Genomic DNA, 54,371 nt, shown 5'->3' with positions numbered 1-54,371 from the left:
TGGGCGAAGCGCTTCTTGAAATCGTCATAGCTGCCGAACGAGGCGTCGATCGCCGCGGCCAGCTCGCCGGTGGGCTTGCCGCCGCCGCCCGGCTTCATCGCGTTCCAGAAGAAGGTGTGGTTCCACACCTGGGCCGCGTTGTTGAAGATCTTCTTGGCCGATTCGTCCTTGGCGGCCTCGACGACCACCTTCTCCAGCGGCATCTCCGCGTACTTGGTGCCCGCGGACAGCTCGTTCAGCTTGTCCACATAAGTCTTGTGGTGTTTGCCGTAATGGAACGACATGGTGCGCGCCGAGATGACCGGATCCAGCGCACCCTCGTCCCAGGGCAGCGGCGGAAGGGTGAACGGACCGGAAACTTTTGCATTCATGGGTGACCTCTCCTGGTGAATTCCCATTGTGACCCGTGCGAGGCAGCGACGTTCCTCGCACGGCTCACAGGGTCACTTACCCGCGTAGGCCTTCTCGATCGTGGCGATGTCGAGCTTCTTCATCTTCATCATCGCGGCGAATGCGCGCTCGGTCTTGGGCGATTTGTAGTCCTTGTACATCCTGGTCATGCCGGCGGGCACGATCTGCCACGAGAGGCCGAACTTGTCCTTGAGCCACCCGCAGGCCTGGGCCCTCGGATCGCCGCCCTCGTTCAGCTTCTCCCAGTAGTAGTCGATCTCCTTCTGGTCGGCGCAGGTCACGACGAGCGAGACGCCCTCGTTGAACTTGAACTGGGGCATCGGCCCGCCGTTGAGGGCCTGGAAGGGCGTGCCGTTCAGCTCGAAGTCCACGACCATCACGGAACCGGCCGGCTTGTGATGCACGTCCTGCCCCTGGTTGGGATAGTGCGAGACCTGCTTGATCCTGCCCTTCCTGAAGATCGAGACGTAGAACTTCGCCGCCTCCTCCGCCTCGCTGTCGAACCACAGGCACGGTCCGATCGGCTGCACGGTGGCGCGAACGGGGGCCTTCTTCGCGGGACGGGCGGCCGCCTTCTTGCGCGCCGGGGCCTGCTTGCGTTTCTTCGTTGCCATGGGAGCTCCTTTTCGAATGTCCGGAAAGTCCGGCACACCCCTGGTCGAATGGGGACATGCCGTATCGACACACGAGGGAGCCTGAATGCGGCCGGGAGTTCCATGCGTGGTACAAAGCGCAACATGGACCGCAAGACCGCCGCCGCCGCATGGGCTCTCGTGGGGCTCGCCGCAGCGGGGCTCCTCGTGCCGCTCGTGCACGGGTACTTCCTCGCTGACGACTTCGTTCCCCTGGTGCTGTTCCACCAGTGGGAGGGCCAGGGACGCCTCGGTGCGGAGCTCGCGGCGAAATTGAACGGCGGCCTCGATGCCGGGGCCAACCATTTTTACCGGCCGCTTTCGTACGCGTCCCTCGCCCTGAACTACGTGACAAGCGGGCTCGCACCCGAGGCCTGGCACGCGCTGAACGTCGCGTTGCACCTGGCGAGCGGGGTGTTGGCCGGTCTCCTGGGCGTGATGGCCACGGGGGTGCGCGGTGCGCGCGCCGTGGCGGCCTCCGCGGCAGGCGCGGCGCTCTTCCTCTTCTTCGCGCCGAGCGTGGAAGTCGTTGCGTGGATCTCCGGGCGCTTCGACGTGACGGCGACCTTCTTCACGCTGCTGGCCTGCGTGCTGTTCCTGCGCAGCCGGCACTTCGGAGATGCGGCTTCGTGGTTTTCGCTTCTTGCCGGCATCGCCGCTTTCCTCTGCAAGGAGTCGGCCGCGATCCTGCCGTTCGCGATCCTGCTTCTCGCGTTGGTGCGAACCGAGGATGACGACTCCGCCATCATCAACCGCGGGCTGGATGCGGTGCGCCGCGCGGCGCCGTGGCTCGCGATCGCCGCGTTGTATCTCCTGGCGCGCTACTTCTTCTTCGGGTCACCCACGCGCGTCTACGGCGGTTCGACGCCGGTCGCCGCCGCGCTCTCCATCGCGTACTGGTCGGGCCTCGCGGAGACACTGCCCGCATGGTGGGCCGCGCAGTTTCGCGGCAGTGGATCGGTCACGTGGGTCGTATCCGCGATGGCCGCCCATGTGGCGCTCATCCTCTATGCGGCGATCGCACCGTCCTCGGAACGCCACGGGCGCTTCGTCCTCGTGGTGCTGGGGATGATCGTGCTTCTCACGGTTGCGTTGGTGGCACCGCACGCAGGCTCGCTTCCGGCGGACGGCCTCGGCGGCCGCTTCCTCTACCAGAGCTCGGCGTTCTACGGCGCGCTGGCCGCCGCTGGCCTTGCAGTCGCCCGCCCCGCCCTGCCCCTCGCGGCGATGACGGTGGTTCTCGCAGGCGTCAGCGCGCTCTCGTTCGCGGAAACCGCCGCGCGCTGGAACGAAGCTTCGGTGCAGATGCGCGCGCTGGTAGCCGACATCGCTCGCACCGCCCGCGAAACGCCGGCGGCCGACTTCACGCTGGTGCTGGCGCCGCGCGCCTACGACGACATCCTCTTCGTGACCAATGCGCAGGGGGCGTTGATGTCGCCTCCAATACATCCCGCCGCCCTGACGGACCGCCTCCTCGTCCAGAACTACGACGACGTGGTGTTGCTCGCCCCGAAGATGGCCGACGGCGTGCCCGCGACGATGCGAGCCTTCGCCCGCCTCGGCGGCAAGCGGGGGGAAGCGGCGAACCTCCATACCGTTTGCTGGAATCCGGAGCGGAAGCGCCTCGTGCCGCTCGCATTGGCCGAGAACCTTTCCCCCGCGGAATGGGCCGAAGCGATCGGGCGCGCGCTTCCCACCGTGGGTTGCACGCTTCGTCCCGCACACTAGAGACTCGATGCCTCCGCCCGCGCCACCTCCGCAGTCGTTCCGCCAGCGCCTCGGTGCGCTGCGCAACCTCCCGCCGTTCCTGAAGCTCGTCTGGGAGACGAGCCCGGGCATCGCGTCGGCGGAGATCGTGCTGCGCCTGATTCGCTCGCTGTTGCCGGTGGCGGCGCTCTACATCGCCGCATTGATCATCGACGAGGTAGTGCGCCTCACGAGAATCCCCTCGCCCGGCACGACCGCCATCGCCTGGTATCACTCCGGGCTCCTGGATCGCGTGATCCTGCTGCTCGCCCTCGAGTTCGCATTGGGCATCGGCTCGGACCTCCTCGGCCGCGTCATCTCGCTGCTGGATTCGCTGCTGGGGGAGCGCCTCAGCACGACGACCAGCGTGCGACTGATGGAACATGCCGCGACCCTGGACCTCGAGGATTTCGAGGACAGCGAGTTCCAGGACCGCCTCGAGCGCGCCCGCACGCAGGCGGCGGGCCGCACGGGACTCATGACGCAGCTTTTCGGGCAGGCGCAGGACCTGGTGACCATCGCGAGCCTCGTCGTGGGCCTGGCCGCCTATGCGCCGTGGCTGATCGCGCTCCTCGCCGTGGCGCTCATTCCGTCCTTCCTCGGCGAGCTCTACTTCAACGCGCAGTCGTACTGGCTCAACTACTACCGCGCCCCGGAGCGCCGCGAGCTCGACTACGTGCGCCAGGTGGCCGCCGGCGCCGACACCGCGAAGGAAGTGAAGATCTTCGGGCTGCACGGCTTCCTGATCGAGCGCTATCGGGAATTGGCGGTCAGCTTCTTCCGCGCCAACCGGAAGATCGCCGTGCGCCGCGCCGCGTGGGGAAGCGTGCTCACCGCGATCTCCACCGTCGCGTATTACTTCGCCTACGCGTACATCGTGTGGCGCACGCTCCACGGCGACTTCACCATCGGCAACCTCACGTTCCTGTCGGGCTCGTTCCTCCGGCTGCGCGGCTTGCTCGAGCAATTCCTCTCCGGCTTCTCGACCGTGGCGGGACAGGCGATGTACCTCGACGATCTCTTCTCGTTCTTCGAGATCAAGCCCGAAATCGTCTCCCCCAAGAAGCCGCGGCCGTTCCCGAACCCGATTCGCGAGGGCTTCACGTTCGAGGACGTGGGATTCCAGTATCCGGGCGCCGAGCGTTGGGCCGTGCGCAACCTCTCGTTCAACCTGCGTGCCGGCGAGGTGCTCGCACTCGTCGGAGAGAACGGCGCGGGCAAGACAACGCTGGTGAAGCTGCTCGCGCGCCTCTACGACCCGGACGAGGGGCGAATCCTCCTCGATGGCCACGACCTCAAGGAGTACGACCTCTTCGAGCTGCGCCGGAATATCGGCGTGATCTTCCAGGACTTCGTGCGCTTCCATCTGAGTGCCGGCGACAACATCGCGGTCGGCTTGATCGAAGCTCGCAAGGACCAGGCGAGGATCGAGCTCGCCGCGGAACGAAGCCTGGCGGACGAAGTGATCGCGAAGCTCCCCGAGCACTACGAGCAGCTGATTGGCCGGCGCTTCAAGACCGGCGTGGATTTGTCCGGCGGCGAGTGGCAGAAGATCGCCATCGCACGGGCCTACATGCGCGATGCGCAGGTGCTGATCCTCGACGAGCCCACGGCCGCGCTCGATGCACGCGCCGAGTTCGAGGTCTTCCAGCGCTTCAAGGAGCTCTCGGAGGGCAAGACCGCGGTGCTGATCTCGCACCGCTTCTCGAGCGTGCGCATGGCCGACCGCATCGTGGTGCTGGGCGACGGCAAGGTCGAGGCGACCGGTACGCATGCGGAGCTGCTCGCCCAGGGCGGGCGTTACGCGGAGCTCTTCGAGCTGCAGGCCGCGGGGTATCGATAGCTAGGAACGTGCCTCCACGATCTGAGCGATCTGCTCCGCCAGCTTGAGTACGACTGTGAGAGCCGATGGGCTTGCGAGAATCTTGGCCCCACTTGCCGTCGTTGTATCGAAATCCACGACACCCCAGATCGTCGGACCCACCACAACCGGCGCGGCCAGCACGAACTTCAGTCCGGGTTCGACCTTTATGTCCTTCGCCAGTGCTGCTTGGGACGGCCGAGGAATCTTGGCCGCCTGAACTTGTCGCATGCGCCACGCCTTGATCACAGCCAAGTCAGCATGCTCCTTTGCATTGAACTGGAGCACATTGATATCCTCACAGCGCTTATGCAGTGACCACGCGCCCATGCAGATCAAGTCGTTCGACTCGACCCCGAACAAGAATGCCCTTATGTCTTCGGGAGTCGAAGGAAGACTCGCCGCCCTGGCCGAGAGTTCAAGTCGATCATTGATAGTCTTGCAACGCAGGGTTGCATGGTTGGCATGCTTTGCTTTGCAACTGGAGACCAACCGGCGACGAATCGCGCTGCACGCCTTGTCGAATCGGTTTGTGCGCTCATGCGCAGCCCCGCTGACGTACTCGATGCGTACGCCAAAGCGCTCCGCAGGCAGGAATGTTTTCGCGTCTATGCTGTCAGCCAATACGAAGCAGTGGCGAGCACCCAGCCGTGCCACGAGGATGCCCAGCGCGAAGAGCAGTGAGTCGTGAGCTGCGATGGCCGCCTTGGTACGGCCACCGAGGATCTCCTCACGTGTCGATGCCAGGATTGCACAATCGGCATTTGCGGCAAGTTGTTCAAGATCTTCCATCGACGACGTACCGCTCAGGCGATAGATTCCTTGGCTGACGTCGAAGGCGTCATCGAACTCGGACAGCACTTCCCGAGCGAGAGCATCGCCAGCGCTTCCGCAGACAATCAAGAGACGGGGGCTAGCCATCGGCGCTCTCGAAACTATCCTGCCTCACACGACGCAATATCCGACCCAGTTCGTCGAGCGAGTCAGCACGCATCGCAGGCGGAATGCGAAGCCAATGTCCAAGAGGCACCGCTCCTTCAGTTGGAGCAGGCGGTGGCCCGAACGCCACAACAATCCTTCCAAGCGCCTCGGCCATGCCCACCTCGAAATAGACCCCCGCGCCTGCGCCCTCTGGAACGAATATCACGATCGAACACGCAAGAAGGCCGTTTCGGTTGTGTTCAACGATTTCGACGGGTGTCACCTTCGCATCCAGCGGCAGTTGCTCTTGTGGCGAAAACAGAGACATCCCGGCCGCTCGAACAATAACCGCGATTTCTGCGTTACGGCGCATGCACCCCGGCTGACGCAGTCCGGCGGCCAAAAATACGTCCCAGCGGCGTCTAACGACCGATCGATCAGCTCCCATCGTTTTCCCTGAGTTTCGAGATCGCGGCCGCAATGCCCTCGCGGTCGGCGCTCCTGAGCTTCTGGTACTCGCTGGTTCTCAGGCCCGCCTCCAACGCATCACAGACCATCGCGTACGCTGAAAAGGTACGACCGGTTCCCGTCGACCCCGTCGCAAAGATGCGAAAGTCGCCCGCCGCGGTCCAAACCGACTCGCACCAGATTCTCCCCCTGACCGGATATCCGCGAACAATCTTCGCGTAACTCGCAGCTCTCTCCTCGTCCGATTCCAGGTAGTTATCAAGCCAACCTTCATCTTCATCGGACATGGTCTCGTCGTCGGTGAAGAACACTATTTGTACAGTGTCGGCTGGACATCCCGCCAGCCCGATGTCCAGGTCGAACTCCCCAAATTTGTCAGCGGAGTAGTCGATCGCGCCGTTGGTTTTTTCAGGAAATTTCGCGACGATCTTCGGAAGGTGGACGAGCGACACGGTGGCGGGGAGATCGGTGCTTCCACTTGGAAATAGCGCAGATTGCGCTGTTCCTCCCGAAAGAGCGGACAGAAGGGCGCTAGAAGCGTGAAACGCTTCGGTCACGGTGGAGCCCGACAAAAGGCCCTCGTAGAACACGATGGCAGTGGCACGGGCAGCACCGTTTTCGATTGAGGCCGTCGATCCAATCGCCATTGGCACAACCTTGGCGATCTCCTTCGCTATCGCGGCGGAGTTACACGCATTGACGTAAACCAGCTTCGGGCGAACTCGGACTGTCAGCATGGCAGCAAGGATTTCGCCGGTGATCTCTATCGACTTACCGCTCGCACTGGCCATGCGAAGAGCTTCGTTGTCTCCGTGCGCGGACAGGTGGACGACATCCGGTCGCACCTTCAAGAGGGTAGTCGTGAAATCCTCAACTGCGAGAGCGGGCAGGAAAGTGAATTCGACGGTTCCCGTCGATTGCCAACCAATCCGCCGCTGGATTTCGGTAATTTCCCGTTCCAGGGCCAATGTTTTCTGATCTTGCGGATTGCTCGCAACAAAGAGTAGCTTCATTTTTCGTTCTCCCTGGCGGCGCCAATTTCCGGGGATGCATGCTCAAGCGTCTCCTGGGACGACGCGGAAATATGTTACCGCGACTGTGAAGGAACACCCATGTTTCGGATTCGGGCACTACCCGCCGAGTACGGTGACTCGCTGCTGATCGAATACGGGCAGGCTGGCGAGACGAATCGCATGCTGATCGATTGCGGACCAACTGGCGTGTATTCGGACGTTCTCAGGCCTCTCATCGAAGGTCTGTCTCCTAACGAACGTCGGTTTGAATTGCTGGTTATCACCCACGTCGACGCCGATCACATCGGCGGGGCTCTACCTCTGCTCCGCGACCTCGAAGACCTCGGAGTGTCGATCGGTGAGGTGTGGTTCAACGGATTCCAGCACCTACCCAAGGCCGCCATTGATCCCGACGAAGTAGACCGAAGCGTCCGGCATGGGGAGCAGCTATCGAAGCTGATTTTCAATCGCCGATTGCGATGGAACACAAGCTTTGACGAAAACGCGGTCGTTGTTCCTGACGTCGGCGACTTGCCGGAGAAAGCATTCAAGGGCATGAAGCTGACGTTGCTGTCCCCGTATTCAAGGCACTTGGCAGACCTCGCCAAGGTCTGGTGGGAGGAAATTCGGGAGGCCGGCATCCAAGCGGGCCAAACCGCATCGATCCCGGAAACGGATGGCTCGTGGGAGGACGAAGTTTTGCGAGGGACCCCTGATGTACGGTTGCTCGCCGAGTCCAGGGTCGGGAGAGACACTGCGGTAGCCAATGGGAGCAGCATCGCCTTCCTTGCAAGCTACGACGAAAAGACCGTTCTTTTCGGCGCCGATGCATTTTCCGGGGTTCTGACCGATTCATTACGCCGTGTGCGGACACCGACCGAGTTGGCGGCGTTCAAGGTTCCACACCATGGCAGCGCCCAAAACATCGATCGGGAGCTGCTTGCGTCAATGCACTGCAAACGACACATCATCTCGACAAATGGAAAGCGATTCGGACATCCGAATCCCATTGCCATCGCGAAGCTCATCTCGTTTGCCGGTGGCGAGCTTCATTTCAACTATCAAACCCCTCAAAACGAAATGTGGATGGATTCAAAACTTCTGGAACCCAAGACGTACACCGTCACGTACGGAGGGTCCGAGGGAAGCGTCATCGAGTTGTGACCCTCCATATCGGCTTAGCTCTCTAGGACCCGCTTCAGCTGATTCAGCGCGCGCCGCGACTGGCGGCTGAGGATCCACCGCATCAGCGACGAGTCGATCCAGCGCCAGGGCCAGACCCGCGAGCGGTACTCCAGGATGCGCGTGAAGCGGCTGCCCCCGGCCAGTGGCGAGACGATGTAGCGGATGCGCGCCACGCCTTGCCCCGAGTCAGTCACGATGACCCACGTGTCGGGCGGGCGGCACTCGACCACCGTCCAAGTTGTTTCGAAGCGCTTCAAGCCGACGTGGATTCTTTCCCGCACCGTCTCGCCCAGGCCGATGGGCCGCGAGGGCACGTTGGAGACGGCGGCCGTGGCCGGATGCCACGTGTGCCAGAGGTACGGCGCCGTGGCGTAATGAAAGACATCGGCGGTGGCCATGTCGATATCGACGCTCGTCTCCACTCGTACCAGCGAGACGCCATCGAGAAAGCCTACGGCCGATATACTTCGATCCATGAAAAAAGTCCTCTTAGTCGCCGCGGCATCCGCGGCACTCACCGCCCAGGCCGGCCCGATCGAAGAGATGGTCGGGCAGGTCTCCCAGCAACGCATCGAGGCGAACATCCGCAAGCTCGTCTCGTTCGGCACGCGCAATTCGCTTTCCGATCCCGACAATCCCACGCGCGGTGTCGGTGCCGCGCGCCGGTGGATCCTCGAGGAGATGAAGCGCTGCGGCAGCGACCGGCTGCAGGTCGCCTTCGACGAGCACCTTGTCGAATCCGGCGTGCGCGTCCCGAAGCCCACGAAATTCGTGAACGTCGTGGCCACGCTTCCCGGCACGCAGGCCGAGAGCCGCGACAGGGTATACGTCGTGAGCGGCCATTACGATTCAATGCCCTCCTCGCCCGTCGATCCCGACCGCGACGCTCCGGGCGCCAACGACGACGCTTCCGGGACTGCCGTCTCGATCGAGCTTGCGTGCGTCATGTCGAAGTACAAGTTCGACGCCACCCTGGTCTTCATGACCGTGGCCGGCGAGGAACAAGGCCTCCTTGGAGCAACAGGCTACGCGAAGGCAGCCCGTGCGAAGAACGTGAATATTGCCGGGATGATCACCAACGACATCGTCGGCAACTCGCGCGCGCCCGACGGAACGGTGGATCGCTCGCGCCTGCGCCTCTTCGCGCAGGGCGTGCCCGCCGTTAAAACGCTTCCGGATGATGTGGTGGCGGCGCTGCGCACGAGCGGCGAAAACGACCTGCCGACGCGCCAGCTCGCACGGCGCATCCAGGAAGCGGCCACGCAGTACGTGAAGGACTTCAAGGTCGAGGTGATCTGGCGCCGCGACCGTTTCCTGCGAGGCGGCGACCACTTCCCGTTCCTCGAGGAAGGCTATCCGGCCGTGCGGTTCACGGAGCCCGTCGAAGACTGGCGCCACCAGCATCAGGACGTGCGCATGCAGGACGGCGTGCAGTTCGGCGACCTGCCGGAGTTCGTGGACTTCGGATACGTCGCGAATGTCGCGCGCGTTAACGCTGCCGCCCTGGCGTCGTTGGCGCTGGCGCCTTCCGTTCCTCGCGAGGTGGAAATGGAGAACTTGCGCCTCGAGAACGACACGACGATTCGCTGGCAGCCGAACCCCGAGCCGGACGTGGCGGGCTATCGCATCGTGTGGCGCGAGACCACGGCGGCGACGTGGCAGTTCACGAAGGACATCGGCAACGTGACTCGCTTCACCCTGCCGGGCATCTCGAAGGACAACTACACGTTCGGGCTCGTGGCCTACGACAAGGACGGCAACGTCTCGGTCGCCGCGTATCCGAAACCGTATCGGCCGGCGGCGGGTGCACCGCTGCCCGTGCTTCGCTAACGGGCTCTTAACGCCACGAGGGCCGCGGCAGCGGCCTCTCGCTGGTACTGCGCCCACGGTGGGCCTGCAGCCTTGCCGATCGCGGCCAGCTGCGCATCGAACTTCGCGCGCGTGAGGCCGAACTTCTTCGCCGCGGCATCGAGCGCGGTCTTGTCGGGCAGCGTCGCGGGTTCGAAGCCGCACTCGCGTGCGCCTTCGACCAGCACGGTCCGGAAGAGCTCTCCCTCCGCCTTGTGCATGCGGACGTGCACCGCGAGGATCTCGTCCGTCGTCCACTCCGGCATGCCGGTTCCGATGAGAACGCCGCACCCGACAACCTCGTGGCCCGCCGCCTTGCAGCGCTTCACGGCGTCGCGGACGGCTGCGGTTGCGAGGCGCTGCGCCCGCGCGATGCTGCCCTGGACGTACTTGCGCGCCGCTTCCGGCTCGAGGCCCTCGGCCGCGTGGTAGGTCGCGAACTCACCCGGTGGAAGGAGTCCGAGGTCGGCACGCTCGAGGACTTCAGGCTTCCCGTCCACGTCGAGCAGCACGACGAGGACGGCACGTCCCGTGCGAGGCTTGAAACCGAGGGCGGCCTTGCCCACGACCTTACCTCGCCTGCGCCTTCACGAAGTCATACGCGGCCTGGAAGAGCTCCGCGTCCTTCTCGAACTCGGCGGCATCCTCGCGCTCGACTTGCACCCACTCCTTGGAGCTGGGCAATCCCGCGGGCGTGAACGGAGCGACGTTGGCCCGCGAGAACTGCGCCTCGCGCGCGACGGCCACGGGCAGCCGAAGGCCGACCGCGTTGCCGTTCATGCACGCGAACATGCGGTCGTTCACGAAGTAGGCGTCGAGGTTGTTGATCTTCTTGGTCTTGACGCCGGGATACTTGAGAAGCATCGGGTCGATCAGCGACTTGCGGCTGGGTTGCTCTGCGGTCACGTCTTTCTCCACACGGTTGCGAGCCAGGGTTGCTGCTCGAGCGGCAGTCCCGGTGGCCGATAGTAATGCTCCAGCTCCTCGAACGCCGCGGCACGCATGAAAGCGCGCCACGCCTCGAGGTCGTGATACGCGCCATAGCGCCCGCGATTCCATCCCTCTTCATTGTTGCCGCGCGGATTGGACGCGAAGAGCACGCCCCCGGATTTCAGCGCCGCATGCAGCTCGCCCAACACGCGCGGCAGCTCCTGCCGGGGCACGTGGAACAGCGACGCGTTGGCGAAGATGCCGTTGAAATGGCCGCCGGGAAGGTGGAGCGCGAGGAAGTCCTGCTCCCAGACCTCGCAGCCGCTGTGCTCGCGCGCCATGGCCGCGAACTGCGGTGAGCCCTCGAGGCCGATGGCGTGGTGGCCGAGGTCGCGGAACGCCACGAGATCCCGCCCGGGGCCGCAGCCGAGATCGAGGATGCGAAAGGGCGGAGTCCCGCGGATGTTCCGCAGCAGGGCGTTGATGTTCTGCGTGACGTCGTGGCCGCGCGTGCCTTCCCAGAAATCGGCGGCGCGAGCGTTGTAGTGCTCCAGGGTCTTGCCGGTGATCTGCGCCAGGTCCTCGGGTTGTGCGGTCATTTCGGTGCGTCGAAGCTCGCGGCCTCGGCTTCCAGGTAGGCGCGGTTGAGGTTCCTGCCGATCACATAGGAGCGCTCGAGCTTGCTCCACGCGGAGAGGTCGAGGGTCGCACGGATCTCGGCTTCCGTCTTTCCGTTGCGATACCCCTCCGCCACGCCGGCGTAGAAGCGAGCGATGGCATCACGAAGGCCGGTGACTTCCTCCGAGGTCATCACGTCGCCGTGTCCCGGCACGAATCGCGTCGCGCCGAGGGTGAGCATCTCGTCGAGCGTCCCGATCCAGCTCCTCACGAATCCATCCTGGAACGTCGGCACCACGCCGTTCACGAGCACGTCCCCCGCAATGACGATCTTCTCGTCGGGCAGGGAGACCACGAGGTCGCCCGCGGTGTGCGAACCGCCCGGCACCCAGAAGACGATGCGCACGCCATCGATACGCATCTCGGTCCGCGCTTTCGCTGGATACGCGATGTCGGCGGCGCGAGGCTTCGTTCCCGGCAGCTTGTGTCCTACGTCTCGCTCCATGAGATCCAGCCACTCGTGACCGGTCTCCGCCACGAGCTTGCGGCACGTCTCGGAACTGATGACCGTGGCGCCCGCGAAGGCGGTGTTGCCCAGGTAGTGATCGCCGTGGTGATGCGTGTTCACGACGTAGTTGACGGGCTTCGGCGTGATGCGGCGAACGTACGTCGCGAGATGCAGCCCCACGGCGTGCGAGCCGCCCGAATCCACCAGGATCACGCCTTTGTCGCCGACGATCACGGTGGCGTTGATCATGTAGCCCTGGTTCGAAGGATTGGCGTGCTGGAGGGGACCGTGCAGCACGTAGACGCGCTCGCTCAACTGGAGAATGCGAGGCTCGGGAATCCGCGGATCGGCTGCGATTGCGCAAGGCGCCAGCAGCACGAGAACCGCGGCACTGCTGCGCAGGAAGGTCACGTTCCGAATCAAGCTAGCCCCTGGGTTGGCGGCGGAGCAACAAGGCGACGCCCGCGAGGAAGTATCCCACGCAGAGGACGCTGCTCTCCGGGCCTTGGGCTCCGCCCGTCAGCCACCGCTCGCCCACCGTTTCCAGAGACACCAGCAGTGAGGGAATGTGTACATCGATCCCGCTCAGGGGCAGCCCGAAGCCCACGGCGAGCAGCCAGTTCCATCCCGAGTGCCAGCCCATCGGACCGAGGACATTTCCGGATCGGATCGTCCAGCAGCAGCAGAACACGCCGAAGAGGAACAGCGCCGTGAAGTCGAGCAGGTTGTGGCTGCGCGAGAAGTGCAGCAGCGTGAAGAGCGCCGAGCTCACGATCACGCCCGCCACGGCGTTGAATCGCTTCGACAGCACCGTGAGCAGCCATCCGCGAAACAGCAGCTCCTCGACGCTCGACTGCAACGCCAGCGAGAACGCCAGGGCCACGATGACGAGGAGCGAGAACGGCGACGACACTGCCGTTGCGGGACCGGCCACGATGAATCCACCGCAGGCCCAGATCGCCGCGACGAGGCCGAGCATGCTGGCCAGGCCGATCGCGTAGCCCACGCCGAATGTTCGAAGTTTCCCGGGACCGGTGAATCCGATGGCATCCGCGCCACGCTTCTCCACGAACCGCACCCACGCCAGCAGGAGCAGGAGCAACAGGCCGAACGGAACGATCGTGTAGGCAACCAGGCCGATGGGATCTAGCGGGTTGCCCTTCGCATCGATGGCAACGACCTGCTCCAGCATCCACGAGCCCAGCAGCGCTGTGGCGACGACCATCACCAGCGCCCACACGGGCGCCAGCGCGCCGACGATCCAGCTCCTCACGTTCGCGGCGCAATCCGGCGCGCGGCGCCGGTGAGGTCGAGGATGTGCAGGCCGAGCGAGCCGCGGTCCACGATATAGATGTAGCCGCGCTCGTCCACCTCGACGTTGTTGGTGAGCGGGCTGCCCTCGGGGATGAAGTACGCCACCTCGACCGGACGTGCGGGATCGCGGATATCCAGCACGCGAACGCCGGCGTTGAAGTAGGCGATGAAGACGAGCTTGCGGTAATAGATCGGCGCGAAGCTCTCGTTGGACGAATGCGCGCCGAAGCGGCCCTTCGCGCAGAAGTTGCCGCTTTTCTCCGGCACCTCCCAGGTCGCCACGATCGCGGGCTTGGCCTCCGCGGTCACGTCCGCGATCCACACCTTCTGGTGCGCCTCGTTGCAATGCGTGGTGAGCGCTTCGTTCACGATGAGCACGAAGTCGCCCTTGCCGGCCATGCCGGTGAGGGGGAATGTCGTGTGCGCGCCGTACGACGCAGGCAGGTCGAGGCGGCCCACCTGCGGCGAGAGCAGGTTCGCTTCCGTCGGCTCGCGCGGCCCGTCGAGGAGCTTCGCGCGATCGACGATCTGGAGAATGCCGCTGGAGTTCGTCCCATACCCGAAGTAGATGCGGTTGGACCCCGGTTCGGATGCGATGGGGCCATGCAGGCCCGTAGGAACAGGGCCGGTTGCTCCGGGCTGCTGGCCCACGAGACCGAAGTTGCGGATGAACTTCGGCTTCCGGGGATCGGAAAGATCGTAGACCTGCGTCATGCGGCTCGTGCGCCATCCCGGTGCGCCGGAAACGAGGTACGCAATCCCCGTGTCGCACTCCCACCAGCTCTTGTGCGTGTCCGAGAGACCCGAGACGACGGTGCTCGCCTTCACCGGCTTCGTGGGATCACGGACGTCCCACACCTCGTGTGCGGAGTGGCCGAGGGTGCGCAGCAGGTAGCCGTTGCAGTAGCGGGCCATCTGGGCGCCGCCGCCCTCGCCGGGAATGTGCGCGATGAGCTTCGGTGACTTCGGATCGGTCACATCGAGGATGGACGTGCCGTTTTCCTCATTCGTCCTGGTGAGTGGATTGACGGCCCGCCCGCCGTGATGGCCCACGAACGCGATCCAGCGGTCGCCGATCTTGTGGATGATCGGCTGGTAGCTCGATCGGCCCTGCAGGCTGTGCGTGCCGACGAGCTCCACACCGCGGGATTCGTGGGCATTCGCCTCGAACCCGACGGCGGCCAACGCGAAGACGATGGAGGCGAAACGGACCATGCGGGATTCTTGCACGGCTTCGGCGATGGCATGATGGAAGCCCAACCGCCGCGGGGAACCCCATGAGCACCACACGCCTGATCGCAACGATCGCCACCGCCCTCGCCCTTCCGGCCGCCGCGGCCACGCAGCCCGCTGCCGAGCGCATCTGCCGCATCGACATCGATGCGAAGGGTTCCCGCGTGGCGAAATGCGGGCCCGCGGATGCGAAGCCCGAGGCGAAGGCGAAGAGACCTGACACCACCGCCGCGTCCGTCGATTGCAGGACGGTCACGAAGGCGGCGGACAAGCTCCTGTGCCTGGCCGCGCAGCAGGGCGCGCCGGAACCCGACGCGCCCGCACCCGGCAACGAGATCGGCTGAACTACTTCAGCGGAACCCGCCCGACGCGCCGATCCGCTCGCCCGTCAGCCACCGGGAATCGTCCGAGGCCAGGAAGACCGCGACGCGCGCGATGTCCTCCGGCTGCCCGATGCGGCCGAGCGGCGTCTGGGAGACCATGTACTTCTCCATGTCGCTGCCGATGATGCCGGCCGTGTGGGTGCCTTCCGTCTCGACGCCGCCCGGGGCGATCGTGTTCACGCGGATCTTGCGCGGCGCCAGCTCCTTGGAAAGGGTTCGGGTCACCGAATCCATGGCGCTCTTGGTGGCCGAGTAGACGACCGCGTTCGGGAGCGACATCTCGCTCACGACGGAGCTGATGTTGATGACGCTACCGCCCTCGCCATTGAAGAGGCCCAGCGCCTCGCGGGTCGCGAGCACGGTGCCCAGCACGTTGGTGTTGAACTGGCGGTGGAATTCCTTCTCCGTCACGTTTTCGAGCGGGTCGAACTGGTAGACGCCGGCGTTGTTCACCAGCACGTCCAGGTGCCCGTAGGCCTTCTTGGCCTCGGCGAAGATCTGCTTCACACCGCTTTCGGTGGCGACGTCGCCTTTAACCGCGATGGCCTTGCCGCCGGCCGCCTCGATCTCCTTCACGACCTTGTCCGCGCCGGCCTGGCTGGACGAGTAGTTCACGACCACCGACGCGCCTTCCGCGGCGAGGCTCCGTGCGATGCCGGCCCCGATGCCCTTGGAGGCTCCGGTGACGATGGCGACTTTCCCTTTGAGTTTGCCCATGATCTTGCTCCTGAGTTGGTTGGATGTTCCTGTAGTTCGGGTTTCTTGAACTACCGGATAACGGGACAATATGGGATGATAGAACCCAAGTCAAGGCCTTTTTGAAACGATCGCTATGAAACCCCTGATCCACCCCGCCGCCGCCGATGTGACCGTCGAGGGGATCCTCCACGCCCTTTCCGACCCGGTGCGGGTGGAGCTCTTCGCGCGCCTGGCCTGCGTCGAGGCCCCGCAGACCTGCTCGGGCGTCATGGGCGAATGCGGCGCCAACGTCCCCAAGTCCACCCTCTCCCAGCACTTCAAGGTGCTGCGCGACGCGGGGCTCATCCGCAGCGAGCGAAGGGGCGTGGAGATGCTCAACACCAGCCGGATGGAAGAGGTCGAGCGCCGCTTCCCCGGCCTGCTGCCGGCGATCCTCGCCGCGCACAAGGCGCAGACCCGCGGGGCTGCGGCCAGGGCCCGGCGCCGCTAGGCCATTCCGGCGGGTCGGAACATCGGGTAGGGATCCGGGACGTTCGGGTAGGACGGTCGGTGGGAGGCGGACCTATGCTTCGCGTCCCTAACAACCCGAACCGCAACCTCGTCTTCCCCGCGAAGCTCGCCCCCGAGAGCTTGAATCGGGGGGCGGGGAATCCACCCCATGAAGAAGATCGTCGTCGCAACCCTCCTCGCCCTCGGCGCGGCTACTCCCGCCCGGGCCGATGTCATCACCGACTGGAACAACAAGACCTCCGACCTGATCGGCGAAGCCAAGCTCGGCACGCCGCCCGCCGTGCGCGCCATGGCGCTCGTGCAGACCGCCACCCATGAAGCGGTGAAGGCCGTCGGACCCTCCGCATCCCTGGATGCTGCCGTCGCCGCCGCCAACCGCGCCACACTCCTGAAGACGATGCCCGCCGTGGCGCCGTCCATCGAAGCGGCCTACCAGGCGGCACTCGCGAAGATCGCCGACGGCGACGCGAAGAATGCCGGCATCGCGATCGGCGAGAAGGCCGCCGCGAACGTGCTGGCGTCGCGATCCGACGACATGCCCGCCGGACCGGAGACCTATCGTCCCCACACGACGCCGGGCACGTACGTCCCGACCGCGGGCGTGGCCGTGCCGCTCTGGCCGCAACGCAAGCCCTGGGCGATGGCGAGCGCCTCGCAGTTCCGTCCCGGCCCGCCGCCCGCGATGACGAGCGACGAGTGGTCGCGCAACTACAACGAGATCAAGGCGCTGGGCGGCCGTGTCAGCACGCAGCGCACGCCCGAGCAGACCGACATCGCCAAGTACTGGGAGTATTCGCTGCCGTCGATCTACTGCGGCGCGCTGCACTCCGTGGCCAACCAGCCCGGCCGCACGCCCGCGCAGAACGCCCGCCTCTTCGCGGCCGCTTCGCAGGCGATGGACGATGCGCTGATCGCGATCTTCGATGCCAAGTACCACTACAACTACTGGCGCCCCGTCACCGCGATCCGCAACGGCGATCGTGATGGGAACGACGCGACCGAGCGCGAAGCCTCCTGGGCCCCGCTGGTCGACAACCCGATGCACCCCGAGTACCCGAGCGGGCACGGCGTACTGGCTGGCGCGGTGGGTGCTGTCCTGAAGGCGGAGCTCGGCACCGGCGCGGTCCCGATGCTGGTCACGTCGAATCCTTCGCTCAAGGGCGCGACGCGGCAGTGGTCCAGCGTCGATGCGTTCGTGAACGAGATCGGCAACGCCCGCGTGTGGGGCGGCCTGCACTACCGCTTCTCGGTGGATACCGCCGCCGCGATGGGCAAGCAGATCGGCGAGCTCACCGTGAAGCGCGTCTCGACGCGCGTGGCGCTCCGGGATTCCTCGGGGAGCTAGCGCACCCGGGTCAGCTCGAAGAACACGTCGCCGGGCACGGGGGGGTACAGCTTCATGCTGTCCCCCTTCAACACCATCCTGGCATCGGCGACCGTGTGCTCGATCACGAAGTCCGTGGTCAGTCCCTGGCAGTTCTTCCCGTTGTTGCCCTTGAGGTCACGCTGGCTCAACACGAGCTGACCGCCCTGGGTCTGGACGAAGTAGCGGCCGGTGAGGGATTGCTCGCCGCTACCCATGAGCGTGGTCCCGTCGGGGCGGAAGTCGATCGTGCCCGCGCAGCCCGGCATCACTTCCGGCGAGCTGTCCTTGCCGATGCCCTTCATCGCCCAGAGTCCGACGATCGACGGCGGCGTGTTCGCGGCCACCGGCACTGGCGCTGGAGCCGCTGCGGGTGCGGGTGCGGGTGCGGAAACAGCAACAGGTGTGGGAGTCGGGGCAGTGGCACAACCCGCCATCACCACCAGGACCAGCAAGCACTTCCGAATCATGCCTTCTCCTTCAATGCGGTCACTTCGATCTCGATCCTCATGCGCGGATCGGCCAGCCCGGCGCAGATCATCGTGGCGGCGGGGCGGACGTCACCCAGGTATTTTCGCAGGATCGGCCAGGTCGCCTCGAACTCGGCGGCGTTCGGAAGAATGTAGTGCACGCGCACGACGTCCTTCAGGCTCGCATCCGCCTGCCTGAGCGCCGACTCGATGTTCTTCATGCATTGCTCGGCCTGCTCGACGACCCCTTCGGAGATCGTCATCTTCGAATAGTCGAAGCCCGTGGTGCCGGAGACGAAGATCCAGTCTCCCACGACGACCGCTCGCGAGTAGCCGATCTGCGCTTCGAACGTGGACCCGGATGAGATGAGCCTTCTTGCCATGTCTACCTCGAAGGGGCCGGCGAGATGCTTCGTGAACGCACGAACCACTCGGCGACCAGCAGGTTGGGAACCCAGCAGAGCCAGGCGATTGCGGAGTATGCGGTGCCCATCGGCAACGCGGCGATCATGCTTGCGGGAAGATAGATGCGCAGCGTCACCGCGGCCAGGGTCAATGCGTAGCTGCGGATCATCCACGCGCGGTGCTGCTCGAAGTTGCGATCGCGGATGTGGCGATACGCGTTGAAGGTGCTCGCGAGCCAGGCCACGGCCAGGAGCCCGAATCCCCACTGCGCGACCGGTCCGGCCGTCGAGTTGATCGCGAGGACAAGTCCCGCGGTTCCTCCGGCGAGGACTGCCGCGATATAGATGCGGCCCAACCACCGATGGGTTGAAAGGAAGCGCGAACGAAGTCCCGCGTGAAGCTGGAAAGCGCCGATGGCCATGGCGATTCCGCCGCCCAGGAAGTGCGCCAGGACGAGCAGTGGGCGCTGCTGGAAGTGGACCTGCACCAGCTCCGGCCTGAAGGACGGAAGCGCCACGAGCGCGAACGCGTAAGCCGCGACCAGCAACGCCAGCGACGTCATGATCCACCAGCCGGCCGTGCGCATCATGTTCCTCCCGCCATCTGACGTCGGTCTACCTCTCCGCGTTCCCGGGAACCGGTGCGAACCGGGGCTGCATGCGGCCGTCGTGCTCGATCTGCTCGAAGAACATTTCGTAGGGCCGCACCCACAGACCCGTCTGGTTGTAGAGCGGCCGGTAGAGGACGAGCGGCTCCAGCGTCTCGCTATGCCTCGCCACGCCGACGACTTCGTACTCACCACCTTTGTAGTGGCGGTATCGACCGAGGCGCGGTTGGGGAAGCGGAGGAAGGTCGTTCACGCTTCCTCGCCTCCTCGTGGCCTGCGGGTGAAGAGCTTCGGGTTGCTGCCATGAAACAGCAGCGCGTCCGATTGCGGATCGTGCTCGATCTCGAGAGCGTTGAATCCCTCTCCATCCTTCTCGCCCCTCACACGGAGGCGAACCCGGGAACCGTGGATCCAATAGGTGCAACGCATCACGGAGACCGCGGTGGTCGCTTTGTCGAGCGTCGTGATGCGGCACGAGCGATCGGCCCACAGCTCCACCGTGACGCTGGCGTCGGGATCGTTGAGGCCGAATGCGGCGACATCGGCGGCATTCGCTACCGGAGCGAGCGCGGTCAGGAGGGTGGCCAGGGCAAGGTGTCTGCGCATGCCCGAATTCTACGTCGGCGGAACGCTCGAAGTGCTACTTGCCCCGGAAGTGGCAGGCGACCCAATGCCCCGGGTCTGACGGCTCCAGCACCGGCACTTCTTCCCTGCACTTCGGGAACTGCCGGATGGGGCAGCGCGTGTGGAAGTGACACCCGGTCGGCGGATTGATCGGGTTCGGCACATCGCCTTCGAGAACGATTCGCGCGCGCTTGTGCGAAGGGTCCGGGATCGGCACCGCGGAGAGCAATGCCTCCGTGTACGGGTGCAGCGGGTTGCGATAAAGATCGCTCGCTGGTGCGATCTCGACGATGCGCCCGAGGTACATCACCGCAACGCGCGTGCTGATGTGCTCGACCACGGAGAGGTCGTGCGCGATGAAGAGGTAGGTGAGGCCGAACTTGCCCTGCAGGTCTTCCAGCAGGTTGATCACCTGCGCCTGGATCGAGACGTCGAGCGCGGAGACCGGCTCGTCGCAGATGATGAGCTTCGGCGAGACGGCCAGCGCGCGGGCGATGCCGATCCGCTGCCTTTGCCCGCCGGAGAACTCGTGCGGGAAGCGACGACGGTAGTCCGGATTCAACCCCACGGCTTCCAGCAGCTCGACAACCCGCGCGTCATGCTCGGTGGAATTCTTCGCCAGGCCGTGGACGACGAGCGCCTCGCCGATGATCGCGCCCACCGTCATGCGCGGGTTCAGCGACGCGAACGGGTCCTGGAAGATGATCTGCATGTCGCGGCGCAGGTTGCGGAGCTCCTCCGCCTCCAGCTTCGTGACGTCCTTGCCCTCGAACCACACCTCGCCGCCCGTCGGTTCGATGAGCCGCAGGATGCAGCGGCCCGTGGTGGACTTGCCGCATCCGGATTCGCCGACGAGGCCCAGCGTCTCGCCCGCCTGGATGTCGAAGGAGACGCCATCGACGGCATGAACGCGCTCGACTTCCCGCGCGAAGATCCCGCCCTTCAGCGGGAAGTGCTTCACGAGATTCCGGACGCTGAGGAGTGGGGCTGGATCCCCGCCTTCGCGGGGATGACCATCAGGGGAATGGGGATGACGATCCTGGGACGAGGGAGGACGCGTCGTGTCGTTCATGCGAGGATGCACGCCGCTTTGTGGCCCGGGGACACTTCACGCAGCTCCGGCGTCGCTTCCGTGCATTGGGGCAGCGCCTTCGGGCAGCGCGGAGCGAAGCGGCAGCCGACCGGCGGATTGATCAGGCTCGGCACCGTCCCCTTGATGGCCTCGAGCTTCTGCTTCTGCGTGGCGGCGAGATCGATGCGCGGGATCGAGCGAATCAATCCCTGCGTATAGGGGTGGCGCGGGTCGCGGAAGAGATCCTCGACCGTCGCCTCTTCGACCACCTTGCCGGCGTACATCACGACCACGCGCTGTGCGGTCTCCGCGATCACGCCCATCGCATGCGTGATGAGCATGACCGCCATGCCGAGCTCCGCCTTGAGCTCGTTCAGCAGGTCGAGGATCTGCGCCTGGATGGTGACGTCGAGCGCCGTCGTGGGCTCGTCCGCGATCAGCAGCTTCGGCTTGCAGGCGAGCGCCATCGCGATCATCACGCGCTGGCGCATGCCGCCCGAGAACTGGTGCGGGTAGTCGCGCACGCGCCGCTGCGGGTTGGGGATCTTCACCAGTGCCAGCATCTCGGCCGCACGGTCCATCGCGGCCTTTCGCGACAGGCCCTCGTGCAGCCGCAGGACTTCCGCGATCTGGTCGCCCACGGTGTACACGGGGTTCAGCGACGTCATCGGCTCCTGGAAGACGATGGCGATCTCCTTGGCTCGCAGAGAGCGCATCTCGGCGTTGGTCGCCTTCACGAGGTCCTTGCCGCGCCAGAGGATCTCGCCGGCCACGATCCGCGCGGGCGGCATCGGCACCAGCTTCATCACCGTGAAGGCCGTCACCGTCTTGCCGCAGCCCGACTCGCCCACGACGCCGAGCGTCTCGCCTGCGTCCACATGCATGCTTACCCCGTCGACCGCCTGCACCACGCCATCGTCCGTGGAGAAGTGTGTCTTGAGGCCGCGGATCTCGAGGAGGTGGCCGCTCATCTAGAGCACCCGGCGGGGATCGAGCGCGTCGCGCAGCCCGTCGCCCATGTAGTTGATCGAGAGCACGGTGAGGAAGATCAGCGTGCCCGGGAAGAGCGCGTAGTGCGGCGCGATGTCGAGGTAGTCCTTGGCGTCGAAGAGCAGGCGCCCCCACGTGGGGATGTCCGGGGGGAAGCCCAGGCCGAGGAAGGAGAGCGTGGACTCCGCGATGATGGCCGCGGCCACGTCGATGGTGCCCGCGACGATCACCGGTCCCAGCGCGTTGGGCAGGATGTGGCGGAGCACGAGGCGCATCGGCTTCGCACCTAGTGCACGGGCTGCTTCGACGAACTCCTTCTCCCTCAGCGAGAGAAACTGCGCGCGAACGAGCCGCGCTACCGGCATCCAGCGGAAGCCGCCGATCACCGCCACGATCAGGATGAAGATCCCCAGCTCCGCGCCGAACACGTTCTTCAGGGAATCGCGGAAGAGATAGATCAGGAGGAGCAGCAGCGGAAGCTGCGGCAGCGAGAGGAAGAGATCCGTGAGCCACATCAGCGCCACATCCACCTTGCCGCGCGCGTACCCTGCGAGCGCCCCGACGGCCGTGCCGACGATGATCGCGATCGACATCGCCGCGATGCCCACCGCGAGCGAGATGCGGCCGCCGTAGATCATCCGCGCGAGGAGATCCTGCCCGAGGTCGTCGGTGCCGAACGGATGCTTCCACGACGGGCCCTTCAGGCGCGCGGAGAAGTCGATCTCGTTGATGGGCACCCTCCAGAGCCACGGGCCCAGCAGCACGGCGAACACGATCAGCAGCAGGATCACGCCGCCCACCACCGCGAGCTTGTGCTTGCGGAAGCGCCGCCACGCCTCGCGCCACGGGCTGAAGTGTCGCGGCGCCGCCGGCAGGCTAACGGTAGGCGATGCGGGGATCGAGCCAGCCATAGAGGATGTCGGCGAGGAGGTTGAAGAGGACCACGAGGCAGGCGAACACGAACGTCACCGCCATGATCACCGGCGTGTCGTTGGCGAGGATGGCGCTGATCAGGAGCGATCCGATCCCCGGCACGCGGAAGATCTGCTCGGTGACGATGGCGCCACCGAAGATCGTCGGCATCTGCAGCGCCACCAGCGTGACCACCGGGATCAGCGCGTTGCGAAGTGCGTGCTTGATGACCACCACACGCTCGGAAAGGCCTTTGGCGCGGGCTGTCGTCACGTAATCGAGGCGAATCACATCGAGCACCGCGGAGCGCACGTAGCGGGTCCACGAGGCCGCCTGGAAGAGCCCCAGCACCGCCACCGGCATGATCGACTGCTTCAGGTGCTCGAAGAAGAATCGCCACCCGGTCTCCGCAATGTCCGCCCGGTATACGAATGGCAGCCAGTCGAGGTAGATGCTGAAGAACAGGATGAACAGGATGCCGGTGAAGAACGTCGGCAACGAGAACCCGATGAACGCGAACGTGTTCGCGATCTGGTCGAATATTGAGTACGGTCTTGTGGCTGCGATCACTCCGATCGGGATGGCGATCAGGAGCGCCAGGAGCTGCGAGGAACCGATGATGATGAGCGTGGTGGGCAGCCGCTGCATGATCAGCTTGTCCACGTCCACGCGGCTCGCGAACGAGAAGCCCCAGTCGCCCTTCACCATCGCCTTGGCCCAGCGCGCGTAGCGCACGGGCACCGGATCATCCAGCCCGAACTGCTTGCGCAGGTTCTCGCGAACCTCGGGCGGCACGTTCGGGTTGGTGGCGAGCTCCTCGAAGGGGTCGCCGGGCGCCAGCGCCAGCACCGTGAACAGCACGACGCTGATCCCGATGAGACTCGGGATGGCGATGAGCAGGCGCCGAAGGAGGTACTTGCCCATCGCCCCTTCTCAGCCTTCCCGGAACCAGTCCTTGATGAAGGCCGTGTCGTTATCCCAACCGGTGAGCGGCAGCCGCATCTTGTTGGAGACGGCGTGCACGGCCGGGCGGTTCACGAGCGGGTAGATCGCGCGGTTCTTGACCAGGTTCTCGTTCATCTCGACGAACATCGCCGAGCGCTTCACCGGGTCCAGCTCGGCCTCGGCCTGGCGGAAGATCTTGTCGAAGTCCGCGTTGATGTAGCGCGTGATGTTGCGGCCCTGCCACTTGTTCTCCTTGGTGGACGCTTCCCACGAGCAGAACTGGTTGATGAAGATCTCGGGGTCGGGCTGCGTCTGCGTGGTCTGGTACATCTGGACGTCGCAGAAGAACTTCGTGTACGTGTCCACGTTGGCCACGTCCGACGAGAAGAAGACGGAGGCGACCACCTGCTTCAGCTCGAGGTCGATGCCCACCTTCGTGCACGCCTGCTTGATGATCTGCTGGACCTTCTGGCGCGGCGCGTTGATGGAGGTCTGGAAGACGTACTTGAGCTTCTTGCCGTCCTTCGCGCGGATGCCGTCGGAGCCCTTCTTCCAGCCCGCCGCCTCGAGGATGGCCGCGGCCTTGTCCGTGTTGAACTCGAACTTGTTGTCCTTCGAGGCGAAGCGCGTCGGCTGGTTCACGAAGTTGCGCGTGGAGATGCCGGTGCGGCCGTAGATGTGCTGCTGGATCGACACGCGGTCGATGAGGAGCGTGAAGGCTTCCCGCACGGCCGGATCGGTGAGCGAGGGGTGCTTGCTCTTCAGGCTCGCGCGCTCGCCTTCCACCTCGTTCCACGGGTCGGTGTAGTTCAGCTGCACCATCTCGAGACCGCCGCCCGGGACGATGTTCACCTTGCCCTTGCCGCCGGCTTCGAGGCGCAGGAGGATCTCGTCCTCCACCTGCATGTTCCACGCATAGTCGAACTCGCCCGTCTGCAGCACGGCGCGGGCGGCCGAGACCGCGTCACCGCCGCCTTTCATCTCGAAGGCATCGAAGTGCGGGCGGTTCGCTTCGTGGTAGTTCGGATAGATCTTCCCGGACACGAGGTCGCCGGGGCGGAAGTCCACGAAGAGATACGGACCGGTGCCCACGGGCTTCAGGTTCGCGGGCGCGTCACGCGATTTGGCGCCCGAGAATGCCTCGAAAAGGTGCTTGGGGATGATGCAGCCGCGCGTGCCCACGAAGGGATCGGCCCAGAACGGTGTCGGCTTGTTGAACGTGACCTTGACCGTGTGGCTGTCGATCTTCTCGACCTTGTTGTCCTTGTAGCTGCTGATTGTCGTACACGCGGTGGCGGGATCGGACGCATACGCGTGGTTGAAGATGACGTCATCGGCGGTGAACGGCTTGCCGTCGTGCCAGGTGACGCCCTTCTTGAGCTTCCACGTGACCGTCTTGCCGTCCTTCCCGACGCCGCCGTTGGCGAGGCTCGGGATCTCCGCCGCGAGGAGCGGAACCAGGTTGCCGTCGCCATCCCAGGCGGCCAGCGGCTCGTAGAACATGCGGGAGCCGTACTGGTCCTTGGTGCCCGTGGCGAAGTGCGGATTGAGGAGCGTGGGCCCCTGCCACATGAGGAGCTTCACCACGCCGCCGCCGCCCCGCTTGGTCGGCTTGTAGGCAAAGCTGCCATACGCCTGTGCATTGGCGACGCCGGAATGCATCAGGATGGTGCCGGCCATCGGGACCGAAAGGCCCGCGCCGATCATGTAGTGGATGAATTCCCGGCGAGAGATGCGTCCTTCACGGACGTCTTCGACAAGGCCACGGATGTCTTGCTCGTTCATGGTCAACCCCCATTGACTGGATGAACTACGGATGCGCCTGGTGCGTCAGGCGGGCAAAACTTACTCTAGCCTGACGATGTATCGTGGCGCAACAACAAACGGGTGAAATCGATGATTCCCACCGTCCGGACGTTCCAGGTGCTCGTCGTCGTCAACTGGCTCGCATTCATGGCGATCGATTTCGTGCCCATGGCTTTCTTCACGTCGAACGATCGGATCCTGGAGTTGATCGCACTCGACGGCGTCGGATCCGCGCTCGGCTCGGGAATGACCCAAGCGGTCTTCTGGGCCAATGTCCTCCTCGCGTCCATCGCGGCGCTGGGCATGCTCTTCTTCCAGGGCTGGGCGCGAACCCTGTTCCTGGTTCTCCTGGTCGCCAACCAGGTTGGAACGCTGTTCTTTGGCGTGCGCGTCAGTCACCCGACCCAGGCATTCGCGGGCGGGATCATGGGGATGACGGACGGAATGACCATCCTGCTTGCGTACCTGCAGCCGCTCTCGAAGTACTTCGAGCAGCGCGACGCCGGAACCGAGCCGCCGCCACCCGATCCCGACGAAGTGATTCTTCGGTAGACCTCCCGGGGAATAAAGGGGTCTGACCCCTTTATTCTCAGGCTTCTCGGTACCAATCCTTCAGCAGCGCGGTCTGGTTGTCCCAGCCGCTGATGTGGGGCTTCAGCTTCGTGACGTGGGCCGAGACCTGCGGGCGGTTCACGATCGGGATCACCGCGCAATTCTCGATCAGCATGTCGTTCATGCGAATGAACATGGCGGCACGCTTCACCGGGTCCAGCTCGGACTCCGCGGTCTTGTAGAGCTTGTCGAAGTCCGCGTTCACCCAGCGCGACTGGTTGCGCCCCAGCCACTTGTTCGACTTCTGCGCCACGTCCCAGGACACCCACTGCGTCATGAAGAGCTCGGGATCGGGCTCGGACATGTTGGTGTTGTACATCTGCAGGTCCGCGAAGAACTTGGTGTACGTGTCCGGGTTGGCGACGTCGGACGAGAAATAGACCGAAGCGACCACCGCCTTCAGCTCGATATCCATGCCCGCCTTCTGGCACGCCTGCTTGATGATCTGCTGGCACTTCTGGCGCGGCGAGTTGATCGAGGTCGTGAAGACGAACTTGAGCTTCTTGCCGTCCTTGGCGCGAATGCCGTCGGAGCCCTTCTTCCAGCCCGCACCCTCGAGGAGGGCGTTGGCCTTGTCGATGTTGAACTCCCACGTGGTGTTCGCCGACTTGTAGCGGGGTGGATTGTTGATGAAATTGCGGGTCGCGATGCCCGCTCGTCCGTAGATGTGCTCCTGGATCGAGCCGCGGTCCACGAGCAGGTTCATGGCCGAGCGAACCGCCGGCTCGGTGAGGATCGGATGCTTCGACTTCACGCTCGCCCGCTCGCCGTCCACCTCGTTCCACGGATCCGAGCACTGCATCTGCAGCATCTCGATGCCGGACGTGAGCACGAGGTTCACGCGGCCCTTGCCGCCCTGCTCGAGCTTCTTGAGGATGTCGTCCTCGACCTGCGTGTTCCACGCATAGTCGTACTCGCCGGTCTGCAGCACGGCGCGCGCGGCGGAGACCGCATCGCCACCGCCCTTCAGCTCGAACGCGTCGAAGAACGGCCGATTGTTCTCGTGATAGTTCGGGTTGATCACGCCGCGCACCGAATCGCCTGGCTTGAAGTCCACGAACTTGTACGGGCCGGTGCCGACGGGCTTCAGGTTCGAGGGTGCGTCGCGGGACTTCGCACCCCGGTAGTCGTTGTAGAGATGCTTCGGAATGAGGCAGCCGCGGCGTCCGACGAACGGATCGGCCCAGAACGGCGTCGGCTTGTTGAAGGTGACCTTCACCGTGTGGGCGTCGATCTTGTCCACCTTGCAGTCGCGGTAGGTCGAGATGCTGACGGCCGCAGTGGCCGGGTCAGCGGCGTACTCCCAATTGAAGATGAGGTCATCGGCGGTGAGCGGCGCACCGTCGTGCCACTGCACGCCCTTCTTGATCTTCCACACGACGGACTTGCCGTCCTTGGAGACCGCGCCGTTCTCCAGGCTCGGAATCTCCGCGGCGAGGATGGGGATGAGGTTGCCGTCGTTGTCCCAGGCGGCCAGCGGCTCGTGGAAGAGGCGCGAGCCGTCCTGGTCCTTGGTGCCGGTGGCGAAGTGCGGATTGAGGAGCGTCGGCCCCTGCCACCAGAGCAGCTTCAGCGTGCCGCCGCCGCCGCGCTTGGTCGGCTTGTACTGGAACGCCGGCGTCTGCGCTTGCGCGATGCCCGAGTGAAGCAGCATCTGTGTAGCAATCGGCGCGGTAAGACCGAGGCCCACCATCATCTGCACGAAGCTTCGGCGGGAAACATTCCCGGTACGAACATCCTCGATCAATCCACGCAGCTCTAGCTCGTTCATGACGACTCCACATTAATTGGGGTCAGACCCCATTTTCGGATCAATTAGGGTCTGACCCCAATTACTTTGCCGGGGTGATCATCAGGGCGTTGAAGCGGCGCTGCGCCCGCGGCGTGACCACGAGGCCCTTCTTCGCGGCGAAATCGAAGATGGGATAGAAAACCGGAATCAGCGGCGAATCACCCATGGCGAAGTTGATCGCGCGCGTGAGCTTCTGCTGGCGGATCTCGTCGTCCATCGTGACCAGCGCTTCGGTCAGCAGGGAATCCACGATCGGGTTCGTGTAGCGCGTGCGGTTGGCGGTGCCGAAGCCTTTGGCGGGATCGGCGGTCGCGACGAGGGCCCGCAAGCTGTTGGACGCCTCTTCGGAGCCGTACTGCGCCGCGAACGCGCTGAACTCCTGCTTCGACGCCTTCGTGAAGAACACCGCCCCCGGCAGCACCTCGACCTCCGCCTTGAGGCCGATGCGGGTCCACATCTGGGCGATCACCTGCGCGACGGCGGCATCACCCGGGTAACGGTCGCCCGTGGCGTGCAGGACGATGCGGAAGCCGTCGCCGTAACCCGCCTCCTTGAGAAGCGCCTGGGCCTTGGCGACGTCGTACGGGTCCGCCTTGATGGATTGGCTGGCGCCCGGGTACTTGGCGGGCAGGAGCTGCCCCGCCGGTTCCGCGCTGCCCTCCATCACGCGCTTGCCGATGGCGTCGCGATTGATCGCGAGCGAGAGCGCCTTGCGGACGCGCGGGTCCTTGAGCGGGTTCTTGCCGAGCGGCTTGCCATCCTTGGCGGTCACGAAGGGCGATTCGTCCCGCGCGGAATCCAGCGCCACGTAGTGGACGAGCGCCGCGGTGCCGCGGAAGATCGCGAACTTCCCGTCCTTGCGCAGGCGCTCGAGGTCGGCGATCGGCACCGCGTCGATGGCGTCCACCTCACCGGAGAGCAGCGCGGCCAGGCGCGAAGGATCCCTCGCGATGATCCGCTCCGTGACCTTCGCCCAATCCGGCTTCCTGCCCCAGTACTTGTCGTTGCGCTCGAGCACCAGCCGCTCGCCGCTCACGAACTGCACCAGCTTGTACGGCCCGGTGCCGATGGCGGCCTTGCGCGAGTTGAAGTCCGCCGTGGTCGCGCCCTTGGCCGCCTTCGACGAGATGATGAAGACGTTCGTGAGGTCACCGAGGAAGTTCGGCGTCGGCGCCTTGGTCTTCACGATGATCGTGTGGTCGTCCACCTTCTTCAGGCTCTCGATCGTGCGCGTGAACTGCGCGAACGAATTGGGCGAGTTCGGAACGTTCGGCACGCGATCCACCGTGAAGATCACGTCGTCCGCCGTGAACGGGCTCCCGTCGTGGAAGGTCACGCCCTTCCGCAGCTTCATCTCCCACGTGAGGTCGTCCACCAGCTTCACCGACGTGGCGAGCGAAGGCACCGGCCGCAGCTTGTCGTCGTACACATAGAGCTTGTCGAAGATGTACTCGTGCGACGACACGGTCGGGAACGACGCGAAGAAGTGCGGATCGAGCGTGTTCAGCTCGAGCTTCGTGCCCAGCGTGAGGTTCTGCGCCGCGGCCGCGGTGCAGAAGAGGAAAAGGGCGACGAAAGTTTTCATTCGGCATCATTCCCGCGGAGCCTGCCCCCGAGCGCTTCTGTCGGGGGGCGGGAATCCAGTTGGTTAGAATTGGAGCCAGTCCTCATTCTATCGGTGGATCCCCGCCTTCGCGGGGATGACGAGACAACATGCCCCGAATTGCCTGCGGCGCCTTCATGCTCGAGTCCAACGGACACTCGCCGCTGGCGACCCGCGAGGAATTCGCGGCCAACTTCATCGGCGCGGGCGACGAGCTCCGGGCCGACTGGGAGAGCGAGCACCCGCGCTGCCCCGTGTGCCTCTCCGGTTTCGTGGAGAAGATGACCGCCACGGGCGCGTGGACCCCGCTGCCCCTGTATGCGGCCACGGTCGCGGCCAGCGGTCCCGTGGAGCACGGGTTCTTCCTCGAAGTGGTCGCGCAGCTCGAAGAGCGCCTGCGCAAGGCCATGCCGCTCGATGGCGTCTTCCTGTCCCTGCATGGTGGTGCCATCGGAGAGAAGGAGCCGGATCCCGAAGGCGTCGTGCTCGAGCGCGTGCGGGCCATCGTCGGCAAGGATGTTCCGATCCTCGCGACCCTCGACCTCCATGCCAACGTCTCGGACAAGATGGTGCGCAACGCCGACGTGCTGGTGGGCTACCTGACGAACCCGCACGTGGACATGTTCGATCGCGGCTCCGAGTGCGCGGTCCTGATGCGTGAGCTGCTCACGGGCACGAAGGCCACGGCCGCGATGGTGAAGCTGCCATTCATTCCGCCCTCGGTGGCGCAGAACACCAAGAGCGGCCCTTACGCCGACATCATCGCGTACGGCCAGTCGCGGATCGACAAGCGCGTGATGAACGTCTCGGTCCTGAGCGGCTTCTCGCTCGGCGACTGCGAGAAGAACGGCATGAGCGTCACCGTCACCACCCGCAACGACGCCGCGCTCGCCCGCACCTTGGCGACCGAGATCGCCCGGAAGACCTGGGACGATCGCAAGCGCTACATTCCGCGCCTGACGACGCTCGAAGACGCAACACGAATGGCGAAGGCCTGCGGCGAAGACCCCACGAAGCCCGCCCTCCTCTTCGCCGACGTCGCGGACAACCCCGGCGGTGGCGGCCGCGGCAACACGGTGTGGATCCTCGAATCGTTCTACAAGGCCGGCGTGCAGGGAGCGCTACTCGGCATCGTGAACGACCCCGCCCTCGCCGCCGAAGCGAGGCGCCTCGGCATCGGCGCCAAGTTCCACGCGCGCTTCAACCGCGACGAGACGCATCATCTCTCCGGGAAGTTCGAAGCGGACGCGGAAGTCGTCGGCCTGCACGAAGGCTCGATCATCGGCAAGCGCGGCATTTCCGCCGGCCACACGATCAGCCTCGGGCAGATGGCGCTGCTGAACGTGGGCGGCATCCGCGTCGTCGTCGTCAGCATCCGCCAGCAGTGCAAGGACATCGCCATGTTCGAATGCTTCGGCATCGACATCGCCAAGGCGCGTTCCGTGATCGTGAAGAGCCGCGGCCATTTCCGCGCGGCCTTCGACATCTTCTTCCCCGACGACCGCATCATCGAGGTGGACGTCCCGGGCCTTACCACGCCGATCCTCACCCGAGTTCCGTACAAGAAGGTGCCGCGGCCGATCTATCCGCTCGATCCGGAGATGCAATGGACGCCCGCGCCATGAGCCGCGACACCCGTTTCCAGGAAGCCGCCAAGGCACTGGGCTACTCCTTCGACGGCGAGATCAGGATCGGCGGCAACTACGTGGCGCTCGTCCGCGACGGCGACACGATCTACATCAGCGGCCAGGTTCCGCGGGTCGGCAACGACGTCGTGGTCACGGGACGCATCGGCGCGACGGTCGACCTCCCCCGCGCCCAGCTCGCCGCGAAGATCTGCGTCATGCGGGCGCTCGCACTCCTGCAACGTTCGCTGGGAACACTCGCCGACTTGCGCGCGATCCTGCGCATCACCGTCTACATGCAATGCACGCCGGAGTTCACGCAGCAGAGCGAAGTCGCCGACGGCGCCTCCGAATTGCTTTTCTCGATCCTGGGCGAGGCCGGTGCACACACGCGCACGTCCGTCGGCGTGCAGCAGCTTCCGAAGAACGCATCGGTGGAGCTCGACCTCATCGCGGCCGCCCACCCCAAGTGAAGATCGTCCGCCCCCTCGAAGAGCACCTTCCGAGCTTCATGGCCGCCCTCGAGCAGGGCTGGTCGCCCGACACCACGCGCGGACCGGAAGCCGCGGCGGAAGCGCTCGAAGTCGTCCGCCGCGATCCCGCGAAATTCCTCGAGCGTGCCGTCGACCGCGAAGCCGCCGGCGATCCGGTGAAGCTGCCCGACGGTTCGGTCGTCCCGCGCATCCCGGGGTACAACCACTGGATGTGGGACGGCGAGTTCTGCGGAACCATCGGCTTTCGCTGGCAGCCGGGAGGCGCGGCGTTGCTGCCCCACGTGCTCGGCCACATCGGATACGCCGTAGTCCCCTGGAAGCGGCGCAAGGGATACGCGACCGAGGCGCTTCGCCAGTTGCTCCCGATCGTCGCGCAGGAAGGCCTGCCGTACGTCGAGATCACCTGCGACCCGTCGAACGAACCCTCGATCAAGGTGATCGAAACGAACGGCGGCGTCCTGATCGAGCGCTTCACCAAGCCGGCCCAGTTCGGCGGCAATCCCGGACTCCGCTACCGGATCCACTTCCAGGAGGTCGCATGACGATTCGAGGTGGCTGCCTGTGCGGCGGCATTCGCTACGAGATCGACGGCCCGCTGGGCACGTCGGTGTATTGCCACTGCTCGATGTGCCGCAAGTTCCACGGCTCCGCGTTCCGGGCGCGGCTCTCGGTGCCGAAGACTTCTTTCAAGTTCCTGAAGGGCGAGGAGCTGCTCACGAAGTACCGTTCCTCCGCCGACACCGTGAAGTCGTTCTGCAAGGTGTGCGGCTCGGCGATGGTGAACCAGTGGGACCCGGAGGCGGAGAGCTGGGGCCTCGCGATGGGCTCGCTCGACGACGACCCGGGCGTACGGCCCTCGATGCACATCTTCGTCGGCTCGAAGGCCCTCTGGCACGACATCACCGACGAGCTGCCGAAGTACAAGACCTTCCCGGGGGCGGATGAGTAGCATGCGAGCGCTTTCTCGCATCCTCCCCGCGCTGTTTGCATCGCTCCTGCTGTCCGCGGGCGCGGCCGAACAGGGCGTCTCGATGAAGACACCCACGGGCGAGCTCTTCGGAACCGAGCTCCTTCCCGAAGGCACGAACGGGCCCTTGCCCGTCGTGCTGATTCATGCGGGCTCGGGTCCCACGGACCGCGACGGCAACACGAAGCTCGCGCCGGGCCCCAACAACTCGCTCAAGTACCTCGCCGAAGGCCTGGCGGCGCAGGGCGTTGCCTCGGTTCGCATCGACAAGCGCGGCATCGGCCAAAGCGCGCCGGCGGTGGTGAGCGAATCGATGCTGCGGTTCGAGACCTACGTGGACGACACGGCCGCGTGGGTCGCGAAGCTCAAGTCCGACGCGCGCTTCTCGAAGGTGATCGTCGTGGGCCACAGCGAAGGGTCGCTGATCGGGATGCTCGCCGCGGCGAAAGCGGGCGCCGAGGGCTTCGTATCCATCGCCGGCGTCGGCCGCCCCGCGGACGACGTGCTGCGCGAACAGTTGCGTCCGAAGCTGCCGCCCACGATGTTCGACCAGAACGAGCGCGTGCTCCTGGCGCTCAAGCAGGGCCGCACGATCGACGACGTGCCGCTGCCGCTCCAGCCGCTCTACCGGCCTTCGGTGCAGCCCTACCTCATCTCCTGGTTCCGCTACGACCCCGTGAAGGCGATCGCGGCGTTCAAGGGCCGCGTGCTGATCGTGCAGGGCACGACCGACATCCAGGTGACGGTGGACGATGCGAAGAGGCTCGCGGCCGCGCGGCCGGACGCGAAGCTGCTCATCGTGCCCGGCATGAACCACGTGCTGAAGAAGGTCGGCGCCGACATGGCCGAGCAGGTGGCCTCCTACGGGGATCCCAAGTTGCCGATCCCCGCGGAGGTCATCGAAGCGGTGGCCCGCTTCGTGAAGAATTGACCGCTTAGTACGCCGCGGTGCCCTTCGACAGCAGCACGTAATCCGCGGTGTACGACACGCGCGACTTCGCGCCCAGCGACTTCGCATCGCACGGCTGCGTCGCCGGAGCCAGGCCGCCGACCGTGTTGATCCGCTGCACGCTCGTCACCTTCGAGAAGCGCCCGTCGGAGCCGACCGATTTCGCGTCGAGCAGCAGCCAGGGAATCGCGCTCGCATCCGGCGCGTCGGAGCGCGACTTCACGGTGCCGACGATCTTGCTGCCGTCCGGGGCTTCCCAGTGCGGGCCGGCGTAGTGCTTGCCGACCGTGCGGCCCTGCGCGTCGAAGAGCTCCGCCTCGGGGGCGACGAACGCCCAGCCTTGGCCTCCCGTGGCATTGGCCTTGCACTCGTAGATCTGCACGCCGCGGGCGGCGATGCGCTCGACGACCTTGCCGTCGGCGGGAACGAGCGTGGCGGGAATGCTGGAATCGACCGGTTGGCTCGCACAAGCGGCCATGACCAGGGTCGGGACTGCAAAGTGAATCGCTTTCATGGTGTTGCTTTCTCCAGAGTTGACCTGACAGGACTGCGGACGGCGGCCGGAGCCATCGCCCTTACGACAACAAATTCTCCCGGGACGCGGTATCCCCTCCCGTGGCGCCATTTCGCGATCGAGGCCGCGTAGCGCCGCCACACCTTCGCCCGCGTCGCCTCGTCGAAACGCGACCACGCAAGCGCCATCGGTCCGCCGATGAAAGCGGCCCGGCACGCCTCGTCGGCATCGGCGTAGTCGAGCGTCGTGTCGAGGCGGTACTCCTCGATCGACCCGAAGCCCGCGTCCGAACATTCGAGGGCCAGCGTACCTTCCCCGCCGAGGTGGAAGAACAGCGGGCAGACATCGCTCGCCACTTCCGCATCGACGATCGGGAAGACACCCGACCAGCCGCAGCGTTCTCGCTCGCCCCACACTGCCAGGGCGATCCGCCCGCCGGGCCGTAACACCCGCGCCATTTCCCGTAACGCTTTCGCGGGATCGGGCAGGTACATCATGCCCAGCGCACACAACACCACGTCGAACGAGCCGTCGGAAAAATCGAGGTTCTCCGCGTCCATGCACTGGAACGACACATTCGATACGTGGCGCTCCTTCGCGCGGATGCGCGCGCGATCGACCATGCGCCCGGAAATATCCACACCGGTCACATGGCCTTCGGGCCGCACGGACATCGCCGCGGCGAGCGACACGAGACCGGTGCCGCACGCCACGTCGAGGACATGCTCTCCGCGCATCGGCCACGCACAGTCGAGCAGCCTCGTCTGCGCGCGCTCCAGCTGCGACTGCCACAGCCGCTCGTAATCCGCGGCGGCCAGGTCCCACCCGTATCGCTGTACGCGGCGCTGGACCCGGGCTTCCATCATTTGCGGATGACCACGATCTCGAGGTACTCGCTCGGCACCACCAGCGAGCCGGGGCCCGCGCGGTTGAGTCCGTCGAGCAACGCCGTGAGGTCGAGCTCGAGCGTCGCGGCCTTGTCGGCGGGCAGCGCTCCGAAGGCCTTGTGCACCGGGCCGTACCAGGTGCGGAACACTTCGATGAAGTGCGCCGCCGAGCGATAGCGGAAGTTGAACATGCGCGGCGTCACCATCACGTTCGCGGCCATCCCGTCGAAAAGCGAGCGCACGTAGGCTTCGGTGCCCCACAGAGCCGGCGGCTGCACGCCCGTGGGCGGCGGGATCTGCCGGCCGATCGCCTTGAACATCTGGCCAACGAGGCTGCCCGGCGTCCAGTTGGCGAGGCCGATGCGGCCGCCGGGGCGGCATACGCGCGCCATCTCCTGCGCGGCCTTCTGGTGGTCGGGCGCGAACATCACGCCGAAGGTCGAGACGACCGCATCGAAGCTGCCGTCCTTGTACGGCAGCGCTTCGACGTCGGCGACCTCGAACTTCACGTTGAAGCGCTCGGCGTCGGCGCGCTCGGCGCCGCGGTTGAGCAGCGTCTCCACGTAGTCGGTGGAGGTGACGTTGCAGCCACGGCGGGCGGCGGCGAGCGTCGCGTTGCCGTTGCCGGCGGCGACGTCCAGCACGCGCTCGTCCCAGCGCAGGTCGCAGGCCTCGGCGAGCTGCTCGCCGACGATCTGCAGCGTGGTGCCGATGACGGCGTAGTCGCCGCTCGCCCACGAGGCTTGCTGGCGGGTCTTGAGGGCGGTGAAATCGGTCGGTGCGTTCATGCTGGGCTCCTGGGTTCGGTGAGGTCAACGATTGCGAGCCCGAACTTTGCCGCCCCGGCACCCCCACCGTCCTGTCCTGGCGTCGGCCATGGCTACCCGATCGTCCTCGTGCCGGGGCGGGGTTTGCAGGGCGTCCGGGAAACCTGTCCGCGCGTCCGCCGAGCCGCCCCGCCCTTGGCCGTTCGTCCCGAGCGGGGGACAATTGGCACCTCCCTTCCGGACCGGGTCTCACATGGGCATGCAGGACGTGGCAGCAGCGATGGAGCGCGTGAAGTCGGTGCTCGAGCGCCGGCCCGACAAGGGCCTGCACGACGACGCGCAGGCCACCGCCACGTGGAAAGGCGGCACGCGCATCGTCGCGAGCCACGCCAACGGAACGCAGATGGCCACCGACATGCCCGTCGAATTCGGCGGCACCGGCGACCAGATCTCCCCCGGGTGGCTCTTCCGGGCCGGCATCGCCTCCTGCGCCGCGACCACGATCGCGATGAAAGCCGCCGAGCGCGGCATCGAGCTCACCACGCTCGAGGTGAAGGCGAACAGCCGCACCGACACACGCGGCTTCCTGCGCATGGAGCAGGTCGAGGGCGGCTTTGTGAACCCCGGGCCGTGCGACTTCCGCCTCACGGTGCGCATCGGGGCGAACGCGCCCGCCGAGCAGCTCCGCACGCTCGTGAACGAAGGCCTGGGATGCGCGCCGATCACGACCGCGGTGGCGCAATCCAATCCTGTCGCCATCGACGTGGAGATCGCCTGATGGACGCCCTCTCCGAAACGCTACGCGTCGTGCGCCTCGTCGGCGCCATCTTCCTCAAGGGGCGCTTCACGGCTCCGTGGTGCTACGACGCCGCGCATGCGGACGTGGCCGCGCCGATCCTCGAGCCCACGGCCGAGAAGGTCGTGGTCTTCCACATGATCACCGAGGGCGAGTGCATCGTGGAGATGGACGGTGAGCCGCCCATGCACCTGACGGCGGGCGACGTGATCGTCTTCCCGCAGGGCGACGCGCACCGCATGGCCTCCGCGCCCGGCCTGCCGCCCGCGAAGCCCACGCGCCTGGACCAGATCCTGCTTCGACGCCCGCGCGAGATCGCCTACGGCGGCGGCGGCAAGACCACGCGGCTTGTCTGCGGTTACCTCGCCTGCGACGCGCGCCTCGCCAAGCTGCTGCTCGCAGGATTGCCACGGATGCTGCGCGTGAACGTGCGCGGATCCAACGCGGGCACCTGGCTCGAGGCTTCGGTGCGCTACGCGCTCGCCGAAGCGCGCTCGCCGCGCCCCGGCGGCGCCGGCGTGCTCGCGAAACTTTCGGAAGTGCTCTTCATCGAGGTGCTGCGCCTCTACATGAACGAGCAGAGCGCGGGCCGCACCGGCTGGCTCGCGGGCGTGAGCGACCGCATCGTCGGCGCGGCGCTGGCCGAGCTGCACAAGCGCCCCGCTTACCCGTGGACGCTGGAAGAGCTGGCGCGCGAAGCGGGCACGTCACGCTCGGTGCTCGCGGAGCGCTTCCAGGAGCTGGTCGGCACGTCACCGATGCAGTACCTCACGCAGTGGCGCATGCTGCTCGCCGCGAACATGCTCGAGCGCACCAATTCGCCGCTGGTGAAGATCGCCGAGGACGTGGGCTACCAGACCGACACGGCGTTCAGCCGCGCATTCCGCCGCGAGTACGGCGATCCGCCGGCGGCCTGGCGCCGCAAACGCGCCGCGGTCGCGACCGTTACGGGCTGAGCAGGCACACCTTCACGCGGCCCGGTACCGGGTCGCCGCCGAAGGCCTCGTTGGTGCACTTCGTCCCGTTCGAAAACACGCGTTGCCGGTACTTGCCGTCCGTGCCGAAGGCCACGCGCTTCTGGCCGTTGAACTTGCACATGCCGCCCTCGCCCGCGCACTTCTTCCACGCCGACGTGATCTCGACCTGGGGCTGCTGGGGCGCGGCGACGGGACGCATGCGGCAGGTCTTGTGCGTGCCCTGCGCGGGATCGCCGCCGAAATGGGCGCTGTCGCATTTCACGCCGCCGCTGTAGACCTTCACGAACCAGCTCTTGCCCGCGCCGTACGACACCTCGCGCTGCCCCTGGAACCTGCAGATCTCGCCTTCCTTCGCGCAGGGGGTCCAATCCGCGGAAGCGTCCACGGCCCATGCCATCGCGAGTGCGCCGACTATCCGAATCGTTGTTTTCATGTGAACCCTCCCAGGCTCCTTGTAGTCGTAGAATAACCCGGTCGGTTTTTCCAGGAGCCCCGCATGCGAATCGCCCTGATCGCCCTCTGTGCCTCGTCCGGCCTCGCCTGTGCGCAGGCCTTCGTCGATCTCGACCGCCCCGGGGTGCTCGAGAACCTTGCCAGGGACAACCCCGCCCGCTACCAGAAGATCACGGCCATCCTCGATGCCGCGGCCGTGCAGCCGTGCGAAACGCTGCCCAAGCTCCTCAACACCGACTACGACGTGACCGATACCCGGTGCTCGCCGTACCTGCTGATGGCGAGCTTCCCGCCCAAGCGGCAAATCGGATTCCGGCTCGACGACGTGTCCTATACCTCGAACGTCGTGCTCGTGCACTTCCCGCAGCCGAAGGCGCACCCGGCTGTGCCGGTGCATCCCGTCCAGCCCCTCGCGAAATAGATTGGCTTCCGCGCACCGCTGGCATCTCATCGCGGGCGGCGCCGCAGCGCTGCTCGCCCTCGCAAGCCCCGAAGCGTTTTCCGCCCCGGCCTTCACGTCGAAGGCTTGCCCCGCGCCGTTCGTGAAGGCGCGTGCGCGCTGCGGCACCGTCACTGTCCCCGAGAACTACGCGGCTCCCAACGGGCGCCGCATCGGGCTCAACGTGATCGTGTTCGAGGCGCGCAAGCCCTCGAAGCCCAAGGCCGCGCAGTTCGACCTCGAGGGCGGTCCCGGCTTCGCAATGACGGACTCGGCTGTGTTCTACGCCGGGGAGGGCGCGCCGTATCGCGAGACGCGCGACGTCGTGCTCGTCGACATGCGCGGCACGGGCGCCTCGAAGCCGCTGCGCTGCGAGGGCATCGCCGCCTACGAGCGCGCGAAACCGCTCGGGATGATGTATCCGACGGCGTTGGTGCGCGAGTGCGCGGAGCAACTCTCCAAAAGCGCCGATGTCCGCCAGTACTCGACCGCGAACGCCTCGCGCGACATCGAGTCGGTCCGCCAGGCGCTGGGCTACGCGCAGGTCGACTTGAACGCGGTGTCCTACGGCACGACGCTGGCGCTTCGCTACATCACGGACTATCCGTCGCGCGTGCGCACGGCCGTCCTGGCGGGCAGCGTGCCGGCGTCGAAGACGCCCCCCCGCTATCACGCGCTGGTGGCGGAGCGCGGGATCGACCTTCTCTTCAAGGCATGCGCCGCGGATGCCGATTGCGCCAAACGCTACCCCACGCTTCCCGCCGACCTCGAGCAGGCCCTGGCGAAGCTGGACCCGGAGCTGCGGCCCATCTTCCTCGAGAAGGTGCGCACCCAGCTCTATCATCCGGCCACATCGCGAGGCGTTCCCGCGTTCATCCACCAGACGGCCGAGGGCGACCTCACGCTGCTGAATGCGCCGACGCCACAAGTCCGCCGGTTTTCCGACGGCGTCTACCTGTCGATCACGTGCGCCGAGAGCTTCGCGCGCTCCGAGGTGGACGAATGGATCGCGGACGCGAAGATGTCGCACTTCGGCTCGTACCGCATCGTCCGGCAGCGCGAGGCCTGCGGCGAGTGGCCGGAGGCGCCCGCCGATCCGAAGCTGCTTTCGACGGGCCGCTCACAGTTGCCGGTGTTGTTCATTTCCGGCGCGCTCGATCCCGTGACACCGCCGGAGTGGACCGTCGAGCTCATGGCGTCGTTCCCGAACGGGAAGCACCTCATCATTCCGGAGGGCGCGCACTCGGTGGAGGGCCTCTCCGGCGTGGAGAGCTGCCTCGACCGGATCACCCTCGAGTTCGTCGCGGCGAAATCGCTCGAGGGGATCGATACGGCCTGCGTCGCGGGGATGCGCGCAGGCCCGTACCGCTAGCTCACTCGGCCTTCGCGCCCGAAGCCTTCACGACCTTTTCCCAGCGCGCGGTTTCCTCGGCCATCACCTTGCCGAAATCCTCCGGCGAGCCCGGGATGGGACGTCCGCCCAGCTCCGCGAGCTTCTCCTTCATCTTCGGATCGGCGAGCGCGCGATTGATCTCCGCGTTCAGCTTGTCGATCACTGCGCGCGGCGTTCCCTTCGGCGCGCCCATGCCGAACCAGGCGGTGGCCTCGTAGCCCGGCACCGTATCGGAGACGGAGGGAATGCCCGGGAGCGAAGGCTCGCTCTCCTTCGTGGTCACCGCCAGCGCGCGCAGCTTGCCGCCCTTGATGTGGGCGATCGACGAGGGCAGGTTGTCGAACAGGACGTCCACCTTGCCCGACATCAGGTCGATGAGCGCCGGGCCCGCGCCCTTGTAGGGGACGTGCAGCATGTCGCAGCCGGTCATCATCTTGAACATCTCGCCCGACATGTGCACCGACGTGCCGCTGCCCGACGAGGCCATGTTGACCTTGCCCGGGTTCGCCTTGCAGTAGTCGACGAACTCCTTCACCGTCTTGGCCGGGAAGGTGGGCGTCACTTCCATCACGTTGGGCGACTTCACGATGCCCGCCACCGGTGCCACGTCGCGAAGGACGTTGAACGGGAGATCCTTGTAGAGCGTTGCGTTGATGCCGTGCGCGGGGTTCACCAGCAGCACCGTGTAGCCGTCGGCCGGCGACTTGATCGCGATCTCGGTGCCGATGTTGTTGCCGCCACCGGGCTTGTTCTCGACGACGAAAGTCTGGCCCATCTTCTCGGTGAGCCACTGCGCGATGATGCGCGCGAGCACGTCGGTGGTTCCGCCCGGCGGGTAGGGCACGATCCACTTCACGGACCGGGTCGGGTAGTCGGACTGGGCGAAGGCGGGCGCGGTGGCGCAGAGGGCGAGCAGCGCGGCAGCGGCGAGGCGGGCGATTCGGGACACGGGTGCTCCTCCTTGTCGGTATCGGTGACTTCCCCGCCATGGTAGTCAATAAATGGGGTCGGACTCCATTTAAGTTGATCCACGCATTTTTCACCGGGATCGAATAAAGGGGTCTGACCCCTTTATTGGAATTTTCGGCAGAAGCGTCGTCGGGAAGTCGGTGGCGGCGCGGACCGGGTGCCGGGGAAACTGGCCCCTCCTGAGTTCGAAGGAGGTCGTTCGATGGCCCTGTTTCGCAGCGTGGGCAACCCGGTGATCATCGCCGCGGGCGCCACGCATTACTGGCACTACTGGTTCGGGCGCGGCTCGGACGTGGGCGTCACGATGGTGACGCCGAACCTGCTCGACTCGCAGATCAACGTCGAGCTCGTCACCGAGGATCCCGGCGTCGTCGCCGTGCAGGACGTGGGGGAGAACCCGCCCGCCATCCACTACACGGTGCGCGTCCGCAACCTCGGCAACTATTTGATGATGTACAACCTCAACGTGGGGACGCTGCTATGACGGCCACGCAGAAGTTGCTGGTGATCGTCGAGCAGGGACGCATCGTCGGAACGCAGTTCGTGACGCCGCCCGGCGGCGCCCTGCCCGCGGTCTCGGTCACGCTGCAGCGCGGCCCCGGCCAGGACGTGCACGAGATCGACATGGAGCCGCCCACCGCGATGCGCACGCTGGAGCAGATCCACCAGTTCCACGAAGCCGTCGCGAAGAAGCTGGGTGTCGAGAAGCTCTACGGCCGCAAGGGCTAGCGGATCTTGAGGAGCTTCCCGCGCGCCACCAGGAACAGGAAGGCGCAGAGGAAGACGTAGGGAATCATCGAGAGCGCATCCGCCCAAGGCCCGTCGAAGAACGGGTTGCTCGCGGCGGCCCACTTGCCGATCGCGGCGTCCACCTCGTCCAGCACGCCCGCGAGGAATGCGATCACGATGCCCGCGATCGCCCCGCCCGCGATGTAGCCCGAGGCGAGCAGCACGCCCGGCCCCTTGTCGCCTTCCGCGGCGCCGTGCTTGCGATCGACCCAGGCGCGGATCAAGCCGCCCACGAAGATCGGCGACGAGGACGACAGCGGCAGGTACACGCCGACCGCGAACGCGAGCGCCGGAAGGAACGAGAGCTCGAGCATCACCGAGATCATCACGCCCAGCATCACCAGCGCCCACGGGAGCTGGCGGTCGAGGATGCCCTTGATGATGTAGGAGATGAGCGTGGCCTTCGGTGCCTCGAACTTGCGGACCTTGCTTCCGTCGGGCCGCGTGTCGTGCGTGCCGTTGATGCCCGGGTCGACGAGCCACACGGCCTCGCCGTTCGCATCCACCAGGTACTTGCCCGGCGGGCCGCCTTTGTCGTCCGTCTTGTGCCACGTGCGGTAGCTCTTCGAATCGTCGCGCGCCTGCGGGCCGTGGAGCGTTTCCACGGGACCGAGCTTGACGGTGGCGTCCGCGACGATCGGCGCCGGCGCCAGCGTCTTCGCCGGCACGTAGACCGTGGCCACCTCGTTCAGCTGCAGCAGGATCGGCCCCAGCGCGATCGCGGAGAGCGCCGAGCCGGCGATGATCGCGTACTGCTGGAACTTCGGCGTCGCGCCGACGAGGAAGCCCGTCTTCAGGTCCTGCGACGTGGTGCCGCCGTTGGACGCCGCGATGCAGACGATCGCGCCCACCGAGAGCGCGGTCACGTAGTGCGTGCCGCCGGTCCAGCCCACCAGCAGGAAGATGAGGCACGTGAAGAGCAGCGTCGCGATCGTCATGCCCGAGATCGGGTTCGAGGTCGAGCCGATCTCGCCCGTCAAGCGCGAGGAGACCGTGACGAAGAGGAAGCCGAACGCGACGATCAGCAACGCGCCCACGAGGTTCATCTCGAGGGATGGCGCGAACGTGATCGCGGCGATGAGGATCACGAGGCCGATGCCGACGGTCTTCATCGGGATGTCGCGGTCCGTGCGCGGCACGACGTTGCCCGTCGAGCCCACGCCGATGTTGCGCACGTCGCGGAAGCTCTCGCGCAGTCCGCGCCAGATCGTGGGCACCGAGCGCAGCAGGCTGATGATGCCGCCCGCGGCCACCGCGCCCGCGCCGATGTAGAGGATGTAGGCCGCGCGGATCTCGTTCGGCCCCATCTGCGCGATCGGTTTCGTGCCCGGTGCCACGATGCCCGCCGTCTCGCCGAAGTGCGCGATCATCGGGATCAGCAGCAGGTAGGAGAGCACGCCGCCCGCGCACATGATGCAGGCGATGCGCGGCCCGATGATGTAGCCCACGCCCAGCAGCTCGGGCGAGACTTCCACGCTTACCGACCCGGCCTTCAACGGCTCGCCGAAGACTTTCTCCGGCACGTCCTTCCAGAGCTTCAGCGCGACGTTCGCCGTCTTGTAGGCGAGGCCGACCGCGAATCCCGTGAAGATCAACTTCGCGCCGGGGGTGCCCTCGCCGGCTCCGGCCTTGAGGACCGCGGCGCACGCGGTGCCTTCGGGATACGTGAGCTTGCCGTGCTCCTGCACGATCAGCGCGCGGCGGAGCGGAATCATCATCAGGATGCCGAGCATCCCGCCCAGCAGGCCCACGAGGATCACGCGTCCGACCTCGAGATCGAAGCCGAGGATGAGGATCGCGGGCATCGTGACACCGACGCCGAACGCGAGCGATTCGCCCGCCGAGCCCGCCGTCTGCGTGATGTTGTGCTCGAGGATCGTCGCATCGCGCATCCCCGTCGTGCGGGAGAGCGAGCGGAAGAGCGCCAGTGAGATGACAGCCACCGGAATCGAGGCGCTCACGGTGAGGCCGACCTTCAGCACGAGATACAGGGACGACGCACCGAAGACCAGGCCCAGCAGCGCTCCGGTGATCACGGCACGGGCGGTGAACTCGTACTCTCTTGTGGCGCTCATGGGCTCGGATAGTAACCGGAACGCGGCGCCTCGCGCTTTCATCGAATGGGCAGGCCATCGACTGGAGCGCGACCATGACTCGTAAACCCTTCCCTCTCGCGGTGCTGGCGGTAATTCTTTCCGGATGCAGCGGTAGCGGGTCGCAGCCCGACGCGGACCCCAATCTCGTCGCCAAGGGCAAGCAGGTCTTCCGCTACGACACGTTCGGCGACGAGACACAGTGGTCCGACACGCTTCGCATGCACGAGGTGATCCGGACCACGGTCGATCCCACCACGGCGCTCTCCGTGGGACTGAAAGTCGATTCGGAAGCGCTACCGCCCGCCGTCGTGCAGGGAATCCAGAACGGCAGCATCAGCCTGAAGAGCCCGGACACGACCGTCGCGTTGATCAAGCTGAATGCCGTGGTGGGTATCCGGGGAACGGTGGAGACGGTGAACGGCAAGGACACGCTCACGCGCGTGGGCATCACCTGCGCGCTCTGCCATTCCACGGTGGACAACTCGTTCGCGCCGGGCATCGGCAAGCGGCTCGACGGCTGGGCGAACACGGATCTCAATCCCGGCGCGATCATCGCCCTGTCTCCCGCGCTCGATGCCGCGAAGAAGGCGGTCTACAACTCGTGGGGCCCGGGCAAGTACGATCCGCGCTTCAACCTCGACGGCAAGAACGGGCCGCAGGTCATTCCACCCGCCTACGGACTGAGCGGCGTGAACCGCATCACGACCACCGGCGACGGCGAGGACATCGCCTACTGGAATCGCTACGTGGGCGTCACGCAGATGGGCGGGCACGGCACGTTCGTCGAGCCTCGCACGGGTGTGTCCGTGGTGAACGGACCCGACGACCTCATCAGCGACAAGCTGCCGGCGCTGCAGGCCTATCAACTCTCGCTGGCCGCTCCGTCACCTCCGGCAGGTTCCTTCGATGCCGTGGCCGCCGCGCGCGGCAAGTCGGTCTTCGAGGGTGCGGGGCGCTGCACGTCGTGCCATTCCGGCGCGCGCAGGACCGATGCGAACGAAAGGCTGCATTCCGCCGCGGAGGTGGTGAGCGAGCCGGAGCCGAACGGAGCGCCGAGCTATGCCTCGCGCAGCGCCACGAAGCAATATCGCACCGCGCCGCTCGCCGGCTTGTGGCAGCACGCACCGTACTTCCACAACGGCAGTGCGCCGACCCTCGTTGCGGTCGTGCGCACCTACAACTCGCGCAGGGCCCTGGCACTCACGGAGGTGCAAATCACCGATCTCGCGGAATACCTCAAGTCCCTGTAGACCTCACGGTGCATCGGGCGGGCAGACGAAGACCGCGGAGAACCCCGCGTCGACCAGGGCTCCCGCCAGGTTCGTGATCGAGACCGTGATGCCGTTGTGGCCGAAGAAGAGCCCGTTGGAATGCAACGCGATCGCCGGAGCCTGGGCCTGCACGTTGGACGAGACGGTGATCGCGCAATCCGCCAGGGGACGGTCCACCTCCACGCTGTAGCTGCCGGGCGAGTTCGAGGCTTTCGCCGCGCCGATGATCCCGGAGCCCCCCAGGAGCACGCCGGCGCTCGAGACCCTCGCGTATCGGATCGCCAGTGCCGGTCCTCCCGTGCCGGCCGCGTCCGGCGGGCAGACGAAGACGGCCGAGAATCCCGCGTCGACCAAGGTTCCCGCCAGGTTCGTGATCGAGACGGTGATGCCGTTGTGGCCGAAGAAGAGTCCGTTGGAATGCAGCGCGACGGCCGGAGCCTGTGCCTGGAGGTTGGACGAGACAGTGATCGTGCAGTCCGCCAGCGGACGGTCGACCTCGACGCTGTAGGTGCCGGCCAGGCCCGGGAACTTCGTCGCGCCGAGGATTCCGGAACCCCCGAGAAGCGCGCCGGTGCTCGAGACCCTTGCGTAAAGGGTTGTCGGACCCGAGCCACCCGCCGGGCCTCGCGGGCCGGCAGGGCCCGCCGCTCCCGTCAGCCCTTGCGGACCTGCCGGGCCGGGCGGGCCGGCTTCGCCGGCGGGACCGGTCGCGCCGTCCTTCGCGGTCGCCCCTTGCGGGCCGATGGGCCCTTGCGGACCCATCGAACCCGGTGCGCCTTGGGGACCTGTTGCACCTTGGGGGCCGGCCGCACCTTGTGCACCGGCCGCGCCCGCTGCGCCTTGGGGGCCCGCCGCACCGATCGTGATCCACGACTCGTCGTACTTCGCGTCGTCATCGTCGTCGTCGCGGTCGTTGCCGCCGTGCTGGCCCTTGGCCGCGGTCACCGTGAGCAGGTAGCTGCCGGGCGCCACGGTGGAGGGCAGGACGGCCTCGATCTTCGTGGCGGTCAATGCAACGACCGTGAGCTGCAGCGAGCCGAGCGTGACCTTGGGCTTCGCGTTGCCGAAGTTGATGCCGCCGATGCGAAGCACGCCGGCCTCGGCGCGCGCATCGGTGATGGCCGGCTGGCGCGACGAATCCGCGAAGGCCGGCAGCGAGGCTGCGAGGAAGAGCAGCGGCAGGAACAGGCGATGCATGGCGATCTCCGAAGGGTATCCACCTACCCAAACGGAATCCGGCCGGAAACTACGCCACGGCGTCGCAGGCCTTCACTTGCGCCTCGATCTCCCCGATGGCGCGCGACGCCTCGCGGGCATCGATGCCGCGATCGACCAGCTCCTGCTTGAAGGCGCGGCTCGCGGCGAGCAGCGTTCGGGCCTCCTTCAGCAGGTCGGCGCGGCGCGCGGAAGCCTGGTCCGGCAGCCTCGCGAGCGCGCAATTGGACGCGGCAAGCATCCACATCGCGCCGACCACGTTTTCGCGCACGATCAATCCCGCCCTCAACGACGCGGGAAGCTTCGCATCGGCCGCAATGGAAGCGCGGGCGAATTCGATCGCCTTCTCGTATCGCGCCCCGCGGTATTCGATCTCGCTCGCGGTCGCGAGCGCCCCCGCGCGGATCGAGGCGTTGCCGGCATTGCGCGCATCCGCGGCGACCAGCGCATCGACGAGCACGAGGGCTCGGTCGGAGAGGACGCGCGCGCCGTTCACGTCGCCCGCCTTGAGCATGGTGCGCGCGGTGCTGTTGTAGCGCTTCGCCAGCGTCTGGCGATGGAACTCGCTGTCGGGCTCGTCGCGCGCCAGCGCCTCCGTCGTGGCGATCGATTTCTCGAAGAGCGCGATGGCCTGCGGCAGCCGTGCCTCCCCCGAGATCTCCGCCGCGATGGCGGAACGCTCGTAGGCGTATGCAAGGCGGCCGCGCGACGCCAGGTCCGCCGGATTCTCGCGCACCAGCGCTTCGAGAACCTCGGTCGCGCGCGCGAGCTGTGCCGATGCCGCGACGGGATCGTCCTTCACGACCGCGAGGATGCCGCCGTACTCGGCCAGCGTCGCGCCAAGATTGCGGCGGTCGGCGAGCTCGGCGCCCGGCAGGCGCGTGATCTTCTCGGCGAAACCCGCGGCCTTCTCGGTCTGCTTCACGCCGGCCGCGTCTCCCCCCTCGAGCATCAGCCGCCCCAGGAAGAGCGCGAGCACGCGATGCTCACGGAGCACGCGGATGTTGTCGGGCTCGCGCGCCTCCACCGCGGCCAGCAGCGACGCGGCCTTCTCGGCATTGCGCCGGGCCCCCACCGCATCGCCCAGGTGGCCGCCGCGCGAGTCTCCCTGGATCTCCGCCAGCTTGCGATACGAGCGCGCGACCTCGAGCGCCAGCTCCGGATCGTCCGTGCCCTCGCCCGCGAGGCTGTCGAGGTACTGCACGGCCGTGCCGACCAGCGTCTGGCGCGCCTTCAGCGAGCCGGCGAGGTTCTCGATCTCGTCGTGGACGTCGAACACGAACGAGTTCGCGAGCTTCCTCACGCTGGCGAAATGCTTCTCCGCACGAGCTTTCTCCGCCACGGCCACGCGCCGCTCACGCTCGGCGAGGAAGAGCCCGGCGCCCATCGTGACCATCACGGCGGCGGCGAGCGCCAGCGGCAGTTTGTGGCGCACGGCGAAGCGCCCCGCGAGATAGCGCCACGTACCGGCACGCGCCTTCACCGGACGGCGTTCGAGATGGGCGAGCACGTCCTGGTCGAAGAGCTCGACCGACGCATAGCGCGCCACCGGATCGCGGCGCAGTGCTTTAAGGATGATCGCGTCGAGGTCGCCCGACACGCGATGCGGCAATGGACCCGAGATCGCGAGCGTGGACGGAAGCGCGATCTCCTCCTGCAGCAACATCACCTCGGTCAAGGTCCTGCCGGCCCGCACCGCGCGATACGGCGAGAGACCGGTGAGCAGTTCGTGCAGCACGACGCCCAGCGCGTAGATGTCCGTGGCCGTGGTGATGACGCCCGCGGCCACCTGCTCCGGCGCCGCGTAGCGCAGCGTCATGACCCGTCCGCCCAGGCGCGTGAGATCTCCGGGTTCCGCCGAGCCCTCGTCTTCGCCGATCAGCTTGGCGATGCCGAAGTCGAGCAGCTTCACGGGGCCCGACGCGGAGACGAGGATGTTCGCGGGCTTCAAGTCGCGATGCACGACCAGGTGACGGTGCGCGTGGGCGACGGCGGCGAGCACCTGCCGGAAGAGCCCCAGGCGCTCCGCCATCGAGAGCGAACGCGCGGCAACGTGATCCGAAAGCGACAAGCCCTCGACGTACTCCATCGCGAACCACGGCTGGCCCGCGTCGGTCACGCCCGCGTCGTAGAGCCGCGCGATGTTCGGGTGCTCGAGCTTCGCGAGGATGTCGCGCTCGCGGCGGAAGCGCTCGCGCCACGTCTCGCCGTGCTGGTTCATCGCCGGGAGCTTCAGCGCCACGTCGCGCTCGACGCGCCCGTCGGCCTGCCGTGCGAGCCACACCTCGCCCATGCCGCCGTGGCCCAGCAGCCGGACGAGCTCGAAGGGTCCGATCCGCGCGCCGGCCGCATGCGGGCTGGACCACGCCGGCGCCGGTGCGAGCTTCGGTACCGTCTCGAGCGAACGATCCCGCACGGCGCGCCGGTCCGCGTCCAGGAGCTTGCGCAGCAGCACTGCAGCTTCGGGTCGCGTGGCTTCCAGGTCGTGGAGCCACACGCCGCGCTCGGATTCGGGCATCTCGAGCGCGGCGGTGAGCAGCGGCTCGACCTGCAGCCAGAGCTCTCGGGAGATCACGCCCGGATCATGTCACGGCCACAGGTTGCGCGTGCCGTCGTCGATGGCGTAGGGAACCGGGCCGATGACCGTGTTGCCCCGCCCGTCGTTCCTGTCTGAAAACGGGCCGAACGAGATGCCGGCTTGCGTCGGCTTGCCGATCACGTTTCCGCGGAACGTGTTGCGCGTCGTCATGACGCCGAAGCCGCCATGGACGAAGATGCCAAAGTTGCTGTCGTGGATCTCGTTGTCCTCGATGACATTCCTGAGGGGACCCGCCGGCCCGCCCATGCAGTCCGAATATTGCGCCGCGAGCTGCACGCCGACCGACGTCGCCGCGTCTATCGAGATCACGTTGCCGGACACGCGGTTGTAGCTGGCACCGCTGCCGAGGAAGAGCTTCCACGACAGCGTGTTCCTCGAGATGTCGTTGTCGTGTGCGCCGTCCATCAGGACGACCGACGACCCGTAGTTGGGATTGGGCGTCCGGGGCTGGCTGTTTCCGGTCACCCGGTTTCCGGCCGTGTCGCAGCCCGACAGCACGATCGCGTCGGCAAAGGAGGGAAAGACCGTACCCGGCATGAACTCGTTGTTGGTGACGAGGTTTCCGGTCGCCTGGCCCCCGGGTCTCGACAGGACGTACAGGGTCGACAGGCGGTTACCCTCGACGGTGGAGTCGGAGCTGTTGTAGAGGGCAAGGTTCCCGTCACGCGTTTCGATACCGCTCACGCGATGTCCGTGGCCATCCCCGAGGAAGGCGATGTACTGGAAGCCCTCGATGCGGCCGGGACCCACGATCTCCACGCCGTTGAAGTACCACGACCTCACGGCGACCGTGAAGTCCGACGTGCCCAGGATGCTGTAACCGTTGAGGTCGATGCGCACGCCACCGGCGCCGATGGTGAGGCCGTCCTGGCCGGGACCGCAGCGGAGGTCCGCCACAAGCTTGATGGATTGGTAGAGGGTGTCGCCGCACATCAGAGGACGCGCCTGGGCGAATACGGCGGCACCCAGTGCGGCCAGGGCGAACAGCGGGGTGGCGAAGCGAACGAGGGTCCTGCGGGTGGAAGCGGGGGTATCCATGGGGATCTCCGGTTGGTCTCCTCACCGACCCAAACGGGATCCCGCCCCGAATCACGCCAACCTGCCGGCTACTCCTCGATGAGGGTCAGCAGCAGGGCCCGCGCCTTCTGCCATTCCCGCGAGACGCTGCGGACGGAGACGCCCAGCGCCTCGGCGACTTCGGGCTCGGTCATGCCCCCGAAGAAGCGCATCTCCACCAGCCGCGCCAGGGACGGGTCGATCCGCCCCAATGCCTCCAGCGCATCGTCGATGGCGATCACGTCCATCGTGCCGGCGAGGCCCTCGCCGACCGCCGTGTCGAGCGTGACGACATCCACGCCGCCGCCGTGGCGCAACGCCCGCTGCTCGCGCACCAGGTCCACGACGATGCTGCGCAGCACGCGCGAGGAATAGGCGAGGAACTGCAGGCGGTCGTCGATCGCGATGCCCGCGCCGCTCGCGAGCTTCACGTAGCTCTCGTGGACCAGCGCCGTGGTCTGCAGCGAACCTTCGAGGCCGCTGCCGCGCAGGCGCGCGTGGGCCAGGCGCTTCAGGTCCGGGTAGTGCTCCGCGAAGGCCTGGTCGAGCCGGGTGTGATCCCGGCTCTCAACCGCACGGAGGGCGTCGGCGATTTCGCTCATGGAAACGCATGATGCCTGAGGTCATTGCCCCTGGCTGGAGTTCGCCCCGCTTCCGTTCGGTTCCGAACATACACCCGGCGCTTTCCCCTATAGGCTGGGTCCTTTGAAAGGAAGCGCATGAAGATCCTCCTCGCCGCAGACGGGTCGGTGCATACCGAGCGTGCCGCGAAACACCTGGCGTGGTTCGCGGGCGAGCTCGCGAAGCCGCCGGAGATCCACCTCCTCAACGTCCACGCTCCGGTGCCCTACGCCAAGGCCGCCGCGACCGCGGGCGCCGAAGCCGTGAACCGTTACCACAAGGAAGAGTGCGAGGCGGCCCTGGCGGTCGGCGGTGCCGTGCTGCGGGGCGCCAGCATCGCGTTCGAGCAGCACTGGGTGGCCGGCGACGTCGCGAAGGAGATCGACAACTTCGCCATCAAGAACGGCATCGACCTGATCGTGATGGGCTCGCACGGGCACGGCCAGCTCCGCAACCTGGCACTCGGCTCCACCGCCGACGCGGTCCTTCGCGGCACGCAGTGCCCGGTGACCGTGGTCCGCTAGCGCGAGAGCTTGAGGATCCGCACCTCGCTCTTCACGAGGTCGGGGACGTAGACCGTATAGCCCTTGCCGTCGGGCAGGGTGCAGAAATCCGCCGGGCCTTTGAAGTCCTTGGCAAGGTCCTGGCGCGTGCCTTCGCCGTTCCATGCGAAGAGCGCTCCGGTGTTCCAGTCGGTCACGAGCAGCGTGCCATCGGCTAAACGCGCAACGCCGTCGAGGCGGCCGATGGGCGTGGAGATCGGCTTGGGCTCGCCGTCCTTGCCCACCGTGAAGATGGCGCGCGGGCTGTCCGCCGAGACGAAGCCCACGACGAGCCAGCTGTCTCCCGCGCCCGGGTACACGCCGTTGGGGTTCACGGATTTTCCGGAGAAGACCTCCGAGATCTTCGGCTGGACCTTCGCGTCGAGGAAGTCCGCGGGCTCCACGCGCATCAGCTTGTCGCTGCGGTTGTCGGTCACGATCAGCACGTTGCCGCGCACCGCGGGATCGTTGGCGAAGGTGACGCCGGGCAGGTCGAGCTTGCGGCTCTTGCGGGTCTTGAGGTCGAAGATCCACACGCCGTCGATGTCGGTCACCCAGAGGCGGTTGCCCGCGATCCAGATGCCCTTGGGCTTGTTCATCACCTCGCCGTGCGCGGGGAGGAATTTCGCGTCGATCACCTTCCCGTCGAGGGAGAGCTTGGCGATGCTGCCCTTGCCGTCCTTCTCGCCGGGCTTGAGCTCGGTGCCGCCGAAGGAGCCCACGTAGAGCGCCTTGCCGGCCGCGTCGCAGCCCACGGATTCGGGGAAGACCAGGCCCGTCACGGGCTTGTCCGAGGTGACTTTCCACGCGTCGGCTCCGTGGGCCAGTGTCGCGAGGAATAGCGTCGTGGCGACGGCGATCGGATTCTTGATGTTCATGGCGGCCTCCCGGGGGGTGTCGGTGGGCACCGATTGTATTCCCGCTGGCCCGCCCCTACTCGCGCGGGTGGCCCGTCTCCGGGTCGTCCCAGCTGCGGGGATCTTCCAGCGGCTCCAGGTGGACCAGCACCTGCACGTGCGGCACGGCCCCGGCGATCTCGGCTTCCACGCGCTCCACCAGGTCGTGGCCCATCTGCACGCTGGTCGCACCCGGCACCAGCACGTGCACGTCGACGAAGCCCTGCGATCCGGATTGACGCGTGCGTAGCGCGTGGAAATCGCAGCCCTGGGCGCGGAGCTTCTCCAGCACGGAGCGGATCTTCTCGAGGTCTTCGGCGGGAAGCGCATGGTCCATGAGGCCGTCGAAGGATCGCACCATCAGCTGCCACCCGGTCCACAGCACGTTGGCGGCGACCGCAAGTGCCACCAACGCATCGAGGCGAAGCCAGCCCGTGAGCTGCACGAGGACGACGCCCACGAGGACTCCCACGGTGGTCCACACGTCCGACAGCAGGTGCTTCCCATCCGCCTCGAGCGTGATCGAGCGGTTCTCGCGAGCTCCCTTGAGCAGGAACATCGCGCACGCTCCGTTGGCGATCGCGGCGGCCAACGCCAACGCGAGGCCCAGGCCCACCTGTTGCAGGGGCTGCGGCTGGATGAGGCGCGGGATTGCCGTCCACACGATCGCGCCGGCGGCCACGAAGATCAGCGCGCCCTCGATGCCGCTGGAGACGTATTGCACCTTCTCGTGGCCGAAGTTGTGCTCGCGGTCGGGCTTGCCCTCGGCATAGTGCAGCGCGGCGAACGCGACGAGGGCCGCGACCACGTTCACCACCGACTCCATCGCGTCCGACAGCAGGCCCGCCGATCCCGTCACCCAGTAGGCGCCGGCCTTCAGCGCGATCGTCGCGAGCGACGTCGCGATCGAGACTGCCGCGTAGAACTTCGGAGAGTGCACTAGGCCAGCTCGGGGCGGTTGCGGAATTGCTCGAGGGCTTCGGGGTTGGCGAGCGCCTCGGCGTTCTTGATGGGCTGGCCGTGGACGACGGCGCGCACCGCGAGCTCGACGATCTTGTTGGACTTGGTGCGCGGGATATCGGTCACCTGGAGGATCACCGCGGGCACGTGGCGCGTGGTGGTGTTCACGCGGATCACCTCGCGGATGCGCTTGGCGAGCGCCTCGTCCAGCGTGAGGCCGTCGCGCAGGCGCACGAAGAGCACCACGCGCACGTCCTTCTGCCAATCCTGGCCGATGACGATGGACTCCAGCACCTCGTCCAGCTTCTCCACCTGGCGGTAGATCTCGGCCGTGCCGATGCGCACACCGCCGGGATTGAGCACCGCATCCGAGCGCCCGTAGATGATCATGCCGTCGTGCGGCGTGATCTCCGACCAGTCGCCGTGGCGCCAGACGTTCGGGTACTTCTCGAAGTACGCGGCACGGTACTTCGCGTCGCCCGGATCGTTCCAGAAGCCGAGCGGCATGGTCGGGAACGGCTTCACGCACACGAGCTCGCCCTTCTGGCCCTGTGGCAGGACGCGGCCGTCGTCATCGAAGATCTCCACCGCCATGCCGAGCAGCCGCGCCTGCAGCTCACCGCGCCAGACGGGGCGCGTCGGCGCTCCGCCGGCGAAGCAGGCCACGAGGTCGGTGCCGCCGCTGATCGAGGAGAGCTGGACGTCCTTCTTGATCTTCGAATAGACGTAGTCGAAGCCCTCGGCCGCGAGCGGCGATCCGGTGGAGAGGATGGCGCGCAGCTCCGGCAGGCGGTGGTTCCGGATCGGTTCGACTTTCACTTTCGCGATCGCGTCGATGAACTTGGCGGAGGTCCCGAAGTGCGTCATGTCCTCGGCGGCCGCGAAGTCGAACAGCACGTTGCCGCGGCCGAGGAAGGGCGAGCCGTCGTAGAGCAGCAGCGCGGCATTCACGCCCAGGGCCGTCACGAGCCAGTTCCACATCATCCAGCCGCAGGTCGTGAAGTAGAAGACGCGGTCCCCGGCCTTCACGTCGCAATGCAGCAGGTGTTCCTTCAGGTGCATCAGCAGCACGCCGCCCGCGCTGTGGACGATGCACTTGGGCACGCCCGTCGTTCCGCTCGAGTAGAGGATGTAGAGCGGATGGTTGAACGGCATGCGGCGGAAGGCGATGTCCTTTGCCGGGAACGGTGCCAGGAAGTCCGCGAGCGTCACGCCGTGCGGAACACTCGAGGCCGCCGGCTCCTCGCTCACGTACGGCACGACGACGACCTTCTTGACCGTCGGCAGGTGGCCCATGATCTCCGCGATGCGCGAGAGCGTCTCGACGACCTTGCCGTTGTAGTAGTAGCCGTCGCAGCACACCAGCACCTTCGGCTCGACCTGGCCGAAGCGATCGCAGACGCCTTGCACGCCGAAATCCGGCGAGCACGAGGTGAACGTGGCGCCCAGGCTCGCCGTGGCGAGCATCGCGATCACCGTCTCGGGCATGTTCGGCATGAAGGCGGCGACACGGTCGCCCTCCCCCACGCCCGCGGCGGAGAGCGCCTGCGAGAAGCGCGAGACTTCGTCGTAGAGCTCGCGCGTGGTGAGGTGCCTGCGCACCTTGTCCTCACCC

At 66.3% G+C, this 54,371-nt stretch carries 59 protein-coding genes (2 of these 59 running past the window's edge); 21 read left to right on the top strand and 38 right to left on the bottom strand.

The genetic code is table 11. The annotated features are described in order from the left end of the window. Both DSM104443_RS05670 and DSM104443_RS05665 read right to left on the bottom strand, forming a co-directional pair. Positions 1-371: the 5' portion of a superoxide dismutase gene (locus DSM104443_RS05670; protein ID WP_171090286.1), read on the bottom strand. Its footprint begins 265 nt before the window's first position; the window shows 371 of its 636 coding nt (coding positions 1-371); it begins with the start codon at positions 369-371; the stop codon falls past the left edge of the window. Between the two features lie 72 nt (positions 372-443). Further along, on the bottom strand, positions 444-1,025 hold the full coding sequence (locus DSM104443_RS05665) for a VOC family protein (protein WP_171090284.1): 582 nt from the start codon (positions 1,023-1,025) through the stop codon (positions 444-446). 123 nt (positions 1,026-1,148) lie between these two features. On the opposite strand from DSM104443_RS05665, the gene DSM104443_RS05660 reads away from it, so the two are divergent. Both DSM104443_RS05660 and DSM104443_RS05655 read left to right on the top strand, forming a co-directional pair. Then, positions 1,149-2,771 carry a hypothetical protein gene (locus DSM104443_RS05660; protein WP_171090283.1) on the top strand — a complete coding sequence of 541 codons (1,623 nt, stop codon included), beginning with the start codon at positions 1,149-1,151 and terminating at the stop codon, positions 2,769-2,771. A 7-nt stretch (positions 2,772-2,778) separates the two neighbouring features. Continuing rightward, complete coding sequence (locus tag DSM104443_RS05655) at positions 2,779-4,632, top strand: ABC transporter ATP-binding protein (RefSeq protein ID WP_171090280.1); 1,854 nt, start codon at positions 2,779-2,781, stop codon at positions 4,630-4,632. Here DSM104443_RS05655 and DSM104443_RS05650 read toward each other — a convergent pair whose 3' ends face one another. The 3 genes from DSM104443_RS05650 to DSM104443_RS05640 all read right to left on the bottom strand — a co-directional run bounded on the left by DSM104443_RS05650 (position 4,633) and on the right by DSM104443_RS05640 (position 7,052). Further along, positions 4,633-5,511, bottom strand: a complete 879-nt coding sequence (locus DSM104443_RS05650) for a hypothetical protein (protein ID WP_171090278.1) — start codon at positions 5,509-5,511, stop codon at positions 4,633-4,635. It abuts the gene before it with no gap. Between the two features lie 52 nt (positions 5,512-5,563). Further along, positions 5,564-5,944: a nucleoside 2-deoxyribosyltransferase gene (locus tag DSM104443_RS05645; protein ID WP_171090276.1), complete on the bottom strand. Its 381-nt coding sequence runs from the start codon at positions 5,942-5,944 to the stop codon at positions 5,564-5,566. A gap of 64 nt (positions 5,945-6,008) precedes the next feature. Next, positions 6,009-7,052 carry a CHAT domain-containing protein gene (locus DSM104443_RS05640; RefSeq protein WP_171090274.1) on the bottom strand — a complete coding sequence of 348 codons (1,044 nt, stop codon included), beginning with the start codon at positions 7,050-7,052 and terminating at the stop codon, positions 6,009-6,011. A gap of 99 nt (positions 7,053-7,151) precedes the next feature. Here DSM104443_RS05640 and DSM104443_RS05635 point away from each other — a divergent pair, with 99 nt between their 5' ends. Further along, entirely contained in the window at positions 7,152-8,216 is a 1,065-nt protein-coding gene (locus DSM104443_RS05635) for a ComEC/Rec2 family competence protein (protein ID WP_171090271.1), read from the top strand. A 14-nt stretch (positions 8,217-8,230) separates the two neighbouring features. On the opposite strand, the gene DSM104443_RS05630 is transcribed toward DSM104443_RS05635, so the two are convergent. Beyond that, entirely contained in the window at positions 8,231-8,713 is a 483-nt protein-coding gene (locus DSM104443_RS05630; protein WP_171090269.1) for an SRPBCC family protein, read from the bottom strand. Between DSM104443_RS05630 and DSM104443_RS05625 the strand changes: the two genes are divergently transcribed. Further along, on the top strand, positions 8,712-10,067 hold the full coding sequence (locus DSM104443_RS05625) for a M28 family metallopeptidase (protein ID WP_171090266.1): 1,356 nt from the start codon (positions 8,712-8,714) through the stop codon (positions 10,065-10,067). The genes DSM104443_RS05630 and DSM104443_RS05625 overlap by 2 nt on opposite strands. On the opposite strand, the gene DSM104443_RS05620 is transcribed toward DSM104443_RS05625, so the two are convergent. From DSM104443_RS05620 to DSM104443_RS05595, 6 genes are read right to left on the bottom strand one after another with little or no spacing between them, the layout of a single operon-like run. Next, positions 10,064-10,651 carry a hypothetical protein gene (locus DSM104443_RS05620; protein WP_171090265.1) on the bottom strand — a complete coding sequence of 196 codons (588 nt, stop codon included), beginning with the start codon at positions 10,649-10,651 and terminating at the stop codon, positions 10,064-10,066. The genes DSM104443_RS05625 and DSM104443_RS05620 overlap by 4 nt on opposite strands. 4 nt (positions 10,652-10,655) lie before the next feature. Then, a complete protein-coding gene (locus DSM104443_RS05615) occupies positions 10,656-10,991 on the bottom strand; it encodes a hypothetical protein (RefSeq protein ID WP_246232531.1) in 336 nt (111 codons plus the stop codon). Continuing rightward, positions 10,988-11,614, bottom strand: a complete 627-nt coding sequence (locus DSM104443_RS05610; RefSeq protein WP_171090263.1) for a class I SAM-dependent DNA methyltransferase — start codon at positions 11,612-11,614, stop codon at positions 10,988-10,990. Before DSM104443_RS05610 ends, DSM104443_RS05615 begins: the two co-directional genes overlap by 4 nt. Beyond that, on the bottom strand, positions 11,611-12,552 hold the full coding sequence (locus DSM104443_RS05605) for an MBL fold metallo-hydrolase (protein ID WP_212756973.1): 942 nt from the start codon (positions 12,550-12,552) through the stop codon (positions 11,611-11,613). The genes DSM104443_RS05610 and DSM104443_RS05605 overlap by 4 nt, the downstream gene beginning before the upstream one ends. A gap of 13 nt (positions 12,553-12,565) precedes the next feature. After that, entirely contained in the window at positions 12,566-13,414 is an 849-nt protein-coding gene (locus tag DSM104443_RS05600; RefSeq protein ID WP_171090258.1) for a CPBP family intramembrane glutamic endopeptidase, read from the bottom strand. Beyond that, entirely contained in the window at positions 13,411-14,670 is a 1,260-nt protein-coding gene (locus DSM104443_RS05595; protein ID WP_212756970.1) for an LVIVD repeat-containing protein, read from the bottom strand. The genes DSM104443_RS05600 and DSM104443_RS05595 overlap by 4 nt, the downstream gene beginning before the upstream one ends. A 62-nt stretch (positions 14,671-14,732) precedes the next feature. Between DSM104443_RS05595 and DSM104443_RS05590 the strand changes: the two genes are divergently transcribed. Next, positions 14,733-15,032, top strand: coding sequence for a hypothetical protein (locus DSM104443_RS05590; protein ID WP_171090256.1), 300 nt, complete (start codon positions 14,733-14,735; stop codon positions 15,030-15,032). 6 nt (positions 15,033-15,038) lie between these two features. On the opposite strand, the gene DSM104443_RS05585 is transcribed toward DSM104443_RS05590, so the two are convergent. Beyond that, positions 15,039-15,788 carry an SDR family NAD(P)-dependent oxidoreductase gene (locus tag DSM104443_RS05585; RefSeq protein WP_171090254.1) on the bottom strand — a complete coding sequence of 250 codons (750 nt, stop codon included), beginning with the start codon at positions 15,786-15,788 and terminating at the stop codon, positions 15,039-15,041. A 115-nt stretch (positions 15,789-15,903) separates the two neighbouring features. On the opposite strand from DSM104443_RS05585, the gene DSM104443_RS05580 reads away from it, so the two are divergent. Continuing rightward, the gene (locus tag DSM104443_RS05580) at positions 15,904-16,260 is read left to right on the top strand and encodes an ArsR/SmtB family transcription factor (RefSeq protein WP_171090252.1); all 357 of its coding nucleotides are present in this window, start codon (positions 15,904-15,906) and stop codon (positions 16,258-16,260) included. A gap of 168 nt (positions 16,261-16,428) precedes the next feature. Then, positions 16,429-17,625 (top strand): vanadium-dependent haloperoxidase, encoded by a 1,197-nt coding sequence (locus DSM104443_RS05575; protein ID WP_171090251.1) that lies wholly within the window; start codon positions 16,429-16,431, stop codon positions 17,623-17,625. Here the strand turns inward: DSM104443_RS05575 and DSM104443_RS21720 are convergent. The 10 genes from DSM104443_RS21720 to DSM104443_RS05525 all read right to left on the bottom strand — a co-directional run bounded on the left by DSM104443_RS21720 (position 17,622) and on the right by DSM104443_RS05525 (position 25,453). Further along, positions 17,622-18,113, bottom strand: a complete 492-nt coding sequence (locus DSM104443_RS21720) for a hypothetical protein (protein ID WP_212756968.1) — start codon at positions 18,111-18,113, stop codon at positions 17,622-17,624. The two genes, DSM104443_RS05575 and DSM104443_RS21720, sit on opposite strands and share 4 nt — an antisense overlap. Then, the gene (locus tag DSM104443_RS05565; protein WP_171090249.1) at positions 18,110-18,496 is read right to left on the bottom strand and encodes a RidA family protein; all 387 of its coding nucleotides are present in this window, start codon (positions 18,494-18,496) and stop codon (positions 18,110-18,112) included. Before DSM104443_RS05565 ends, DSM104443_RS21720 begins: the two co-directional genes overlap by 4 nt. A 2-nt stretch (positions 18,497-18,498) precedes the next feature. Continuing rightward, positions 18,499-19,107 carry a DUF2306 domain-containing protein gene (locus tag DSM104443_RS05560; RefSeq protein WP_171090247.1) on the bottom strand — a complete coding sequence of 203 codons (609 nt, stop codon included), beginning with the start codon at positions 19,105-19,107 and terminating at the stop codon, positions 18,499-18,501. 25 nt (positions 19,108-19,132) lie between these two features. Further along, positions 19,133-19,378 (bottom strand): DUF1653 domain-containing protein, encoded by a 246-nt coding sequence (locus DSM104443_RS05555; protein WP_171090245.1) that lies wholly within the window; start codon positions 19,376-19,378, stop codon positions 19,133-19,135. Next, positions 19,375-19,731: a hypothetical protein gene (locus DSM104443_RS05550; RefSeq protein ID WP_171090243.1), complete on the bottom strand. Its 357-nt coding sequence runs from the start codon at positions 19,729-19,731 to the stop codon at positions 19,375-19,377. Before DSM104443_RS05550 ends, DSM104443_RS05555 begins: the two co-directional genes overlap by 4 nt. Positions 19,732-19,765: 34 nt before the next feature. Beyond that, a complete protein-coding gene (locus DSM104443_RS05545) occupies positions 19,766-20,710 on the bottom strand; it encodes an ABC transporter ATP-binding protein (protein WP_246232527.1) in 945 nt (314 codons plus the stop codon). A gap of 107 nt (positions 20,711-20,817) precedes the next feature. Then, a complete protein-coding gene (locus tag DSM104443_RS05540; RefSeq protein WP_171090239.1) occupies positions 20,818-21,792 on the bottom strand; it encodes an ABC transporter ATP-binding protein in 975 nt (324 codons plus the stop codon). After that, positions 21,793-22,722: an ABC transporter permease gene (locus DSM104443_RS05535; RefSeq protein WP_171090238.1), complete on the bottom strand. Its 930-nt coding sequence runs from the start codon at positions 22,720-22,722 to the stop codon at positions 21,793-21,795. It abuts the gene before it with no gap. Next, positions 22,688-23,647 carry an ABC transporter permease gene (locus tag DSM104443_RS05530; protein WP_171090235.1) on the bottom strand — a complete coding sequence of 320 codons (960 nt, stop codon included), beginning with the start codon at positions 23,645-23,647 and terminating at the stop codon, positions 22,688-22,690. Before DSM104443_RS05530 ends, DSM104443_RS05535 begins: the two co-directional genes overlap by 35 nt. A gap of 9 nt (positions 23,648-23,656) precedes the next feature. Next, positions 23,657-25,453 (bottom strand): peptide ABC transporter substrate-binding protein, encoded by a 1,797-nt coding sequence (locus DSM104443_RS05525; RefSeq protein WP_171090234.1) that lies wholly within the window; start codon positions 25,451-25,453, stop codon positions 23,657-23,659. A gap of 111 nt (positions 25,454-25,564) precedes the next feature. On the opposite strand from DSM104443_RS05525, the gene DSM104443_RS05520 reads away from it, so the two are divergent. Next, positions 25,565-26,026, top strand: a complete 462-nt coding sequence (locus DSM104443_RS05520; protein ID WP_171090232.1) for a hypothetical protein — start codon at positions 25,565-25,567, stop codon at positions 26,024-26,026. Between the two features lie 37 nt (positions 26,027-26,063). Here the strand turns inward: DSM104443_RS05520 and DSM104443_RS05515 are convergent, their stop codons facing one another. Further along, positions 26,064-27,857, bottom strand: coding sequence for a peptide ABC transporter substrate-binding protein (locus DSM104443_RS05515; RefSeq protein WP_171090230.1), 1,794 nt, complete (start codon positions 27,855-27,857; stop codon positions 26,064-26,066). 61 nt (positions 27,858-27,918) lie between these two features. Further along, positions 27,919-29,463 (bottom strand): ABC transporter substrate-binding protein, encoded by a 1,545-nt coding sequence (locus DSM104443_RS05510; RefSeq protein WP_171090228.1) that lies wholly within the window; start codon positions 29,461-29,463, stop codon positions 27,919-27,921. Positions 29,464-29,591: 128 nt separating this feature from the next. Here DSM104443_RS05510 and DSM104443_RS05505 point away from each other — a divergent pair, with 128 nt between their 5' ends. Genes DSM104443_RS05505 through DSM104443_RS05485 form a run of 5 tightly spaced genes read left to right on the top strand, consistent with a single transcriptional unit; the run spans position 29,592 to position 33,498 of the window. Beyond that, positions 29,592-31,106, top strand: coding sequence for a M81 family metallopeptidase (locus tag DSM104443_RS05505; protein WP_171090226.1), 1,515 nt, complete (start codon positions 29,592-29,594; stop codon positions 31,104-31,106). Then, positions 31,088-31,579, top strand: coding sequence for a RidA family protein (locus tag DSM104443_RS05500; protein ID WP_212756966.1), 492 nt, complete (start codon positions 31,088-31,090; stop codon positions 31,577-31,579). The genes DSM104443_RS05505 and DSM104443_RS05500 overlap by 19 nt, the downstream gene beginning before the upstream one ends. Beyond that, complete coding sequence (locus DSM104443_RS05495) at positions 31,576-32,142, top strand: GNAT family N-acetyltransferase (protein ID WP_212756964.1); 567 nt, start codon at positions 31,576-31,578, stop codon at positions 32,140-32,142. The genes DSM104443_RS05500 and DSM104443_RS05495 overlap by 4 nt, the downstream gene beginning before the upstream one ends. After that, a complete protein-coding gene (locus DSM104443_RS05490) occupies positions 32,139-32,549 on the top strand; it encodes a GFA family protein (protein WP_171090224.1) in 411 nt (136 codons plus the stop codon). The genes DSM104443_RS05495 and DSM104443_RS05490 overlap by 4 nt, the downstream gene beginning before the upstream one ends. A gap of 1 nt (position 32,550) precedes the next feature. Next, positions 32,551-33,498, top strand: a complete 948-nt coding sequence (locus DSM104443_RS05485) for an alpha/beta hydrolase (protein ID WP_171090221.1) — start codon at positions 32,551-32,553, stop codon at positions 33,496-33,498. Positions 33,499-33,502: 4 nt separating this feature from the next. Here the strand turns inward: DSM104443_RS05485 and DSM104443_RS05480 are convergent, their stop codons facing one another. From DSM104443_RS05480 to DSM104443_RS05470, 3 genes are read right to left on the bottom strand one after another with little or no spacing between them, the layout of a single operon-like run. Next, positions 33,503-34,030 (bottom strand): DUF3455 domain-containing protein, encoded by a 528-nt coding sequence (locus DSM104443_RS05480; RefSeq protein WP_171090219.1) that lies wholly within the window; start codon positions 34,028-34,030, stop codon positions 33,503-33,505. Beyond that, a complete protein-coding gene (locus DSM104443_RS05475; RefSeq protein ID WP_212756961.1) occupies positions 34,027-34,896 on the bottom strand; it encodes a class I SAM-dependent methyltransferase in 870 nt (289 codons plus the stop codon). The genes DSM104443_RS05480 and DSM104443_RS05475 overlap by 4 nt, the downstream gene beginning before the upstream one ends. Further along, entirely contained in the window at positions 34,893-35,705 is an 813-nt protein-coding gene (locus DSM104443_RS05470) for a class I SAM-dependent methyltransferase (protein WP_171090217.1), read from the bottom strand. Before DSM104443_RS05470 ends, DSM104443_RS05475 begins: the two co-directional genes overlap by 4 nt. A 247-nt stretch (positions 35,706-35,952) precedes the next feature. On the opposite strand from DSM104443_RS05470, the gene DSM104443_RS05465 reads away from it, so the two are divergent. Next, positions 35,953-36,462: an OsmC family protein gene (locus DSM104443_RS05465; protein ID WP_212756959.1), complete on the top strand. Its 510-nt coding sequence runs from the start codon at positions 35,953-35,955 to the stop codon at positions 36,460-36,462. Continuing rightward, on the top strand, positions 36,462-37,436 hold the full coding sequence (locus tag DSM104443_RS05460; RefSeq protein WP_171090214.1) for an AraC family transcriptional regulator: 975 nt from the start codon (positions 36,462-36,464) through the stop codon (positions 37,434-37,436). Before DSM104443_RS05465 ends, DSM104443_RS05460 begins: the two co-directional genes overlap by 1 nt. On the opposite strand, the gene DSM104443_RS05455 is transcribed toward DSM104443_RS05460, so the two are convergent. Then, positions 37,426-37,890, bottom strand: coding sequence for a hypothetical protein (locus tag DSM104443_RS05455; RefSeq protein ID WP_171090212.1), 465 nt, complete (start codon positions 37,888-37,890; stop codon positions 37,426-37,428). The genes DSM104443_RS05460 and DSM104443_RS05455 overlap by 11 nt on opposite strands. Positions 37,891-37,953: 63 nt before the next feature. On the opposite strand from DSM104443_RS05455, the gene DSM104443_RS05450 reads away from it, so the two are divergent. Both DSM104443_RS05450 and DSM104443_RS05445 read left to right on the top strand, forming a co-directional pair. Continuing rightward, complete coding sequence (locus DSM104443_RS05450) at positions 37,954-38,331, top strand: hypothetical protein (RefSeq protein ID WP_171090210.1); 378 nt, start codon at positions 37,954-37,956, stop codon at positions 38,329-38,331. 1 nt (position 38,332) lies between these two features. After that, complete coding sequence (locus DSM104443_RS05445) at positions 38,333-39,721, top strand: alpha/beta hydrolase (RefSeq protein WP_171090208.1); 1,389 nt, start codon at positions 38,333-38,335, stop codon at positions 39,719-39,721. 1 nt (position 39,722) lies between these two features. Here DSM104443_RS05445 and DSM104443_RS05440 read toward each other — a convergent pair whose 3' ends face one another. Then, entirely contained in the window at positions 39,723-40,691 is a 969-nt protein-coding gene (locus tag DSM104443_RS05440) for a Bug family tripartite tricarboxylate transporter substrate binding protein (RefSeq protein ID WP_171090206.1), read from the bottom strand. 222 nt (positions 40,692-40,913) lie between these two features. Here DSM104443_RS05440 and DSM104443_RS05435 point away from each other — a divergent pair, with 222 nt between their 5' ends. Both DSM104443_RS05435 and DSM104443_RS05430 read left to right on the top strand, forming a co-directional pair. Then, positions 40,914-41,195 (top strand): hypothetical protein, encoded by a 282-nt coding sequence (locus tag DSM104443_RS05435; RefSeq protein WP_171090204.1) that lies wholly within the window; start codon positions 40,914-40,916, stop codon positions 41,193-41,195. Next, the gene (locus DSM104443_RS05430; protein WP_171090202.1) at positions 41,192-41,440 is read left to right on the top strand and encodes a hypothetical protein; all 249 of its coding nucleotides are present in this window, start codon (positions 41,192-41,194) and stop codon (positions 41,438-41,440) included. Before DSM104443_RS05435 ends, DSM104443_RS05430 begins: the two co-directional genes overlap by 4 nt. On the opposite strand, the gene DSM104443_RS05425 is transcribed toward DSM104443_RS05430, so the two are convergent. Further along, positions 41,437-43,575, bottom strand: a complete 2,139-nt coding sequence (locus tag DSM104443_RS05425) for an OPT family oligopeptide transporter (protein WP_171090200.1) — start codon at positions 43,573-43,575, stop codon at positions 41,437-41,439. The two genes, DSM104443_RS05430 and DSM104443_RS05425, sit on opposite strands and share 4 nt — an antisense overlap. Before the next feature lie 74 nt (positions 43,576-43,649). Here DSM104443_RS05425 and DSM104443_RS05420 point away from each other — a divergent pair, with 74 nt between their 5' ends. Beyond that, on the top strand, positions 43,650-44,846 hold the full coding sequence (locus tag DSM104443_RS05420) for a c-type cytochrome (RefSeq protein WP_171090197.1): 1,197 nt from the start codon (positions 43,650-43,652) through the stop codon (positions 44,844-44,846). A 3-nt stretch (positions 44,847-44,849) separates the two neighbouring features. Here the strand turns inward: DSM104443_RS05420 and DSM104443_RS22010 are convergent, their stop codons facing one another. The 4 genes from DSM104443_RS22010 to DSM104443_RS05400 all read right to left on the bottom strand — a co-directional run bounded on the left by DSM104443_RS22010 (position 44,850) and on the right by DSM104443_RS05400 (position 50,339). Beyond that, positions 44,850-46,064 (bottom strand): hypothetical protein, encoded by a 1,215-nt coding sequence (locus DSM104443_RS22010; RefSeq protein WP_171090195.1) that lies wholly within the window; start codon positions 46,062-46,064, stop codon positions 44,850-44,852. Between the two features lie 49 nt (positions 46,065-46,113). After that, on the bottom strand, positions 46,114-48,657 hold the full coding sequence (locus DSM104443_RS05410) for a serine/threonine-protein kinase (protein ID WP_171090192.1): 2,544 nt from the start codon (positions 48,655-48,657) through the stop codon (positions 46,114-46,116). Positions 48,658-48,669: 12 nt separating this feature from the next. Next, on the bottom strand, positions 48,670-49,719 hold the full coding sequence (locus DSM104443_RS05405; protein ID WP_171090190.1) for a right-handed parallel beta-helix repeat-containing protein: 1,050 nt from the start codon (positions 49,717-49,719) through the stop codon (positions 48,670-48,672). 68 nt (positions 49,720-49,787) lie between these two features. Further along, positions 49,788-50,339: an ECF-type sigma factor gene (locus DSM104443_RS05400; RefSeq protein ID WP_171090188.1), complete on the bottom strand. Its 552-nt coding sequence runs from the start codon at positions 50,337-50,339 to the stop codon at positions 49,788-49,790. Between the two features lie 117 nt (positions 50,340-50,456). On the opposite strand from DSM104443_RS05400, the gene DSM104443_RS05395 reads away from it, so the two are divergent. Continuing rightward, positions 50,457-50,882: a universal stress protein gene (locus tag DSM104443_RS05395; protein ID WP_171090186.1), complete on the top strand. Its 426-nt coding sequence runs from the start codon at positions 50,457-50,459 to the stop codon at positions 50,880-50,882. Here DSM104443_RS05395 and DSM104443_RS05390 read toward each other — a convergent pair. The 3 genes in view from DSM104443_RS05390 to DSM104443_RS05380 are tightly spaced (at most 55 nt apart) and all read right to left on the bottom strand, a layout consistent with a single transcriptional unit that may run on beyond the window. Then, a complete protein-coding gene (locus DSM104443_RS05390; RefSeq protein ID WP_171090184.1) occupies positions 50,879-51,778 on the bottom strand; it encodes an SMP-30/gluconolactonase/LRE family protein in 900 nt (299 codons plus the stop codon). The two genes, DSM104443_RS05395 and DSM104443_RS05390, sit on opposite strands and share 4 nt — an antisense overlap. Before the next feature lie 55 nt (positions 51,779-51,833). Continuing rightward, positions 51,834-52,736 carry a cation diffusion facilitator family transporter gene (locus DSM104443_RS05385; protein ID WP_171090182.1) on the bottom strand — a complete coding sequence of 301 codons (903 nt, stop codon included), beginning with the start codon at positions 52,734-52,736 and terminating at the stop codon, positions 51,834-51,836. Then, positions 52,736-54,371, bottom strand: the 3' portion of a protein-coding gene (locus tag DSM104443_RS05380; protein WP_171090180.1) for an acetoacetate--CoA ligase. It continues 320 nt past the right edge of the window; the window shows 1,636 of its 1,956 coding nt (coding positions 321-1,956); the start codon falls outside the window, past its right edge; its stop codon occupies positions 52,736-52,738. Before DSM104443_RS05380 ends, DSM104443_RS05385 begins: the two co-directional genes overlap by 1 nt.

It is taken from the genome of Usitatibacter rugosus, assembly GCF_013003965.1.
Lineage (GTDB): Bacteria > Pseudomonadota > Gammaproteobacteria > Burkholderiales > Usitatibacteraceae > Usitatibacter > Usitatibacter rugosus.
The sequence above is the reverse complement of the archived record's forward strand: the minus strand, read 5'-3'. Positions and strand labels throughout refer to the sequence as shown.

Excerpts from the sequence above, each read along its gene's own strand:
- DSM104443_RS05400 (WP_171090188.1), bottom strand. The coding sequence starts at position 50,339 with ATGAGCGAAATCGCCGACGCCCTCCGTGCGGTTGAGAGCCGGGATCAC.
- DSM104443_RS05665 (WP_171090284.1), bottom strand. The coding sequence starts at position 1,025 with ATGGCAACGAAGAAACGCAAGCAGGCCCCGGCGCGCAAGAAGGCGGCC.
- DSM104443_RS05470 (WP_171090217.1), bottom strand. The coding sequence starts at position 35,705 with ATGAACGCACCGACCGATTTCACCGCCCTCAAGACCCGCCAGCAAGCC.
- DSM104443_RS05540 (WP_171090239.1), bottom strand. The coding sequence starts at position 21,792 with ATGAGCGGCCACCTCCTCGAGATCCGCGGCCTCAAGACACACTTCTCC.
- DSM104443_RS05645 (WP_171090276.1), bottom strand. The coding sequence starts at position 5,944 with ATGCGCCGTAACGCAGAAATCGCGGTTATTGTTCGAGCGGCCGGGATG.
- DSM104443_RS05655 (WP_171090280.1), top strand. The coding sequence starts at position 2,779 with ATGCCTCCGCCCGCGCCACCTCCGCAGTCGTTCCGCCAGCGCCTCGGT.
- DSM104443_RS05480 (WP_171090219.1), bottom strand. The coding sequence starts at position 34,030 with ATGAAAGCGATTCACTTTGCAGTCCCGACCCTGGTCATGGCCGCTTGT.
- DSM104443_RS05395 (WP_171090186.1), top strand. The coding sequence starts at position 50,457 with ATGAAGATCCTCCTCGCCGCAGACGGGTCGGTGCATACCGAGCGTGCC.
- DSM104443_RS05560 (WP_171090247.1), bottom strand. The coding sequence starts at position 19,107 with ATGATGCGCACGGCCGGCTGGTGGATCATGACGTCGCTGGCGTTGCTG.
- DSM104443_RS05535 (WP_171090238.1), bottom strand. The coding sequence starts at position 22,722 with ATGGCTGGCTCGATCCCCGCATCGCCTACCGTTAGCCTGCCGGCGGCG.
- DSM104443_RS05565 (WP_171090249.1), bottom strand. The coding sequence starts at position 18,496 with ATGGCAAGAAGGCTCATCTCATCCGGGTCCACGTTCGAAGCGCAGATC.
- DSM104443_RS05520 (WP_171090232.1), top strand. The coding sequence starts at position 25,565 with ATGATTCCCACCGTCCGGACGTTCCAGGTGCTCGTCGTCGTCAACTGG.
- DSM104443_RS05595 (WP_212756970.1), bottom strand. The coding sequence starts at position 14,670 with ATGGTCCGTTTCGCCTCCATCGTCTTCGCGTTGGCCGCCGTCGGGTTC.
- DSM104443_RS05635 (WP_171090271.1), top strand. The coding sequence starts at position 7,152 with ATGTTTCGGATTCGGGCACTACCCGCCGAGTACGGTGACTCGCTGCTG.
- DSM104443_RS05510 (WP_171090228.1), bottom strand. The coding sequence starts at position 29,463 with ATGAAAACTTTCGTCGCCCTTTTCCTCTTCTGCACCGCGGCCGCGGCG.
- DSM104443_RS05405 (WP_171090190.1), bottom strand. The coding sequence starts at position 49,719 with ATGGATACCCCCGCTTCCACCCGCAGGACCCTCGTTCGCTTCGCCACC.
- DSM104443_RS22010 (WP_171090195.1), bottom strand. The coding sequence starts at position 46,064 with ATGCATCGCCTGTTCCTGCCGCTGCTCTTCCTCGCAGCCTCGCTGCCG.
- DSM104443_RS05475 (WP_212756961.1), bottom strand. The coding sequence starts at position 34,896 with ATGATGGAAGCCCGGGTCCAGCGCCGCGTACAGCGATACGGGTGGGAC.
- DSM104443_RS05585 (WP_171090254.1), bottom strand. The coding sequence starts at position 15,788 with ATGGGCAAACTCAAAGGGAAAGTCGCCATCGTCACCGGAGCCTCCAAG.
- DSM104443_RS05610 (WP_171090263.1), bottom strand. The coding sequence starts at position 11,614 with ATGACCGCACAACCCGAGGACCTGGCGCAGATCACCGGCAAGACCCTG.
- DSM104443_RS05575 (WP_171090251.1), top strand. The coding sequence starts at position 16,429 with ATGAAGAAGATCGTCGTCGCAACCCTCCTCGCCCTCGGCGCGGCTACT.
- DSM104443_RS05530 (WP_171090235.1), bottom strand. The coding sequence starts at position 23,647 with ATGGGCAAGTACCTCCTTCGGCGCCTGCTCATCGCCATCCCGAGTCTC.
- DSM104443_RS05390 (WP_171090184.1), bottom strand. The coding sequence starts at position 51,778 with ATGAACATCAAGAATCCGATCGCCGTCGCCACGACGCTATTCCTCGCG.
- DSM104443_RS05550 (WP_171090243.1), bottom strand. The coding sequence starts at position 19,731 with ATGCGCAGACACCTTGCCCTGGCCACCCTCCTGACCGCGCTCGCTCCG.
- DSM104443_RS05420 (WP_171090197.1), top strand. The coding sequence starts at position 43,650 with ATGACTCGTAAACCCTTCCCTCTCGCGGTGCTGGCGGTAATTCTTTCC.
- DSM104443_RS05430 (WP_171090202.1), top strand. The coding sequence starts at position 41,192 with ATGACGGCCACGCAGAAGTTGCTGGTGATCGTCGAGCAGGGACGCATC.
- DSM104443_RS05580 (WP_171090252.1), top strand. The coding sequence starts at position 15,904 with ATGAAACCCCTGATCCACCCCGCCGCCGCCGATGTGACCGTCGAGGGG.
- DSM104443_RS05425 (WP_171090200.1), bottom strand. The coding sequence starts at position 43,575 with ATGAGCGCCACAAGAGAGTACGAGTTCACCGCCCGTGCCGTGATCACC.
- DSM104443_RS05590 (WP_171090256.1), top strand. The coding sequence starts at position 14,733 with ATGAGCACCACACGCCTGATCGCAACGATCGCCACCGCCCTCGCCCTT.
- DSM104443_RS05515 (WP_171090230.1), bottom strand. The coding sequence starts at position 27,857 with ATGAACGAGCTAGAGCTGCGTGGATTGATCGAGGATGTTCGTACCGGG.
- DSM104443_RS05500 (WP_212756966.1), top strand. The coding sequence starts at position 31,088 with ATGGACGCCCGCGCCATGAGCCGCGACACCCGTTTCCAGGAAGCCGCC.
- DSM104443_RS05435 (WP_171090204.1), top strand. The coding sequence starts at position 40,914 with ATGGCCCTGTTTCGCAGCGTGGGCAACCCGGTGATCATCGCCGCGGGC.
- DSM104443_RS05660 (WP_171090283.1), top strand. The coding sequence starts at position 1,149 with ATGGACCGCAAGACCGCCGCCGCCGCATGGGCTCTCGTGGGGCTCGCC.
- DSM104443_RS05630 (WP_171090269.1), bottom strand. The coding sequence starts at position 8,713 with ATGGATCGAAGTATATCGGCCGTAGGCTTTCTCGATGGCGTCTCGCTG.
- DSM104443_RS05450 (WP_171090210.1), top strand. The coding sequence starts at position 37,954 with ATGCGAATCGCCCTGATCGCCCTCTGTGCCTCGTCCGGCCTCGCCTGT.
- DSM104443_RS05490 (WP_171090224.1), top strand. The coding sequence starts at position 32,139 with ATGACGATTCGAGGTGGCTGCCTGTGCGGCGGCATTCGCTACGAGATC.
- DSM104443_RS21720 (WP_212756968.1), bottom strand. The coding sequence starts at position 18,113 with ATGATTCGGAAGTGCTTGCTGGTCCTGGTGGTGATGGCGGGTTGTGCC.
- DSM104443_RS05625 (WP_171090266.1), top strand. The coding sequence starts at position 8,712 with ATGAAAAAAGTCCTCTTAGTCGCCGCGGCATCCGCGGCACTCACCGCC.
- DSM104443_RS05525 (WP_171090234.1), bottom strand. The coding sequence starts at position 25,453 with ATGAACGAGCAAGACATCCGTGGCCTTGTCGAAGACGTCCGTGAAGGA.
- DSM104443_RS05485 (WP_171090221.1), top strand. The coding sequence starts at position 32,551 with ATGCGAGCGCTTTCTCGCATCCTCCCCGCGCTGTTTGCATCGCTCCTG.
- DSM104443_RS05505 (WP_171090226.1), top strand. The coding sequence starts at position 29,592 with ATGCCCCGAATTGCCTGCGGCGCCTTCATGCTCGAGTCCAACGGACAC.
- DSM104443_RS05460 (WP_171090214.1), top strand. The coding sequence starts at position 36,462 with ATGGACGCCCTCTCCGAAACGCTACGCGTCGTGCGCCTCGTCGGCGCC.
- DSM104443_RS05455 (WP_171090212.1), bottom strand. The coding sequence starts at position 37,890 with ATGAAAACAACGATTCGGATAGTCGGCGCACTCGCGATGGCATGGGCC.
- DSM104443_RS05640 (WP_171090274.1), bottom strand. The coding sequence starts at position 7,052 with ATGAAGCTACTCTTTGTTGCGAGCAATCCGCAAGATCAGAAAACATTG.